Annotated in this window: 52 protein-coding genes, 1 tRNA gene and 1 pseudogene (1 of these 54 running past the window's edge); 15 read left to right on the forward strand and 39 right to left on the reverse strand. The window is 56.1% G+C overall.

What is annotated here, in order from left to right:
• Nucleotides 1–284: 284 nt before the first annotated feature.
• Nucleotides 285–482: a hypothetical protein gene (locus tag DBY66_RS15575; RefSeq protein WP_039382914.1), complete on the reverse strand. Its 198-nt coding sequence runs from the start codon at nt 480–482 to the stop codon at nt 285–287.
• A gap of 370 nt (nt 483–852) precedes the next feature.
• Here DBY66_RS15575 and dbpA point away from each other — a divergent pair, with 370 nt between their 5' ends.
• The 3 genes from dbpA (at nt 853) to DBY66_RS15590 (ending at nt 5,203) form a co-directional block, all read left to right on the forward strand.
• Nucleotides 853–2,232 (forward strand): ATP-dependent RNA helicase DbpA, encoded by a 1,380-nt coding sequence (gene dbpA / locus DBY66_RS15580; protein WP_039382913.1) that lies wholly within the window; start codon nt 853–855, stop codon nt 2,230–2,232.
• 141 nt (nt 2,233–2,373) lie between these two features.
• Nucleotides 2,374–3,336 carry a chemotaxis protein gene (locus DBY66_RS15585; RefSeq protein ID WP_108570214.1) on the forward strand — a complete coding sequence of 321 codons (963 nt, stop codon included), beginning with the start codon at nt 2,374–2,376 and terminating at the stop codon, nt 3,334–3,336.
• A 310-nt stretch (nt 3,337–3,646) separates the two neighbouring features.
• Entirely contained in the window at nt 3,647–5,203 is a 1,557-nt protein-coding gene (locus tag DBY66_RS15590; RefSeq protein WP_108570215.1) for a methyl-accepting chemotaxis protein, read from the forward strand.
• Between the two features lie 41 nt (nt 5,204–5,244).
• Here DBY66_RS15590 and DBY66_RS15595 read toward each other — a convergent pair whose 3' ends face one another.
• From DBY66_RS15595 to DBY66_RS15610, 4 genes are all read right to left on the reverse strand, one after another.
• Nucleotides 5,245–6,531, reverse strand: coding sequence for an HAAAP family serine/threonine permease (locus DBY66_RS15595; RefSeq protein ID WP_108570237.1), 1,287 nt, complete (start codon nt 6,529–6,531; stop codon nt 5,245–5,247).
• Between the two features lie 351 nt (nt 6,532–6,882).
• Entirely contained in the window at nt 6,883–7,878 is a 996-nt protein-coding gene (locus DBY66_RS15600; protein ID WP_071668494.1) for a glycosyltransferase family A protein, read from the reverse strand.
• On the reverse strand, nt 7,875–9,182 hold the full coding sequence (locus DBY66_RS15605) for a flippase (protein WP_071668493.1): 1,308 nt from the start codon (nt 9,180–9,182) through the stop codon (nt 7,875–7,877). The genes DBY66_RS15600 and DBY66_RS15605 overlap by 4 nt, the downstream gene beginning before the upstream one ends.
• Nucleotides 9,183–9,193: 11 nt before the next feature.
• Nucleotides 9,194–10,174 (reverse strand): glycosyltransferase family 2 protein, encoded by a 981-nt coding sequence (locus DBY66_RS15610; RefSeq protein ID WP_039382903.1) that lies wholly within the window; start codon nt 10,172–10,174, stop codon nt 9,194–9,196.
• Nucleotides 10,175–11,074: 900 nt separating this feature from the next.
• Between DBY66_RS15610 and DBY66_RS15615 the strand changes: the two genes are divergently transcribed.
• Nucleotides 11,075–12,973, forward strand: a complete 1,899-nt coding sequence (locus DBY66_RS15615; protein ID WP_108570216.1) for a flagellin — start codon at nt 11,075–11,077, stop codon at nt 12,971–12,973.
• 16 nt (nt 12,974–12,989) lie between these two features.
• Here the strand turns inward: DBY66_RS15615 and DBY66_RS15620 are convergent, their stop codons facing one another.
• The 3 genes from DBY66_RS15620 to DBY66_RS15625 all read right to left on the reverse strand — a co-directional run bounded on the left by DBY66_RS15620 (nt 12,990) and on the right by DBY66_RS15625 (nt 14,715).
• On the reverse strand, nt 12,990–13,199 hold the full coding sequence (locus DBY66_RS15620) for a hypothetical protein (RefSeq protein WP_039382899.1): 210 nt from the start codon (nt 13,197–13,199) through the stop codon (nt 12,990–12,992).
• A gap of 133 nt (nt 13,200–13,332) precedes the next feature.
• Nucleotides 13,333–13,503 (reverse strand): hypothetical protein, encoded by a 171-nt coding sequence (locus DBY66_RS17865; RefSeq protein WP_158531839.1) that lies wholly within the window; start codon nt 13,501–13,503, stop codon nt 13,333–13,335.
• 69 nt (nt 13,504–13,572) lie between these two features.
• The gene (locus tag DBY66_RS15625) at nt 13,573–14,715 is read right to left on the reverse strand and encodes a Fic family protein (RefSeq protein WP_108570217.1); all 1,143 of its coding nucleotides are present in this window, start codon (nt 14,713–14,715) and stop codon (nt 13,573–13,575) included.
• 213 nt (nt 14,716–14,928) lie between these two features.
• Between DBY66_RS15625 and DBY66_RS15630 the strand changes: the two are divergent.
• Nucleotides 14,929–15,388: pseudogene (locus DBY66_RS15630) on the forward strand (site-specific integrase); the annotation flags it as partial.
• A 14-nt stretch (nt 15,389–15,402) separates the two neighbouring features.
• Here DBY66_RS15630 and DBY66_RS15635 read toward each other — a convergent pair.
• From DBY66_RS15635 to proB, 10 genes are all read right to left on the reverse strand, one after another.
• Nucleotides 15,403–15,478, reverse strand: a tRNA-Thr gene (locus DBY66_RS15635).
• Nucleotides 15,479–15,630: 152 nt separating this feature from the next.
• Entirely contained in the window at nt 15,631–17,376 is a 1,746-nt protein-coding gene (locus DBY66_RS15640; RefSeq protein ID WP_108570218.1) for an amylovoran biosynthesis protein AmsF, read from the reverse strand.
• 54 nt (nt 17,377–17,430) lie between these two features.
• Entirely contained in the window at nt 17,431–17,634 is a 204-nt protein-coding gene (locus tag DBY66_RS17955; RefSeq protein WP_039382894.1) for a hypothetical protein, read from the reverse strand.
• Nucleotides 17,582–17,875 carry a hypothetical protein gene (locus DBY66_RS15645; RefSeq protein ID WP_039382893.1) on the reverse strand — a complete coding sequence of 98 codons (294 nt, stop codon included), beginning with the start codon at nt 17,873–17,875 and terminating at the stop codon, nt 17,582–17,584. The genes DBY66_RS17955 and DBY66_RS15645 overlap by 53 nt, the downstream gene beginning before the upstream one ends.
• Entirely contained in the window at nt 17,872–18,216 is a 345-nt protein-coding gene (locus DBY66_RS15650; RefSeq protein ID WP_175540454.1) for a hypothetical protein, read from the reverse strand. The genes DBY66_RS15645 and DBY66_RS15650 overlap by 4 nt, the downstream gene beginning before the upstream one ends.
• Before the next feature lie 2 nt (nt 18,217–18,218).
• Nucleotides 18,219–18,686 (reverse strand): glycoside hydrolase family protein, encoded by a 468-nt coding sequence (locus DBY66_RS15655; RefSeq protein WP_039382888.1) that lies wholly within the window; start codon nt 18,684–18,686, stop codon nt 18,219–18,221.
• Nucleotides 18,687–18,862: 176 nt separating this feature from the next.
• Entirely contained in the window at nt 18,863–19,141 is a 279-nt protein-coding gene (locus tag DBY66_RS15660) for a hypothetical protein (protein ID WP_071668492.1), read from the reverse strand.
• A gap of 413 nt (nt 19,142–19,554) precedes the next feature.
• The gene (locus tag DBY66_RS15665) at nt 19,555–20,286 is read right to left on the reverse strand and encodes an XRE family transcriptional regulator (protein WP_039382885.1); all 732 of its coding nucleotides are present in this window, start codon (nt 20,284–20,286) and stop codon (nt 19,555–19,557) included.
• Nucleotides 20,287–20,638: 352 nt separating this feature from the next.
• On the reverse strand, nt 20,639–21,892 hold the full coding sequence (gene proA, locus DBY66_RS15670) for a glutamate-5-semialdehyde dehydrogenase (protein ID WP_233499594.1): 1,254 nt from the start codon (nt 21,890–21,892) through the stop codon (nt 20,639–20,641).
• A gap of 10 nt (nt 21,893–21,902) precedes the next feature.
• Nucleotides 21,903–23,006 carry a glutamate 5-kinase gene (gene proB / locus DBY66_RS15675; protein ID WP_039382881.1) on the reverse strand — a complete coding sequence of 368 codons (1,104 nt, stop codon included), beginning with the start codon at nt 23,004–23,006 and terminating at the stop codon, nt 21,903–21,905.
• A 244-nt stretch (nt 23,007–23,250) separates the two neighbouring features.
• On the opposite strand from proB, the gene ompC reads away from it, so the two are divergent.
• Nucleotides 23,251–24,345, forward strand: a complete 1,095-nt coding sequence (gene ompC, locus DBY66_RS15680) for a porin OmpC (RefSeq protein WP_039382879.1) — start codon at nt 23,251–23,253, stop codon at nt 24,343–24,345.
• A 67-nt stretch (nt 24,346–24,412) separates the two neighbouring features.
• On the opposite strand, the gene crl is transcribed toward ompC, so the two are convergent.
• The 3 genes from crl to gpt all read right to left on the reverse strand — a co-directional run bounded on the left by crl (nt 24,413) and on the right by gpt (nt 26,751).
• Nucleotides 24,413–24,814 (reverse strand): sigma factor-binding protein Crl, encoded by a 402-nt coding sequence (gene crl / locus DBY66_RS15685; protein ID WP_039382877.1) that lies wholly within the window; start codon nt 24,812–24,814, stop codon nt 24,413–24,415.
• 109 nt (nt 24,815–24,923) lie between these two features.
• Entirely contained in the window at nt 24,924–26,171 is a 1,248-nt protein-coding gene (gene frsA / locus DBY66_RS15690; RefSeq protein ID WP_039382875.1) for an esterase FrsA, read from the reverse strand.
• Between the two features lie 121 nt (nt 26,172–26,292).
• A complete protein-coding gene (gene gpt, locus DBY66_RS15695; RefSeq protein WP_007887137.1) occupies nt 26,293–26,751 on the reverse strand; it encodes a xanthine phosphoribosyltransferase in 459 nt (152 codons plus the stop codon).
• Between the two features lie 253 nt (nt 26,752–27,004).
• Between gpt and pepD the strand changes: the two genes are divergently transcribed.
• On the forward strand, nt 27,005–28,465 hold the full coding sequence (pepD, locus tag DBY66_RS15700; protein WP_039382873.1) for a beta-Ala-His dipeptidase: 1,461 nt from the start codon (nt 27,005–27,007) through the stop codon (nt 28,463–28,465).
• 41 nt (nt 28,466–28,506) lie between these two features.
• On the opposite strand, the gene dinB is transcribed toward pepD, so the two are convergent.
• A complete protein-coding gene (gene dinB / locus DBY66_RS15705) occupies nt 28,507–29,562 on the reverse strand; it encodes a DNA polymerase IV (RefSeq protein ID WP_071668489.1) in 1,056 nt (351 codons plus the stop codon).
• Between the two features lie 244 nt (nt 29,563–29,806).
• Here dinB and dpaA point away from each other — a divergent pair, with 244 nt between their 5' ends.
• Nucleotides 29,807–30,550, forward strand: coding sequence for a peptidoglycan meso-diaminopimelic acid protein amidase (dpaA, locus tag DBY66_RS15710; protein ID WP_039382866.1), 744 nt, complete (start codon nt 29,807–29,809; stop codon nt 30,548–30,550).
• Here the strand turns inward: dpaA and DBY66_RS15715 are convergent.
• On the reverse strand, nt 30,521–31,288 hold the full coding sequence (locus DBY66_RS15715; protein ID WP_108570220.1) for a class II glutamine amidotransferase: 768 nt from the start codon (nt 31,286–31,288) through the stop codon (nt 30,521–30,523). The genes dpaA and DBY66_RS15715 overlap by 30 nt on opposite strands.
• 48 nt (nt 31,289–31,336) lie before the next feature.
• Nucleotides 31,337–31,915, reverse strand: coding sequence for a D-sedoheptulose 7-phosphate isomerase (gene lpcA / locus DBY66_RS15720; protein WP_065650032.1), 579 nt, complete (start codon nt 31,913–31,915; stop codon nt 31,337–31,339).
• Nucleotides 31,916–32,157: 242 nt separating this feature from the next.
• On the opposite strand from lpcA, the gene fadE reads away from it, so the two are divergent.
• Entirely contained in the window at nt 32,158–34,602 is a 2,445-nt protein-coding gene (fadE, locus tag DBY66_RS15725) for an acyl-CoA dehydrogenase FadE (RefSeq protein WP_108570221.1), read from the forward strand.
• 60 nt (nt 34,603–34,662) lie between these two features.
• On the opposite strand, the gene DBY66_RS15730 is transcribed toward fadE, so the two are convergent.
• Nucleotides 34,663–35,358, reverse strand: coding sequence for a hypothetical protein (locus DBY66_RS15730; protein ID WP_108570222.1), 696 nt, complete (start codon nt 35,356–35,358; stop codon nt 34,663–34,665).
• Nucleotides 35,359–35,485: 127 nt separating this feature from the next.
• On the opposite strand from DBY66_RS15730, the gene DBY66_RS15735 reads away from it, so the two are divergent.
• From DBY66_RS15735 to DBY66_RS15745, 3 genes are all read left to right on the forward strand, one after another.
• Nucleotides 35,486–36,646 carry a pyridoxal phosphate-dependent aminotransferase gene (locus DBY66_RS15735; RefSeq protein WP_108570223.1) on the forward strand — a complete coding sequence of 387 codons (1,161 nt, stop codon included), beginning with the start codon at nt 35,486–35,488 and terminating at the stop codon, nt 36,644–36,646.
• A complete protein-coding gene (locus tag DBY66_RS15740) occupies nt 36,634–37,404 on the forward strand; it encodes an amidohydrolase (RefSeq protein WP_108570224.1) in 771 nt (256 codons plus the stop codon). Before DBY66_RS15735 ends, DBY66_RS15740 begins: the two co-directional genes overlap by 13 nt.
• Nucleotides 37,405–37,680: 276 nt before the next feature.
• A complete protein-coding gene (locus DBY66_RS15745; RefSeq protein WP_108570225.1) occupies nt 37,681–38,811 on the forward strand; it encodes a polysaccharide export protein in 1,131 nt (376 codons plus the stop codon).
• Nucleotides 38,812–38,896: 85 nt separating this feature from the next.
• On the opposite strand, the gene DBY66_RS15750 is transcribed toward DBY66_RS15745, so the two are convergent.
• The 4 genes from DBY66_RS15750 to DBY66_RS15765 form a co-directional block, all read right to left on the reverse strand.
• Nucleotides 38,897–40,006 carry an SDR family oxidoreductase gene (locus DBY66_RS15750; RefSeq protein WP_039382849.1) on the reverse strand — a complete coding sequence of 370 codons (1,110 nt, stop codon included), beginning with the start codon at nt 40,004–40,006 and terminating at the stop codon, nt 38,897–38,899.
• Between the two features lie 161 nt (nt 40,007–40,167).
• Nucleotides 40,168–40,737: a GNAT family protein gene (locus tag DBY66_RS15755; protein ID WP_108570226.1), complete on the reverse strand. Its 570-nt coding sequence runs from the start codon at nt 40,735–40,737 to the stop codon at nt 40,168–40,170.
• Between the two features lie 65 nt (nt 40,738–40,802).
• Complete coding sequence (locus tag DBY66_RS15760; protein ID WP_108570227.1) at nt 40,803–43,895, reverse strand: multidrug efflux RND transporter permease subunit; 3,093 nt, start codon at nt 43,893–43,895, stop codon at nt 40,803–40,805.
• Nucleotides 43,896–44,057: 162 nt separating this feature from the next.
• Nucleotides 44,058–44,486 carry a hypothetical protein gene (locus DBY66_RS15765; protein WP_052246468.1) on the reverse strand — a complete coding sequence of 143 codons (429 nt, stop codon included), beginning with the start codon at nt 44,484–44,486 and terminating at the stop codon, nt 44,058–44,060.
• Between the two features lie 292 nt (nt 44,487–44,778).
• Between DBY66_RS15765 and DBY66_RS15770 the strand changes: the two genes are divergently transcribed.
• Together DBY66_RS15770 and DBY66_RS15775 are read left to right on the forward strand one after the other, a co-directional pair.
• On the forward strand, nt 44,779–45,483 hold the full coding sequence (locus DBY66_RS15770; RefSeq protein WP_039382845.1) for a response regulator: 705 nt from the start codon (nt 44,779–44,781) through the stop codon (nt 45,481–45,483).
• Nucleotides 45,480–46,550, forward strand: a complete 1,071-nt coding sequence (locus tag DBY66_RS15775; protein ID WP_108570228.1) for an ATP-binding protein — start codon at nt 45,480–45,482, stop codon at nt 46,548–46,550. Before DBY66_RS15770 ends, DBY66_RS15775 begins: the two co-directional genes overlap by 4 nt.
• A 102-nt stretch (nt 46,551–46,652) precedes the next feature.
• Here the strand turns inward: DBY66_RS15775 and katG are convergent, their stop codons facing one another.
• From katG to hpxU, 10 genes are all read right to left on the reverse strand, one after another.
• Nucleotides 46,653–48,854 carry a catalase/peroxidase HPI gene (gene katG, locus DBY66_RS15780; RefSeq protein WP_108570229.1) on the reverse strand — a complete coding sequence of 734 codons (2,202 nt, stop codon included), beginning with the start codon at nt 48,852–48,854 and terminating at the stop codon, nt 46,653–46,655.
• Between the two features lie 145 nt (nt 48,855–48,999).
• A complete protein-coding gene (gene uraH / locus DBY66_RS15785; RefSeq protein ID WP_071668481.1) occupies nt 49,000–49,335 on the reverse strand; it encodes a hydroxyisourate hydrolase in 336 nt (111 codons plus the stop codon).
• Nucleotides 49,332–49,826, reverse strand: coding sequence for a 2-oxo-4-hydroxy-4-carboxy-5-ureidoimidazoline decarboxylase (gene uraD, locus DBY66_RS15790; RefSeq protein WP_108570230.1), 495 nt, complete (start codon nt 49,824–49,826; stop codon nt 49,332–49,334). Before uraD ends, uraH begins: the two co-directional genes overlap by 4 nt.
• A gap of 10 nt (nt 49,827–49,836) precedes the next feature.
• Nucleotides 49,837–51,087 (reverse strand): allantoate amidohydrolase, encoded by a 1,251-nt coding sequence (hpxK, locus tag DBY66_RS15795; RefSeq protein ID WP_039382838.1) that lies wholly within the window; start codon nt 51,085–51,087, stop codon nt 49,837–49,839.
• Nucleotides 51,084–52,319 (reverse strand): alanine--glyoxylate aminotransferase family protein, encoded by a 1,236-nt coding sequence (locus tag DBY66_RS15800; protein ID WP_094112069.1) that lies wholly within the window; start codon nt 52,317–52,319, stop codon nt 51,084–51,086. Before DBY66_RS15800 ends, hpxK begins: the two co-directional genes overlap by 4 nt.
• Before the next feature lie 23 nt (nt 52,320–52,342).
• Nucleotides 52,343–53,074 carry an amino acid ABC transporter ATP-binding protein gene (locus tag DBY66_RS15805; protein ID WP_039382834.1) on the reverse strand — a complete coding sequence of 244 codons (732 nt, stop codon included), beginning with the start codon at nt 53,072–53,074 and terminating at the stop codon, nt 52,343–52,345.
• Entirely contained in the window at nt 53,055–53,711 is a 657-nt protein-coding gene (locus tag DBY66_RS15810) for an amino acid ABC transporter permease (protein WP_039382833.1), read from the reverse strand. Before DBY66_RS15810 ends, DBY66_RS15805 begins: the two co-directional genes overlap by 20 nt.
• Nucleotides 53,708–54,373 carry an amino acid ABC transporter permease gene (locus tag DBY66_RS15815; protein WP_039382832.1) on the reverse strand — a complete coding sequence of 222 codons (666 nt, stop codon included), beginning with the start codon at nt 54,371–54,373 and terminating at the stop codon, nt 53,708–53,710. The genes DBY66_RS15810 and DBY66_RS15815 overlap by 4 nt, the downstream gene beginning before the upstream one ends.
• Before the next feature lie 3 nt (nt 54,374–54,376).
• A complete protein-coding gene (locus DBY66_RS15820) occupies nt 54,377–55,162 on the reverse strand; it encodes a transporter substrate-binding domain-containing protein (RefSeq protein ID WP_039382831.1) in 786 nt (261 codons plus the stop codon).
• A 193-nt stretch (nt 55,163–55,355) separates the two neighbouring features.
• The gene (gene hpxU / locus DBY66_RS15825; RefSeq protein ID WP_039382830.1) at nt 55,356–56,195 is read right to left on the reverse strand and encodes a MurR/RpiR family transcriptional regulator HpxU; all 840 of its coding nucleotides are present in this window, start codon (nt 56,193–56,195) and stop codon (nt 55,356–55,358) included.
• 169 nt (nt 56,196–56,364) lie between these two features.
• Here hpxU and DBY66_RS15830 point away from each other — a divergent pair, with 169 nt between their 5' ends.
• Nucleotides 56,365–57,671 carry the 5' portion of a gamma-glutamyltransferase family protein gene (locus DBY66_RS15830; protein WP_039385720.1) on the forward strand. Its footprint extends 280 nt past the window's final position, so only the first 1,307 of its 1,587 coding nucleotides appear in the window; it begins with the start codon at nt 56,365–56,367; its stop codon lies off the right edge, out of view.

Consider the following 57,671-nt stretch of genomic DNA (forward strand, 5'->3'; position numbering starts at 1 on the left):
TTGCTAAGGGGCGCGCCCACCCGCCCCTTAGCCCGTCCGCGTGCGGAGATGCCGCTGAAACTGCCAGAAGCCTGGCGGGCGGAACCCCCTCGGTGCCTCGCGCTGCTTAGCGCACAGCTCTGCCCTGGCGGGCGGAACCCCTCCGGTGCCGCGCTCAGCCCTGCCCTGACGGGCGGAACCCTCTCAGTGCCCCGCGCTGCTAAACACCCAGCCCAAAAACAAAAAAGCCTCCGGCTGGAGGCTTTTGTCTTACTAACCGGCGACACCCGCCGCTGCATAGCGTTTTACGACAACATCTGAATGGCCAGCGCGTAGAGGCGCTGATGATCATCGTCACTGACTGGCTCTTCTTCCGCATAACAGGCGATCATTGAGCTGACTTTATCAGAGGATAAAGCTTCTCCATGAAGGTGCAGCGTTAATACGGCGCGGCCGACGATTTTCAGAATGTCTTCGCTATGTCCCTGGAGACTATGACTCAATGAAATTGACCTCTGAAGTAAATTCGTTCGCCAAATGGCGCGCTCAATATAGATCAGAACAACAAGGGTTTTTAATAAGAATTTCCTTATGCTGCATAATATATAAGCCTGACCCGGGGGAAATTTATCTTAAATTGCCGCTGAAAAACGCACTAAAAGCGTTAATCTCCTTATTTGCTGAGTGATTTTTATACGCCAACGGATCGTTACGGATAATAACTTATTAAAACTTTGCAACAATAAGCCCCCTGATGCGGGACAGGCTTTTGTTCTCTCTCCGGCCGTATGCATCAGGCGAATTACCGTTGCTGCCCGCGTGGCTTTCTGCCAGACTGGCCGCGTTATCTTCCCTCCTATCTGAGACATCTTTGTGACTGCTTTTTCAACCCTGACGCAACTGCCCGCCAGCCAGCTCGACAACCTGCGCGATATGGGCTTTGATGCGATGACGCCTATCCAGGCAGCGTCGCTTCCCGCCATACTTGCCGGCCGCGATGTGCGTGCGCAGGCGAAGACCGGCAGCGGCAAAACCGCTGCGTTCGGTATCGGCCTGCTTAATCGTATCGACAACAGCCAGTTTCATACCCAGGCGCTGGTGCTCTGCCCGACGCGTGAACTGGCTGAACAGGTCAGCAATGTGCTGCGTCAGCTGGCACGTTTTACGCGCAATATTAAAATTCTCACGCTGTGTGGCGGCCAGCCGATGAGCGCACAGCGCGATTCGCTGGTGCATGCCCCGCACATCGTCGTCGGCACGCCAGGCCGACTGCTGGATCACCTTAAGCGCGACAATCTCGATCTCAGCCAGCTGCAGACGCTGGTGCTCGACGAAGCCGACCGCATGCTGGAGATGGGTTTCCGCGACGATATGGAAGCGATTATTGGCTTCACGCCCGCGGCACGGCAGACGCTACTTTTCTCCGCCACCTGGCCTGACACCATTGCCAGCCTGAGCCAGCGTTTTCAGCGCGACGCGCTGGCGGTTGCAACGGAAACCGAAGCGGAGCTGCCTGCGATTGAGCAGCAGTTTATCGAAGCGAGCGCAGGCGAGCGCGTTAACCTGCTGTGCGCCCTGCTGAGTCAGCACCAGCCCGCCTCCTGCGTGGTGTTCTGCAACACTAAACGCGAGTGCGATGATATTGCCGCTGCGCTGAACGATCGCGATATCAGCGCGCTGGCGCTGCATGGCGATCTGGAACAGCGCGATCGTGAGCGCGTGCTGATCCGCTTTGCTAACGGCAGCAGCCGCGTCCTGATTGCGACCGACGTAGCCGCACGCGGTCTGGATATCAAATCGCTGGCGCTGGTCGTCAACCTTGAGCTGGCGTGGGATCCGGAAGTGCACCTGCACCGCATTGGTCGCACCGGGCGAGCGGGTGAAAAAGGGCTCGCGGTGAGCTTTGTGGCACCTGACGGCATGGCTCGCGCCCATGCGCTGGAGGATTACCTGCAGCAGAAACTTAACTGGGTGGCGGCCGCTACCTTAAAAGGCAGAGCGGCACAGGCGCTTCCTGCGGCCATGATGACACTCTGTATTGATGGCGGACGCAAAGCAAAAATCCGTCCGGGTGATATCCTGGGCGCGCTGACAGGCGAAGCGGGCTTCAGCGCCGATCAGATCGGTAAAATTGACCTGACACCGTCGCACGCCTATGTCGCTATTGCGGCAGCGCAGGCGAAAAAAGCGCTGATCAGGCTCAAAGAGGGCAAAATCAAAGGGAAAAGCGTACGCGCGATTCTCCTGAAATAGTATGGCCATAGCGTGAGGGCGATCGCGCCCTTGCGCTAAATCTTCCCCTTCTCCCTTCATTTTTCGCGCGCCCTGCCGATAAGTTAATCATGGCACTTCCGCCCTCTCCCTGCTCCGCCCAGATTCTGTCCCGAGGCCATGATGGATAATTTTCAGAAAGAGATCGACGAACGCGCAAACCTGGCGCTGTCCAACAAATTTGAACTGCTGCTGTTTCGCCTGGGTTCCGATCGGCTGAAAGGCAAATCTGAGCTGTATGGCATCAACGTGTTCAAGCTGCGCGAAATTGTGCCGATGCCGGCCATCACGCGCGCCGCTGGTATGAACTCACCGCTGCTGGGTATGGCCAGTATCCGGGGGCAGTTTATTCCGGTCATCGACCTGCCGGCCGTAACCGGCTGCAAGCCCGAAACCGGTCTGAATCTGCTGCTGGTTACCGAATATGCGCGCAGTACCCAGGCGTTCGCGGTGGAGTCGGTAGAGAATATTGTACGTCTCGACTGGAGTCAGGTGCATACCGCAGAAGCGGGGATCAGCAGCCGCAATATCACCAGTATCGCCTGCCTTGACAGCAATGGCGAGAGCAATAACCTTGCTCTGGTACTCGACGTAGAGCAGATCCTCTATGACATCATTCCTTCGGTGCGCGGCGTTGAACCTGACGCTAAGACCGCGAAAAACTTTAATCTGAAGCCCGGCGCAGTCGCTATCGTGGCGGAAGATTCTAAAGTGGCTCGTCAGCTGCTCGAACAGGGGCTGAAGAGCATGGGTATTCCGGCCCTGATGCACAATACCGGCCTGGAAGCGTGGATAAAAATCAACGAAATTAAGAAAGAAGCGCAGGCCAGCGGCGAATCGATTCACGATAAAATCGCCCTGGTTCTGACCGATCTGGAGATGCCGGAGATGGATGGCTTCACGCTGACGCGTAATATCAAGCGTGATGATGCGCTGCGTCATATTCCGGTCGTCATCCACTCTTCACTTTCCGGCAGCGCCAACGAGGATCACGTTCGCAAAGTGGGCGCCGATGGTTATGTGGCAAAATTCGAGATCAATGAGCTCTCCAGTGCCATTTTCAGCGTGCTGGAAAAACAGCGCTAAATCCGCCCTGTTCTCCCTTCCCTTTAAGGCGCGACTATCGCGCCTTTTTTATTGCGGCTATTCCTTCCGCCCTGAAACAGTACCGCTTATTTACCATCATTTAGTACTGCTAACCGATCTTCGCTGCCGCGCGCAAAAATTAAAGTAAATATATTAGTTACCGATAACTGTTGCGCCTGCGCCGGAGTTTTCGGGGATAGCCTGCGCAGACAGATTTCTCTTTTTCTTTTAAAAACAGTCTATCGCAGCAGATTACCCACCTGCTGACGCATCCTATTACTGTCTGATTTCTGGCAAACAGGGAGAACCAATGTTGAGCATCAAGAATATGAAAGTCGGGGTACGCCTGGGCATCGCCTTTGGCCTGGTCGTGGCCCTGTTAATGGTGGTGGGCGTTACGTCGTGGCTGAAAATCAGCAATATCAAAACCGGTATTACCTCTATTGTAGAAGATCGTTTTGTTAAGGTTCGCCTCGGCTTCGACGTGCGCGATGGCGTTAATGATCAGATCAAATATCTGCGCGGTATCGTGATTGATACCACCCGACCGGAAAATAATGTTAAACGCTTTGCTCAGCTTGCGGATGCGACGGCGCAAACCAACAGCGCGATGAAAAAAATTGAGGCCATCCAGGTCACGCCGATAGGCAAAAAGAAAATTGCCGGATTACTTGCCGCCAGCAAGCTGTTTGAACAGCAAAAAAATGAGGTGCTGGCGCTGGTGCGGGATGGCAAGACAGAGGAAGCCAGCAACTACGTGCTGAAAAAGATTACTCAGACGCAAAATACCTTTTTGCTCAGCGCGGCCGCTTTTGCTGACTCTCAGGCCAGCCAGCTCCATCAGGAAGGGGTCGGCATCATTGAGGATGGCACCACGGCGATTCAGGTTTCCGTAATTTTCACGGCTATCGCCATCGCTGCCGCCGTGCTGCTGGGCCTGCTGCTGACCCGCTCTATCGTGCGTCCGCTTAATGAAGCTGTCGCCGTCGCCAGCAAAGTTGCCGCCGGCGATCTCAGCTCGCGCATAACGGTCCGCAGTAAAGATGAAACCGGCGTGCTGATGCAGGCGCTGCAGACCATGAACGACAATCTGATGACCATCGTCTCTAACGTGCGCGCCGGCTCCGATACCATCGCCGTTGCCTCTAATCAGATCTCCAGCGGCAATATCGATCTCTCTTCGCGCACCGAGCAGCAGGCGAGCTCGCTGGAAGAGACCGCTTCCGCGATGGAGCAGATGACCGCGACCGTGAAGCACAACGCCGATAACGCGCGCGAAGCAAACTCGCTGGTCTCAAAAACCTCTGAGGTGGCTAAAGAGGGTGGCGTGGTGATGGAGCAGGTTATCGATAAAATGGAGGCGATTACTTACTCCTCGAAGAAGATTGTCGATATTATCAGCGTCATCGACTCTATCGCTTTCCAGACCAATATTCTGTCGCTTAACGCCGCCGTTGAGGCAGCGCGTGCCGGCGAACAGGGACGCGGCTTTGCCGTGGTGGCATCGGAAGTGCGTAACCTGGCCCAGCGCTCCGCCTCCGCCGCTAAAGAGATTAAAGTCCTGATTGAAGATTCCGTGACCAAAGTTGATGAAGGCAGCCGCCTGGTGACGCACGCCGGATCTACCATAAGTGAAGTCGTCAGCAGCGTGCAGAGCGTGGCTGAGATTATGAGCGAAATTACCATTGCCAGCAGCGAACAGAGCAGCGGCATTGGTGAGATTAATCAGGCTATTACGCAGATGGAAGCGGTGACGCAGCAGAATGCCTCGCTGGTGCAGGAAGCATCTGCCGCCTCGCAGGCGCTGCAGGAGCAGGCCGATCGGCTGGCGCAGTCAATGAGCGTGTTTAAAACCGCGCTGGCGTAATGCCCACGGCCGGGCCGCCGGTGACGGCGACCCGGCTGCGGTCAGTTGAACAGCGACCAGGCGACAGAAGAGATCGCCAGCACTCCGATAATCACCACAAAGAGGTTGCTGATTTTCCCGCTGTACTGGCGCATTGCCGGCACTTTCTGAATCGCATACATCGGCATCAAAAACAGGATCGCCGCGATAACCGGCCCGCCCAGCGTTTCAATCATGCCAAGAATACTGGGGTTCAGCGTGGCCACCAGCCAGGTGGTCAGCAGCATAAACAGCGTGGTCAGCCGGTTCAGCTTCTGCGGCGCGATCGCTTTACCCCGGCTGCGCAGCGATTTGGTGACGATGCCGTTAAAGCCTTCGCGCGCCCCCAGGTAGTGACCCAGGAACGATTTCGTGATCGCCACCATCGCGACAATCGGACCCAGCCAGGCGATCATCGGCACCTGAAAATGGTTAGCCAGATAAGAAAGAATGGTAATGTTCTGCGCTTTGGCCGCCTGCAGATCGGCTGGCGACAGGCTCAGCACGCAGCTGAACACAAAAAACATCACCGTGACCACCATCATCAGATGCGCGCTGGCCAGTATGCGCGAGCAGCGTTTTTCCGCACCGGCGCCATATTCGTCGCGTTTTGCGACGGCAAAAGACGAGATAATCGGCGAATGGTTAAATGAAAAAACCATCACCGGAATGGCCAGCCACAGCGTCATCCACAGATTGCCGCTGCCCGTTGCCTCGCTAAACGACAGCGTCTGCAGCGCGGCACCGTGCCAGTGCGGAACCAGCCAGGCGGCCAGCAGCATCAGGACGGCAACAAACGGAAAGACCAGAATACTCATCGCCTTCACGATCATCTGCTCGCCAAAGCGCACGATAACCATCATCCCGCTGATCAGCAGCAGCGACAGCAGCGCGCGCGGCGGCGACACCAGGCCAAGCTGATGCACCATAAAACTGTCTACGGTATTGGTGATGGCCACGCTGTACATCAGCAGAATGGGATAGATAGCAAAAAAGTAGAGCAGCGTGATGATTTTACCCGCCCCGCTGCCAAAGTGCTCTTCCACCACGTCAGTGATATTTTCGCCCGGATTTTTACCCGAGAGGACGAAACGCGTCAGCGCGCGGTGCGCATAGAAGGTCATCGGGAACGCCAGTACGGCCATGATCAGCAGCGGCAGCAGCCCGCCCGCGCCGGCGTTAATCGGCAGAAACAGCACTCCGGCACCAATCGCCGTACCATACAGACCCAGCATCCACACCGTGTCACTCTTGCTCCAGCCCCTGGCCGCTCTGGCGGTTGCCAGCGTGCTGGTTTGTGAGTTGTTCATCACTCTCTCCAGATTCATCATTATTGCAGCCGGTCTCCGGCTCTCTGTTCACGGTCAGCCGCTGCGGGCTGCCGTTTAACCGCGCTCATGCTATACGTTTTTGTCACCGTGCGGGGGTCACAACGCAAGATACGCGTCACAAAAGCAGCAAAAATGCGCAGGCTGGTAAATTTATGCTTTAAAAATGCACAAAACCGGCGCGCAATCGATTGCCTGACGTTATTTGACCTGAGTCACAAAAATTGTGCAAGTGAAGGTAGTAACCGGTGAGTAAAAGCAGCAGTCTCTCCCGGCTGCTGCCCTCTTCTGCCAGAGACAGAGATCGGAAGGCAACGCCGGGAGGGTCAGGGATCAGAATGCGCGCATTCTGTATAACGCATAGAGGAAATAGTACGCTGTGAGTGAGTTCAGATTCATAATCATGTACTTCAGTTTTTCATTTTTATTCAGCAGCGTGAAGATACCTTTTGAGTATTTTCCGCGCTTTATCTGTTCTATTTCTGTTGCGATATCTGCCGGTGAAAAGGATGCGTGATACATGGCAGTGACAATCTGCATATCCAGCGCCAGCACGCGCTTTGAGATCCCTTTCAGAAAGTGGTCCAGTTCGCTGGCCTGATATTTATCGACGATAGTGTCATACAGCGCGGTCAGCGACTGCTTACGCACCTTTAATTCACTGTACTGCACCTTCTGCTTGGAGAGCGATCCGCTGGTATCTTCATAGTGATAAGCCGCGTTAGGCGTAATCAGGAAGTTACTGATGCAGCTGAAATATTTCAGGTTAAACAGCAGATCTTCACTCATTGAGATCCCCTCCAGAAAGCGCAGGTTCAGGGATTCAATAATCTCCCGGCGGTAGCATTTATTATGCAGATAGCCGATGTTGTCGCTGATCTCCAGCTCGCCCAGCACATAAGGGATATCGTGCTGGCTGAAAAAGCCCGCCTGCGAAACCTTGCCAATGCGATCGTCATTCAGGTGGCCGACCATCAGGTCTACGGTTTCAGCCGGCCAGGCGTTGAGATTCTGCTTAAAACTCATCAGGAAATTGTCATCGACCCAGTCGTCGGCGTCCAGGAAGAGCACGTAGTCGCCACGCGCCTTTAACAGCCCGGTATTGCGCGCAGCGCTGACGCCGGCGTTGATCTGCTCCAGCACGGTTATCTGCGGATAACAGGCAAACTCAGACAGAATCTGCGCGCTGTTATCGCGGCTGCCGTCGTTAACCACCACCACTTCATAACTGCTGAACGTCTGGTTCAAAACGCTCAGCAGCGTGCGCCGGATGGTATTTTGTGAGTTATAAACGGGAATGATGATACTGAAGAGCGGATTGTCATTCATGATAAACTCTCTTTGCTGTCTGAGGTTTTGTAATTGCTAAATAACTGCCATAGCTTCCTGGGGTTGAAAAAAACCTGGTGGATCCGCGCCACGGGTTGCGCGGTGAAAAAATAATTAAGCAGGGAGAAGGAGACGAATTCGGTAATCACCACGCTCAGTGCAGCGCCGGTCAGACCGTAATGCGGCACCAGCAGCAGTGAAGAGATCAGGCAGATAACCAGCACCGCGAAGGTCTTTTTGATCAGGAAGCGGTAGCCGTTATATTTCACAATGAAGCGGTCCATCACGCTGCTCAGCACACCGCACATCGCGCCCACGCTCAGCAACAGCGTCGGGGCTACCGCATCCAGATAGGCAGCGCCATAAAAATGGCCAATAAACCAGCCTGACAGCAGCCAGATCGCCACAATCACCAGCGCGGAGACGCCAATCACCAGCAGATGCAGCTGCTGCGCTTTAACGATCGCCCGCTCGCGGTTGCGCTCGGCAAAGAAAGCGGGATAAAACGACGCCAGCAGCGCGGCCGGTAAAAATACCCACGCCGTGGAGAGCGTCAGCGCCACAGAGAAAATGCCCGCCTCTTTTACGCCGAGGAAGTAAGAGACGCTTACCTGGTTGACGCGCGTATAGATGCCGACTGCAATGGCCGAGATAACCAGCGACATGCCTGATGCCACCATATAGCGCGAATATTGCTTCAGCTGACGCAGCGCCGGCAGCGGTTCATGGCGGTGCTGGCGCGTAAAGAGCGCGAGCTTAATGACAAAGGGAATAAGGGTGGCGAGCACAATCGGGATCGCCAGATAGTGCGGATCCAGCTCCAGCCAGGAGATAAGGAATCGCACCGAGAGGCTGATCGCCAGCCCGATAACGTTAGCGATCACATTGAGACGGGCATTGAGCATCGCCTCGTTGTAGATGTTAACCAGATCGAGCGCCGAGAAAAGGCAGGCCAGCGCAGCGGCACAGATAAAGACCACCGCATCCGGGCTCCACTCCGCTTTCATGATCAGCATGCCGCTGATTGCCAGGACGCTGTAGACGCCCAGCACCAGCAGGCCGGCAGCCATCATCAGACGAATACCCGAACGGTGATTCTGCGCAATGCGCTTCAGCAATATGACATCGCTGCCCATTACCGCGATGCTCTGCAAAAACTGAAAAATCAGCATTGAGAGTGAGATAATGCCGAAGGTGGTCGGGCCGACATATTTGGCGACATAAGAGGTCACAAAAATCAGGCCAAACACGGCGATCAGCTTTTCAGCGATCATCCACATTGAGTTTCTGAGTTTCTCTTTCATTCCGGTTCCCCTTACGCTTTACGCGCCAGGCGGCGCAGCTGTGAAACGCCGCGCGGGCTGACAAAAAAGAGGGTGAAATAGAGGCTCCAGGGATTCAGCATCGGGCCGGACGAGAGATAAGCGCGGAAACTGCGGCGATACAGCGCGATATAATCTTCAATAAAGGCACCGCTGAATTCACGGCTGTTGAGCCCTTTGCTGATATAGGAAGAGGTGACCTTGAGCACGAGATGGTAGTAGTAGCGATGGTGCTGCCGGGTCATAAACGCCTTCATCCGGCCAAACGAACGCGCAAAGGAGAAGTGTTTTTCCCGCAGCGCCGAACGGGTGGCGGAGTTGTCCGACTTTACGTAGTGGTAGACCACGCGTTCGGTGACGATTACCTGCTGGTTCTGCAGCAGATAGAGGTAGTTCATCACAAACAGCAGATCTTCGAAGTTGAAGATCTCCTCGTTAAAGCGCAGCTGATGCTGCCGGATAACGTCCGCGCGAAATACCTTGTCGCAGATGCCGTGACGGGGATGGAAATAGAGCACGTCGTTGACCGCTGCCGCCGCGCTCATCTGCCGCGATGCGTCACGGTTGGCAGGCTGATCCAGCGGCTCACCGGCAGGCGTAAAATGCTGCGACTCGCCGATACACATGCCGATATTTTCCTGCATCAGCCCAGCCCAGGTGGCAAAGGCGTCGTGCGGCAAAAAATCATCAGCGTCTAAAAAACAGATAAATTTACCGCGTGCGCTGCGCAGCCCCTGATTACGTGCCGCAGAGACGCCCATATTGGACTGTTCAATGATGTGAAACTGCGGATGGTGCGCAAACCGCTCAAGAATGGCCTGCGACGTATCCGTTGAGCCATCATTGATAAAAATCGCTTCAAAGCGCATTTCCGTCTGCTGCAGCAGACTATTAATGCTTCTTTCCAGATAAGCAGCCGCGTTATACACCGGCACAATGACGCTCAGTAACACGTCGTTTACGGGATTTTGCATGAGACCTCAGAACTCGTTTTGTCAGTATTAATAAGGCGAACGCAGCGGCGTTAAACATTGCCGTTCAGATAACGCGCGTGCCTGATGGCATATTCCTGCGTCCGGCTTAACTGTATTCCGGATTTTTTTCGGAGTTTCCTCAGTAAGGAATTCCGCTAATTAAATAAATGAATACTCAATGTAATAATAAGAATTTCGCCAGCGCTGCACGCCAGAACTATTTATTATTCGTTTGTAAATGCATACCGCTGACGACGCGCAGCTGCCTGCGCTTCACCCTGCAATCCGGCTGGATGGCGGGCAAAGAGTGGCGGCTTTAGCGTTAGCTTCAGCTGGATATCATTCTTTATCAATAAGTTATCAGCGACTTACCTGCCGCACTCTGCGGCGCGACGTCGCGCAAATCGTTTTACCGACTTTTCAGCGGCCTTAACGTAACGTGTGGCAACATTAATGATATGTGCTGTGCGCCCTGCTCTTTTATTATTCCGCTGCGTCTGTTGCGCCGCGTGAGAAGCAGGAGGCGTTAATCCAGTATGGCTATCGCAGCCATACTGCAATGGGCTTCAGGCCCTTAAAATGCGATCTGTTTCAAAACTTTAAACGGCATTCTCTCCGCTGAACAAGCCAGGGTCAATGGGGAGGTCAGGAAAACAGAATTTACGCAGCGACCCTGCCGTTAATTAAAATGCAGATTGATTAGCTTTAATAAAGGAATATTACGCTGACTGATAAGATAAACGCGTAAAGGTCACCAGGATTAATATCAGTAAAAAAAGATCGCGATTCCGCTGTAAATCACAGCACCGCAGCGCTACAGCGACTTAGGTCAAATAATGGTTAAAATAAAATCACTTTCTGCCGATAACGCTATCAACAGAACAACCGGTGAGCCAGTAAATGATTTCCCTGCAAACCAACCTTTCTGCCCTCAACGCGGTGCAGAACACAAACAAAAGCCAGTCAGCGCTGGGAACAGCGATACGTAATCTCTCTTCCGGGATGCGTATCAATAGCGCAAGTGATGATGCGGCAGGCCAGGCGATAGCCAACCGGATGCAGAGTCAGCAGCGCGGTTTGCAGCAGGCGCAGCGCAACGCAGGCGATGGGCTGTCGCTGGTAAATACCACTGCCGGCGCTCTGGATGAGATCAATAACCGCGTTCAGCGGATCCGGCAGCTGGCGGTACAGGGACTGAACGGTACCCTTTCGCAGAGTGACGCCGACTCCATTCAGGGAGAGATCAACCTTAACCTGAAAGAGATCGACCGTCTGAACAGCACGGCTGCGTTTAATGGCATCAAAACGCTCGACGGCAGCGCCGGACAAATCGGTTTCCAGGTTGGTGCCAACGATCGTGAAAAGATTATGCTGAACCTTTCCGCGCCGGGCTTTAGCGTCGGCGCGCTGGGATTGAAAGATCTGGTGATTGGTGGCATCAGCGGCAAAGTGACGCCGGTTAACCGCGTGACCGGCCTTGCCACCAATATGAATTTCACCAATCCGGCTATTACTGTGACCTATACGCCTTCGTCAGGTGCGCCGCAGCTGATGCGCAGCAGCGCGGATAACCGGCAGTATGTGCAGAGCACCGGCGCTGACGGCAAGCCGGTATACTATCTGGCGGCGGTAAGCGCCCGCTGGGACACCGCTAACGCCGCCGGAACGGTGGCCATCAGCCGCGCCACATCCGCCCCGCTCTACAGCAGCGTAAACACCATAGCGGCGCGTGCTATTCCGGCCGTTAATTTTCAGCAATCGGATGGCACTGCGCTTGCCGCTACGCCCGCCGCGCATCTGACCGTTGATAACGGCAGCTATTATGTTGAGCAAGGCGGTCTCTATCACGCTGCCACGCTGGACTTTGGCAGCAGCGGAAATGTTATTGCGCAGGTCACCAGCGCCCCGACAAAAAGCAGCGCCGATTTTGCTACGCCACCGGCTGCTGTAACGCAAACGCCCGCTATCGATACCAGCAGCGCCACGCTCAGCTTTACGGATGCCAGCGGAAATAGCGTGAGTAATGCGCGGCTGCTGCAGAGCGGTTCACAGTACGTGATGGAAGTTGATAACGGCGGCGGTAATTATCAATATTTTAACGCAGCGGTGGCCGCACATACTGACGAGAACGGCAGCAGCTCGCTGGCTATCAGCGCGGTCAGCAGCAGCGCTATCAACAGTTTTAGCAGCGTAAACAGCGTAACCGGTACAGCTTACGTCACGCTGGACCCGGCAAACGTTGAGTTGCGCTATACCGACGTCTCAGGCCAGAGCGCCAGCGACGTGCTGCGACTGGACGCTGACGGCAACTACTATATGGATGCGCCGGATACCGGCATTGATAAAACAGCGACCTTTGTGACCCACGACAGCAGCGGCAGTATCATGCTGAAAACGCTGCAGGGCACCGGTGATATTCAGATCTATTTTCAGGCGGGCATCTCTTCAACCACTGATGCCTCAACCAATCTGACGACGATGCGTGTTTCAGAGATGGGCGATGAGATCCGCCTGAAGCACCCGGACGATCCGCTGGCAACGCTGGATCGCGCCCTGGCGCTGATTGACAGCCGGCGCAGCCAGCTGGGTGCGATTGCCAACCGGCTGGAGTCGGCGCAGCGGCTGCAGAGCCAGAGCACAACCGATTACGCAACAGCCCGCTCGCGTATTGAAGACGCTGACTATGCGCAGGAAGTGTCAGCGATGGCGCGTCAGCAAATTCTGCAGCAGGCCGGTAACTCCGTGCTGGCAAAGGCGCAGCAGGAACCGCAGCAGGTGCTTAAGCTGCTGCAGGGGTAAGGGGCAACCGCCCCTTTTACTCGTCAGCCGGGGCGATACTGATAATATCGAACTTCGCCACGCCATCTACGCCGGTGCCGGGAGTTTTCATCATCGCAAGATCCTGCAGCACCGCTTCATGCGCCTCTTCATCTGAAGGCTCATTTTCGCTCTCCAGTATCACCTCTTCGCGCTTTTTAACGTCGCCATCCTGATGTTCATAGGTCACTTTGTATCGGGTACTCATTGCGCATTCTCCTTTTCGGGGGGAACGCTAAGTCTGGTCAACGGATGAGAATACGTCCAGCTGGGGTCTGCCGGAGGCTGTGTTATGCAGATGCTGAAAGGAGCAGGAGAAAATGATCGATAAGAGATGGAGTTTACTGGTGCGGAAACACGAATGAAACAAACCCATTCAACAAACTGATATTGTTATATTTTTTAAATTTTTGCAGATACCCCAAATATACCCCCAGATGTTTTTCCGTCACGCCCAAATGGTTAGCTTGAAGTTGCATGATTACTGGTTTTTTGGCGATACGTTCTTCCATTGGGTACACCCATGTGTACATGGCATTTTAAAGTGCTCTGGTTTTTGAGCGTCAACTAAGACCTATGATTTATAAGTTTGGTATAAAGCCCTCTCTCCTCAATGTAGTGATCACTCCCCGGATGAGAAATGAGTTCGAAAACTTAGCTGTGTATGTCCTTGCGCCTTCTTCTATAGGTTGAAGCATCCCGCGCTCGATCAGCTTACCAATCTGATAAGTTATCTGCGGCCCTTTAAGCTCTGGGAGAACATTCTTCAAATCGCCTGCTTTTATGGTGCCTTTTTCCACGGCTCTTTTTAGCACCTTCGCCTCAAGGTCATTAATAAGCCCGCGTTTAACGGAATAATCTATAGCCGGGTATAAAATCTTCGAACTGAGGAAGCTTAGGTTGGTTAACTGGTCAACTTTTTTCAGCTCTACAGATATCCCAGACAGTACATATAGACACCATCTTTCCAGCCCGTCTTCTGTGCCTTTATCTGCCTCACCCAACATGGTGTAGTAACGTTCCCGGTCGTTACAGAAGACTGCTGTAGGATTTAGCACGCGGCCACCAGTCTGTACATTAAAGCCATACTTAATTAACAGTGCATAGGTTAGTAAGCGGACTGTTCGGCCATTACCATTTCCGAATGGGTGGATCCAGCCAAAACGATGGTGAGCCAGAGCTATCTTCATCAGGTCATATTTTGGTTTATCTGCACGATTAATAAAGGCAGTCAATTCTTCCATATACCCTGGCACCTGCATGTGTTCAGGTGGAAGGTGTTCCGATTGCGCGATACTGACGTTATGTTGGCGATATGCTCCGGGTGTTTTGTCTCCCTCCCGATCCAGCCCCAATACAGCAAGACTGTGCAGTTCTCTGATGAAAAGCTCAGTTATTGGCTCACCGTTTTTAAAATGCTGGTCGATGAATTCCATCGCCTCTTCGATGTTGTAAATCTCTTTCAACTGGTCAGTGGAACTGCTGGTGCCTTCAACCTTGCTTTCAACGTAATCGGCAAGTGTTGTGTGGTTCCCCTCGATACGGGCTGAGCCTAGACTTTCAAGCATGTGAAAAACGTCTTTTAACTGGGCGAACAGAATCGGGTGAACGTCAGTTTCAAGCCTCAGGTGCCTAAGTAGCTCCAGCTCAGTTAGAACGTCAACTAACGGTGAGTCAAATTCAGGATTGATCAGGCCAAGTTCGAAGTGTTTGAAGGTTGACATAGTTTAATTATCTAAAATTCCATGTGCACGTTATCTCAAAATTTACATGAAAAATCCTTTATTATCCATAATTTGTGAGCGGTAAGTTAATACAGCCATCTCAAATCATGCACTGTCATTATCTCAAAAAAGAGGAAAGTAGCTTGCTATTGCCGCTCTTATTGCAGGATAGATGTCTCTTACATTAAGGATTAGCAGCCATGCCCGGTGACGTGGATACACCCGGAGGACAGCAAATCAAACAGGGCTATTGGCGTAGCGCTGAATGATACCGCATGTCAGGTGCTCAAAAACAGATTGGCAATCACAACCAGTGGGTGTTCGTCTACCGGGAAAGCAGCACGCGGCCGGATGGGACGAAAACGCCTGTTGTCAGAAAGATGCGCTATGACGCGAACAAATCATTGAATGCGGCGCTGCGTCGGGCAGGTATAGAGGATTTCCGCTTTCACGACCTGAGACACACCTGGGCGAGCTGGCTGGTTCAGGCCGGAGTACCATTATCGGTTCTGCAGGAAATGGGGGGTAGGAAAGTATCGAGATGGTTCGCCGGTATGCACACCTGGCACCGAATCATCTGACTGAGCACGCGAAGCAAATTGACGCGATTATGGGCCTGTCGGTCCCAAATCTGTCCCACATGCTGAAGGGGGAAGGTACGAATGATGGATAAGGCATTGATTTAACTGGTGCCGGAAACAGGAGTCGAACCTGCGACCTTCGCATTACGAATGCGCTGCTCTGCCAACTGAGCTACACCGGCAATGGGGCGGGAACTACGGGGAGTAAAAATAGGAAATGTGACGCGCGGCGTCAAGATGCGGTGATTCAACCGTCCGCTTTTTCAGCAGCGCCGGTGCGTTTTTCACCACAAAAAAAAGGCGAGGCCGGAGCCTCGCCAAAAAGGTGCTGGCCTTAATCGTAATAAGGCAGCTTACGATCAACACCGTTGATATTGACCAGCACAAAGCCCGAAGGGGCCGTTTTATTGGTGGGATTACCCGCTGCCGTCGCGACAGTGAGCACCCCTTTCTCATTGGCACCAATGCCAGCTACGCCGTTATGAAAACCAAAGCGTGCCGCTGGCTTCAGCGTGCCCATTTTGGTGGTATCGGTCACCACCGAAAAGTCAGTCTGGAACAGCGAGCAGGAGCCTGACTCAAAACGCGTTGGCCCGGTGGTTTTCAGGTTAATCAGCGTATCACCGCTTTTGGCGCGCAGCTTAACCCACACCACCGCATAGGTGGTGCCGACCCGGTTGTAGCGGATATCCATCACCGCAGGCTGGCCCATATGGCAGGCGTCAGCCCAGACGGTATCCAGCCGCTGCAGGTTGATCCAGGTTTTACCGGTGCCGGCCATATTGACCGGCGATGCCGCCGTGCCGGTGGGCTGGGTGGCATCCGCTTTACCAATCAGCTCCATCACCCACTGCTGGTTCGCCACCGGGAAAAAGAGCTGTCCCAGGCGATACCAGTTATCGGTATCGGTGTTATTGGTGACTTTATGGCCGCTGTAGTAACCCGTACGCAGAGAGCCGGTGATAATAGTGCCGTGGTTCTCCTCACGCCGGTAGCCATACTCAAACGTCGAGAGCCAGCGCGTGCCCGCCAGGTCGTTGGAGATAGTGGCACCCGACTGCAGGCCAATCTGGCGCATGATCACGCGGGCATTATTGAGGTTAAACGGCGAGCCGCAATCCTCAATGTTCAGCGTATCGATGGTCCAGCCGCCGTCGGAGAGATCGCCAGGGTTACGCGTATGCTCAATCCAGACGTTACGCATAATGCCCTGCGTCACGCGCGGCATATAGAGCGTGGCGTCACCGTAACCGGTCTGGAAGTTACAGTTGCAGATCTCAATCGCGGTGGAGTGGTCCCACTTACCTTTTGGCGAGTTTGACCAGCCGATGTCGAATACGCGCCCGTAGGTCCACAGGGTGTAGATCTGGTCAAACTTACTGTCGAGGGTATCCAGCACTTTAATGACGGTCCCGCCGCTATTCTGCGCGCGGAAACAGTAGATATTTACCGTAGAGCCTTCAATGCAGGTGTTTTCGAAGAAGGGCTGCACGTTGGTACACAGCTCGGCTGTGATAGTGCCTTTGTTGGTATTGGTATCTGCGGACGCCTGACCATGCCAGGTGATCCCTTTGATCGCGGTGCGGCGCGCCTTCACTTTGAACACCGTATTGGCGCTCTTGTCGGAAATGATCGTGGTACGCGGCAGCGAACCCAGCTCCACATCATCCCCCTGCAGGCCAAAGAAGGCGACCTCAGTATCACTGATATCTATCGGGTTAATCAGGAACTTACCGCCCGGAAAGCGCACCGGCAGATCGCGGATATTGCCGCTGTAGCCCTGGGTCCACGCCAGCATGCGTTTGAAGGGTTCGGTGTCATTGGCGTAGCCATCTCCCTTCGCACCAAAGTGGTAGACGTTGAGGTCTGCCGGGTCGTTGATCACGCGCTTCCAGTAGAAGCCATTACCGACCGCCAGCGTACCGCCATCGTCTGCCGCCGTGGTCGTCCCGATAAAACCGGTAAAGTCACCGCCACCGCGAAAGTTTGAGTCCGCATTGTAGCGGCGCAAAAACGCAGAATCGCCGTTTTTAGCAGGTGCAGTGGTACGCAGTTCAGCAAATGAATTAACTTCGATCATGTCAGCCTCCTCGGCTTATACAGGGGTATTGGAATAGCGTCAGAAGGAGCGGCGTTAGCGTGCCGGCGTGCGGCAGTGCCGATCCCAGAGGTCGTTGTGATTGTTAATCGCACGCACGGTGCGAATATCCATGCGATCGGCGTCACTGCCGTGGGTATAAATGGGTGAAAACAGAGAGCAGGCGGAGTCGATAACGACCGGCGCCTCAGGGCTGGTGGTACTTCGATTGCTGCAGCTTGTCACGAGCGGCAGCATCATCAAGATTACTGTTGCTGATTTCCACACGTCGGGCCTCCTCACGCAGCTGCTGCTGCTGCTGGTTAACCGCTACCGCCTGCGCCGCTGTTTTTTCTGCGCGTTCGGTGTCTGCTTTAGCCTGCTGCTGCACTTTGCCGATCTTTTTACCGCCAGCGTAGCTGGCTACCAGCGCGGCGATGATGCCGAACAGCGCCGCCAGCCAGTGCCAGCTGCCCGCCAGCAGGGAAAGAAGAAAACTCATGATTTTTCCTCCAGCGCGCTGCGTTTTTCCGCCAGATTTTTCTGTCGCACAAACTGCGCCATAACGCCCATTGCCACCATAAAGGCACCAATTAACCCCAGGTAGTTGTGCGGCAGAACCTCTTTGACGTCCGGCGGCAGCGCGTTCCAGGCATCGAGCGCGGAAGCGGGAAAAGATTGCGCCCACGCGCTGAGCATGGAGCCGAGTGAAGCGAGCCACACTGACCAGGTTTTAAACAGCAGGCGCGCGTGTTTAACAAACTCCAGCGTGGTGAAGCGCTGCAGCAGGAGCAGCAGTATGATTGCCGCCAGTACCGCAATGATGAAGATCATCCACTTCATGTTCATAGCAGCCCCCGGTAGATGTCATAGGTGCCGCTGCGCATCGCTTCCGCATGCCGCCGGGCGCGTCCGGCGGTCTGCCGCGCCCAAAGGCTATCCAGCATGGCATTCGCTGCGGCGTCAAAGTCGCCCTGCGTGACCGAGGTGAGCATGCCGCGAAACAGCGCAAGCCCCTCCACGCCCATCTGATACGCCATGCTAATCAGCACGTCACTGCGGGCGTCGTTGCACTTCAGCAGCGCCTGGCGGATCAGTTCGCGCTGTTGCATCTCCTGCACTTTTTTCTCCACAATGCACTGCTTCCAGACGTCCCCGACGCGGCGCGGCACCTGAAAGATGTAGTTGCTCAGCGAGGCGCCCTTTGGTCCGATGCGGATGCCGCCCGCCACGGTGGGAAAGCCCTGCGTATCCAGATAGGGCGCTTCGCGATAACCCTCTTCAAAATTTAAAATGGCAATAATCTGGCTCATATCCGTTCCTTCTTTGAGGCGCAACACGGAGTACGCTGCGCACAGGGTCAGCACACTTAAACGTCACTGATCGGTCAGCCATTCGCGCACGCCAGATTCAAGCGCAACGCTCAAGCGTGGTTAAACAGTGAGCAATGTAAAAACGTTCCGTTCAGAACTGGAAAAGCAGGAGAAACTTAACGGGTAGCGTAGAGATGAACGTGGGGTAAACAGCAGTTATCGAAACTGGCGCTTTCACTGTGCGAGCGTCCCGGCGCCAGTACGGCACGCTCTACTCTGGATCGAATCTCCCGCTGACAGATACGTTCAGCAGTGCGCAGCGTGACGTCATCGCATTCGAGCCCGAGTGCGTTGTCGATAGTACGGTTCAGACGTGCGAGTGGCTGGCGTCGTCGATGACGCCGGGTTCGTGCATTACCGGTAAACGCTGATTTGCCATATTGGATAATCGCCATAACTCCTCCTGTGAATGAGTTTTTGGCGATGGGGTGGCAAACGCGGCCTTCCGGCAGAGGCCGGTGCGTCCGGTGTGCCACTGGAATCACCCACAATCCGCTTTCCCGGTCGTTAAAAAACGGCCAGGAAAAAGCAGAGAGAAGTGAAGGCAGGAGACAACTGACAACGCTGCTGAGTGCGTATCCACCCCATCCCAAAATACACTGATTTTGAGTGGGTAGTTTCGCGCTTGTGCAGCGCCTCAATTGTTTAAGAGCGGGCCCATCCGGGGGCAACGATTTCGTCCATCTATGGTCAAATTATTAACATGTTCTAATACTTTGGCAAACACCAACAGTTAATTTTTTATTTACCAGCAGTTAAATTTATGATTTCAGCCGGGTTATTTTTTTCTGCCGATGCCGGCAACGGCTCAGCCCAGGATCTGATAATCACGTGCCTGGCTCATGATGACGCGGGCGATCACCTGCAGAGAATCGGCTTCATCCAGCGTCAGATACCAGGTCTCATAGCGCTTGTTATCTGAGATAACGGCCACTTTTTTATGCTGCAATTGCAGGCGTTTGAGATAGAGCTGATCGTCAAGCGTAAACAGATAAATTCCATCGCCATCAAAGTGATGTACGCTGATATCGACAAACAGCTGATCGCGCGGTGCGAAGGTGCCGGCCATTGAATCGCTGTTCAGCGCAATAAGCCGGATGCTTTCTGCCGGGCGGCCATTAAACAGCACGCGCGCCTCATCCAGACCATATTCTATCGCCTGAATGGTCTCTACCAGCTCATCGCGCGCGGCAATGCCCTGCGCGCTGCGCTGGCCGATATCCAGGCTCTCCACGCGGAACATATGCCCGGCGGAGAGCAGACGCTGCTGCGAAAGCCCGGCATCCGGTTTCTCCATACCAAACTGCAGCCACTCCACGCGCACGCCCAGCAGATCGCTTAGCGCTAACAGATTCCCGTCATCCGGAATCGACTGACCGTTGAACCATTTCCATACCCCCGGCGTTGAAATTTTGCATCCTCTTTGCTGCAACGCCTGTGCAACCTGTTTGTTTCGTCCATGTCCGACAATTCCCGCACTTTCGCATGCGGCAATCAGCCTGGCAGTAAAAGCGTGTTTTGTACTCTCTTTTTTAACCATCAGTTAATTGTCTGCCATCAGTAAAAGACTGAATGTTATTTTGGTTTTTGCTACCAGTTCATTTTATATTACCGCTAGTTTACTACCCACGCGATATTATCAATGAAGCTGGAGGATCATTATCCTCGCCCGTCTGCGCTAAACCAGCAATGAATGTGTGACAGCTTGTTCTGACTGAGGTTTTCAGGAATCTTCTGTTAAACCCGGACCAGCGCTTACACAAAAAAATGGGTGAAAAGCGGCTGACGCGCCACAGATGACAGATAAATTTCAGAAAGCTGTGATATTGAGTGGATCTAAAGCAAAAAAAATGGGTACCTGTACAGGTACCCATCTGAGGCGGGCAGGACGGCTAGCGGCGCAGCGTATCGTCGCCCCAGCCAATCCATTTGTAGGTGGTCAGCGCTTCCAGCCCCATCGGACCGCGCGCGTGCAGTTTTTGCGTACTGACTGCCACCTCAGCGCCCAGACCAAACTGGCCGCCGTCGGTGAAACGGGTACTGGCGTTGACGTAGACCGCAGAAGAGTCCACCTGCTGAACAAACGCATTCGCGTGCCGGATGCTGCGCGTCAGAATGCCGTCGGAGTGCTGGGTGCCATATTCACGAATGTGCGCAATCGCCTCATCCATGTCCGCTACCCGCTTCACGTTGAGATCGTTTGACAGCCACTCATCGCGATAGTGCGCCTCGCTCACTGCGACGACGCTGGCCGGCCCTGTCTGCAGCTGCGCCAGAATATTGGCATCGCCGTGCAGCGTAATCTTTTCCTGCGCCATACGCTGCAGGAAAGCTGGCAGGAAACGATCGAGTTGATCCTGATGGATCAGCAGCGTCTCCAGCGAGTTGCAGGCGCTCGGCCGCTGTTTTTTGGCGTTAACGATGATCTCAAGCGCCGGCGCGATCTCCATCGTCTCATCAAGATAGAGATGGCAGACGCCGATACCACCGGTGATCACCGGGATAGTGGAGTGTTCACGGCACAGCTTATGCAGCCCTGCCCCGCCACGCGGGATCAGCATATCGACATAGCGATCCAGCTTCAGCAGCTGACTGACCAGCTCGCGATCCGGATTTTCAATCGCCTGTATGGCCCCGGCTGGCAGGTTATGTTTTACCAGCGCACGCTGAATGACTCTGACCGTGGCCGCATTGGTGCGCCATGTCTCTTTACCACCGCGCAGGATGGCTGCGTTGCCGGTTTTCAGGCAGAGAGCCGCCACATCAACGGTGACGTTCGGACGCGCTTCGTAAATAACGCCCACTACGCCGAGCGGCACACGACGCCGTTCAATACGCAGGCCGCTGTCGAGCTGGCCCCCGTCAATAAGCTGTCCGACCGGATCGGCCAGCTGGCAGACCTGCCGCACATCATCGGCGATACTCTTCAGCCGCTGCGGCGTCAGCGTCAGGCGATCGAGCAGTGCCGCGCTCATGCCGCTCTGCCGCGCGTCGGCCAGATCCTGTTCATTCGCCGCCAGAATCTCTGCGTGATCCGCCTCCAGCCCTTCAGCCAGGGTGAGCAACACCTGATTTTTCTCTGCGGTGGAGAGCGCCGCCAGCGCGTACGATGCCGCCCGCGCCGCCTTACCCATTTCCTCTAACATTTTCTGCTCCTTAGCTGACAACCATGTCGTCGCGATGCACGGCAACCGGGCCATATTCATAACCGAGAATATCACCGATCTCCTGGCTGTGATGTCCGGCGATCATGCGCATCGCATCGCTGTTGTAACGCGTCACGCCGTGGGCGATATCGCGTCCCTGCAGGTTGCGGATCCGGATCACCTCACCGCGTGAGAAATTTCCCTGCACCTCGCGGATGCCTTTAGGCAGCAGCGAACTGCCGCGCTCCAGCACCGCCGCCAGGGCACCATCATCAATGGTGATTTCGCCGGCCGGCGGCGCGCCGAAGATCCAGCGCTTGCGGTTCTCCAGCGGCGACTGCTGCGCATGAAAGCGCGTGCCGACCGGTTTGCCGTTCAGCACATCGCTAATCACATCGGGACGGCTGCCGGCAGCTATAATCACATCGATGCCGGCGCGACAGGCGACATCCGCAGCCTGCAGTTTGGTTGCCATACCACCGGTGCCTAATCCTGACACGCTGCCGCCCGCCAGCGTCCGCAGCGCATCATCAATCTGGTGCACGTCGCTAATCAGCTGCGCCTCCGGATTCGTGCGCGGATCGGCGGTAAACAGCCCCTGCTGATCGGTCAGCAGCAGCAGTTTGTCCGCTCCGCCCAGCATTGCCGCCAGCGCCGAGAGGTTGTCGTTATCGCCAACTTTAATTTCCGCCGTAGCGACCGCATCGTTTTCGTTAATCACCGGAACGATGTGGTTATCCAGCAGCGCGCGCAGCATATCGCGCGCATAAAGAAAGCGTTCGCGATCTTCCATATCCGCGCGCGTCAGCAGCATCTGCCCGATATGGATGCCATAAATAGAGAACAGCTGCTCCCACAGCTGGATCAGACGGCTCTGCCCCACCGCAGCCAGCAGCTGCTTTGAGGCGATGGTCGGTGGCAGTTCGGGATAGCCAAGGTGTTCACGTCCGGCCGCAATCGCGCCGGAGGTGACAATAACAATGCGATGTCCCGCCGCGTGCATTTGTGCACACTGGCGAACCAGCTCCACCATGTGCGCCCGATTCAGCCGGCGCGAACCGCCGGTGAGAACGCTGGTACCCAATTTGACCACCAGGGTCTGACTGCCACTCATATTTTCCTGCCATCTGAGAAAAAATCCGCGAACGGACGTTTTATCAGGAGTCAGCAAGGAAGCCAACAGCCACGCCGGGAAAAGCGCGAATTTCCGCAGGCCAGTCAGCACAACTTAACCGCCTCATTCACCCCGATTGCGCAAATCTGTCATAAAACCTTCATCAGCGATCGGTAAAACGTCCCGTGTTTTACAAACCTTTTCACGGGTACATACTTTTTTTACTCATCGGGATTGATAGCAAATGAAGAAAAGCACACTGGCACTGGTTGTTTCCGCACTGGCTCTGGCCACAACGGCACAAGCCGCAGAAATTTATAATAAAGACGGCAACAAACTGGATCTCTATGGTCGCGTAAAAGGGATGCACTATTTCAGTGACAATGCAGGCGCGGACGGTGATAAAACTTACGTGCGTCTCGGTTTTAAAGGTCAGACGCAGATCAACGATCTGATGACGGGTTACGGCCAGTGGGAATATCAGTTTCAGGGCAACCGCTCTGAAGGCAGTGACGCGAACAACGGCAACAAAACCCGTCTCGGCTTTGCCGGCCTGAAATTTGGCGACTACGGCTCAATCGATTATGGCCGTAACTACGGCGTGCTGTATGACGTGGAAGCCTGGACCGACGTCTTCCCTGAGTTCGGGGGTGACGGCACCGCGCGCACCGATAACTTTATGGCGGCGCGCACGTCAGGCGTGGCAACTTACCGCAACAGTAATTTCTTTGGTCTGGTGGATGGCCTGCGCTTCGCCCTGCAGTATCAGGGTAAAAACGACGCCGACAGCGCGAACAGCCGCGGCAGCGCAGCGGATACCAGCACCCAGAACGGCGACGGCTACGGCGCATCCCTGGGCTACACCATTGGCGATAGCGGCGTCAGCCTGATGTCAGCCATTACCTCATCCGATCGCACCAGTCAGCAGCAGCAGGCCGGCCTGCTCGGACGCGGCGACAAAGCGGAGTCCTGGGGAGCCGGTATCAAATATGATGCCAACGCCCTCTACCTGGCGTCCATCTACACCGAGACGCGCAACATGACGCCAATCGGCACGCGCGGCTTTGCCAACAAAGCGCAGAACATTGAAATGGTGGCGCAGTATCAGTTCGATTCCGGTCTGCGTCCGTCACTCGGCTATGTACAGACCAAAGGCAAGGATATTGAAGGCGTGGGTGATGAAGACCTGGTGAAATATGTTGATCTGGGCCTGACGTACTACTTCAATAAAAACATGTCGACCATGGTGGATTACAAAATCAATCAGCTGGATGACAACAACAAGCTGGGGCTGAACAATGACGATGTGGTGGCCGTCGCGCTGACCTATCAGTTCTGATTACCCGCTGCGGTATTGACACTCTGACAACGCAAGAGCCGGCGCATGACCGGCTCTTTTTTTTATGTTATGCGCTCAGCTTAACCGGCTCTTCTTTAAAACCAGCTGCGGGACGCAGATCGAGCTTCTGCTCGTGCAGCATCGCTTTCAGCCGCTCATGAAAGTTACGCAGGGTGCTCTCTACACGCTCGTTGTTCTCTTTACCTTTAATGGTTGTCACACTCCAGTCGCCCTCTTTATCAAACAGGCCGAAGTGATATTCGTAGGTAAAGTGATCGCTGTGCGCATCCAGCGTCATCCACCAGCCCCAGAACTCGCGGCTCTCCGGTGCAGGCTTTACGTTAACGCAGGCAGCCAGGCAGTCAAAAAAGAAACGCGTATCTTCGCATTTTCCTTCACGGATGTACGGCCCCAATTCGGTGAAGCGCTTAAGCAGGCGACTACGGGGGTGACCACTCGGTAACGTCATGCTAATTCTCTCCCTCAAATAAACCGTAAAAAAAGCAGCGCGCTGAGCAAAAGGCGCAGCGCGTAATATGCCGACATTAAGTTTTAGCAGAGGTTTTGTGTTTTGCCAGTTACCGCTGCAACTGTTTGCTGAGCCAGTCACAAATCTGATTCAGCGCTTTCTCAAAACTGTGAAATACCGGTGAAGCCGGAATAGCCAGCGTTTTGCCCTGCGCCGACGAACCGGCAATCAGGCGTGAGTCCTCCTCCGGGCTGAAAAGATCGTCCGGCCAGTAAGCGGCCAGCATCGGCACCGGGGTGCGGCGTCCCAGCAGCCCCTGTACCTTCAGCGAATAGCGATTCAGCTCAATGCGCAGGTTGCTGTCGGACGTTGACGCCATACCCAGCCGGCTCGCCAGCATATCCATATACATGTCCGGCAGCTGCTGCTGACGCGCCGCGTCAACAAACACGCCGTGTACCATCGCGCCCAGCGTGGCCACGGCACGGATACGCGGTACTTCAAGCCAGGCGAGTCGGGTCGCAATATTGGCACCAAAGCGGTAGCCAAACAGCGCCACGCGGGTGTGATCGATCCACGGCACGTTGCTGAGCTCGCGCAGAACCTGCTGATGCAGATGGCTGGTGTCCTGGTTTAGCGTCCATTTACTGCTATAGCCAACCGATGGCATATCCAGCGTCAGCATAGCGATACCGCGCGGGGCCAGGTAGTCATGAAACAGCCGATAGTGATCGCTCTGCAGCGAATCAAGCCCCCCGCACAGCATCACGGTGGGATAAGGTGCGCTGGCCTGCGCCGGCATATGCAGAAACCCGGTAACCGGGCTGCCGCCACTGACGGGAAACGTCAGCGATTTCAGCTCGCCCGGCAGCCGCCGGGTCGCCTCTTCATAGGCGCGATTAGCCAGCACCTGCGCCTGATCAGCCAGCTCATCGCCTTTAATATAGGGATAGGCCGCGAGGCTGTAGAGATTCGCCGCATGCAGCCACTGCTGGCCCGCTTCATCATGCTGCTCGCTCTGCATCGCCCGCTGCTGCCAGAGCGCCGCCTGCTTTGACCACTCAAAATTCCAGTTGCCGCCGCGATAGCCGATTACCGTATCCAGCAGCGCCTCATCGGTGTGTTCAAAGCGGCTGACGGCGATGCGCGCCAGGACTTCGCTGATCTCCTGCGGTGACAGGCCGCGCCATGTCCAGAGCAGCTTGTTAAGCATGCGATACCAGCCGCGCTGAGTATCCCCCTCCAGCGCGTTATGCACCTGTGCGGTAGCGTGATGCTGGCGGCGCACCAGGGAAGAGGTTTCGGGATGTTTAAAACGCGGCTTGAATAACTCTTCGCTAAGATTTTTTTCGGCCATCTGATGGTTTCTCCTGCGGCGGTCGCATAGATGGCTATGAGTTTACTGCACCCGCCCCGGCTGCGCGAGGCGCGAATAGCACAACGCCCGGCTTAACCGGGCGTTGTTTGCGTTGCATCAATCAGCTTTTGACGATTGGCGGAATATAGACCACGCCCATGTCCCACGGCTGTTCGATCCAGGTGTTCTGCGGGATATCCACAATGTAATCATCCACCAGCGCGCGGCCAGCAGGCTTGGCGAAGATGGTGCAGAAACGCGCTTTCGGATACATATCACGGATCGCCTGCGCAGTGCCGCCGGTGTCGACCAGATCGTCGATAACGATAAAGCCTTCACCGTCGCCTTCGGCGCGCTTCAGCACTTTCATTTCGCGCTGGTGATCGTGATCGTAACTGGAGATGCAAACGGTATCGACGTAGCGAATACCCAGCTCACGCGCCAGCAGCGATGCCGGAACCAGACCGCCGCGGCTTACCGCGATGATGCCTTTCCACTGTTCCACAGGAAGCAGGCGCTGGGCCAGTTTACGGGCATGAATCTGCAGCATGTCCCAGGTTACGACGTATTTTTCGCTCATAAAAGGAATCCCAACCACCAAAAGTGGCTTAAAAATATGCAAGGGGGAAAAGGTTGCGCGAGATTATAAGGATCTGACGCGTTAAAAACCAGCATCCGTCACACTGGTTGCAGGTTTTTAGCGCGCCTGATGACGCGCCTGCGAATAAAGGGTGATATTCTCTGGCTCATCACGTCAGATGAGCTGACGGCGATCTTAAACCGGAAACTGCGTGCGAGCGGCCTGTCCGCCACGCTGATACAGGAGACGCGTTGTGTCTGAATTGTCTCAACTCTCCCCGCAGCCGCTGTGGGATATCTTCGCCAAAATCTGCTCCATTCCCCACCCTTCTTATCATGAAGAGGCGCTGGCTGAATATGTGGTCAGCTGGGCCAAAGAGCAGAATTTCTGGGTCGAACGCGATCGGGTCGGTAATATTCTGATCCGCAAACCTGCCACGCCCGGCATGGAAAACCGCACGCCGGTTGCCCTGCAGGCGCACCTGGATATGGTGCCGCAAAAGAACAACGATACCGCCCACGATTTCACGAAAGATCCGATTCAGCCGTGGGTGGACGGCGAATGGGTGAAAGCGCGCGGCACCACGCTGGGTGCAGATAACGGTATCGGCATGGCGTCAGCGCTGGCGGTACTGGCTGACAACAGCCTGACGCACGGCCCGCTGGAAGTGCTGCTGACCATGACCGAAGAGTCGGGCATGGATGGCGCGTTTGGCCTGCAGCCGGACTGGCTGCAGGCAGAGATCCTGATCAACACCGACTCTGAAGAAGAGGGTGAGATCTACATGGGTTGCGCGGGCGGCATCGACTTTATTACCACGCTGCCGCTGAGTCGCGAAGCGGTGCCAGCCGGCTATGAAACGCTGAAGCTGACGCTTAAAGGTCTGAAAGGTGGTCATTCCGGTGCGGATATCCATCTTGGTCTCGGCAACGCGAACAAACTGCTGGCGCGTTTCCTGGCCGCCCATGCCCGCGAGCTGGATCTGCGTCTGATCGACTTTACCGGCGGCACGCTGCGTAACGCGATCCCGCGTGAAGCCTTTGCCACGCTGGCCGTAGAGAGCCACAAAGTAGACGCGCTGAAATCTGCGGCGATGCACTTCCAGGCGATACTGCTCAACGAGCTCGGCAGCAAAGAGAAGCATATTGTGCTGCAGACCGAGCCGCTGGCGCAGCAGGCTGAGGCGCTGAGTGCGGAGAGCCGCGATCGCTTTATCAACCTGCTCAACAGCACCCCTAACGGCGTGATCCGTAATTCAGACGTGGCGAAGGGCGTGGTTGAAACCTCACTGAACGTGGGGGTGGTCAGCATGGATCAGGCTAACGCTGAAATCATCTGCCTGATCCGTTCGCTGATCGATACCGGCAGAGAGTGGGTGGTAGAGACGCTGACCTCGCTGGGCGCGCTGGCGGGCGCGCAGACTGCGCCAAAAGGCGGTTATCCGGGCTGGCAGCCTGACGCTGACTCACCGGTCATGGCGCTGACGCGCACCACCTACGAAGCGCTGTTTGGCAAAACGCCAAACATTCAGGTGATCCATGCCGGTCTGGAGTGTGGCCTGTTCAAGAAACCGTATCCGCATATGGATATGGTCTCTATCGGACCGACCATTACCGGCCCGCACTCGCCGGATGAGCAGGTGCATATTGAGAGCGTTGGCCTCTACTGGAAGCTGCTCACTGCGCTACTGAACGCGATTCCGGCAAAAGCGTAATCGATGCCGCTCCCCTGTCCGCTTGCCGGGCGGGGGAGATTTCAGAGTCCCAGCAGCAGCTGACGCTCCAGCTGCGGGTCCACCAGCGTAACGTGCAGTCCCACCAGCCTTACTCCGCGATCTGCCCGACGCGCCTCCCAGACCTGACGCGCCACCGCCACCATATCCTCTTTATTCAGCACCGCCCAGACGTGCTCCTGCGTGGTCTGCTGAAAATCGCTGAACTTAAATTTCACCCCTTGCCGGGCGATCTGCTTATCTGGCCGGATAGCCCCCAGACGGCGATCCAGCTCCGCATAGAGGTAGTCGATAATCGGCAGGCACTGCTCCCAGTGGTGGATATCTTCCGGCAGCGTACGCTCTACCCCCAGCGACTTACGTTCACGTTCGACGATCACTTCGCGGTCATCGATGCCGTTGCTGCGTTCCCAGAGCGAGCGGCCAAACTTTCCGAACCGCTTCAGCAGCAGCGCCAGATCGGCGCGCTGCACGTCAGCACAGGTACGCAGCCCCATCTCTTCCAGCTTTTTGGTCGCCACTTTGCCCACGCCCGGGATCTTGCTGAGCGGCAGCTCATGCAGAAACGCCGGCACCGCCTGCGGGGTGATCACATACTGGCCGTCAGGCTTATTAAGGTCGGAGGCGATTTTCGCCAGAAATTTGATCGGTGCGATGCCGGCTGACGCGGTCAGTCCGGTTTCGCGCAGAATATCCGCGCGGATCGCCTGCGCCATCAGCGTCGCCGACCCCTGGCAGTGCAGACTGCTGGTGACATCCAGATAGGCTTCATCCAGCGAGAGCGGTTCAATCAGCGGCGTGTAGCGGAGAAAGATGTCGCGGATCTGTCGCGAGGCTTCTTTATAGGCGTCAAAGCGTCCCGGCAGCAGGCGCAGGTGCGGACAGAGACGCAGCGCGGTCGAGGTCGGCATGGCGCTGCGCACGCCATATTTGCGCGCCGGATAGTTAGCGGTACTGATCACTCCGCGCTGAACGCGGTTGCCGCCAATCGCGATAGGGATATCCCGCAACGACGGATCGTCACGCATCTCAACCGCTGCGTAAAAGCAGTCCATATCGACATGAATGATTTTGCGCATACCCCCTCCGGACACTGGCTAAGTATACAGTAGCGAAGGCGTTGAGCAATCGTCATCGGCACCGATGCCGCGCCTGAGCGCTTTTACTCCCCGATGCATCACAACTTTGCGCCATTTTGTTGCCCGCTATCTTGATTAAAAGCCAGACAATGTTAATGTTGCGCAGCGATAGCGGATATTTCCGATAATGCAACTGAGTGACGCTGCGCGTCTGAGTTTTTCTTCACTTCAAGGTACACACAGAATGGGCAGAATCGCACTGCTGTTCGCGATGATTCTTATGCCAGTCCTTAGCTGGGCAATCACACCTGAACCCGCACAGCCGCTGGCTCCGGTAAGCAAAGAGTTAAAAAAACAACTGCTGGGTACACCGGTGTTTATTCAGATTTTCAAAGAAGAGCGTACGCTGGAGCTCTATGGCAAAATCGGTAATGAATATCGCCTGCTGGACAGCTATCGCATCTGTAATTTTTCCGGCGGACTCGGTCCCAAGCGCCGCCAGGGCGACTTCAAAAGTCCGGAAGGTTTCTACAACGTCAAACTCAATCAGCTGAAACCTGACAGCCGCTTTTACCGCGCCATCAATACCGGTTTTCCTAACCAGTACGATCGCAGTAAGGGCTATAACGGCAACTATCTGATGATTCACGGCGACTGCGTTTCCGTGGGCTGCTACGCCATGACCAACGGCTCAATGGATGAGATTTTCAACTACGTTAATGCGGCCCTGCGTAACGGCCAGCAGGAGATGCAGCTGAATATTTATCCGTTCCGCATGACGGAAAGCAATCTTCAGCGTCATCGCTATTCGACCTACATCGATTTCTGGCGCGAACTGCAGCCGGGCTACGCCTATTTTGCTAAATATCACGTACCGCCCAGCGTTAACGTCACCGCAACGGGTCAGTATGCGGTGAACAACACGCCGGTACTTTCTGCACCGGACGCGGCGTCCAAATCATTCCTGGCGCTCACCCAGGCAAAATAGTGCCCACTCGCCTGGCGCTATCCGGTGCCAGGTTTCATTTCCGGTCAGCGGCTGCGTGGCGATAACCGTCACCACATCATGCGGCGTGGTCTGCTGCTGGAAATCGATCTCCACATCCTGATCCAGCAGGCGCGCTTTACCAAACGGCGCGCGCCGCGTGATCCAGTAGAGATTGGTGGAGCAGAACGCCATCAGATAGCGACCATCCGATAGCAGCATATTGAAAACGCCCTTTTCACGCAGCTCGCCGGCGATTTCAGCGATATAGCGGAACACGGCGGGCCAGTTACCTGGCGTGCGCGGATAGCGCGCCTGCAGCTGTGAGAGGATCCAGCAAAACGCCTTTTCACTGTCGGTCTCCCCCACCGGGCGGAAGTGGCCGCTGTCGAGCTGGCGATAGCCTTTAAGCTGTCCGTTGTGCGCGTAAGTCCAGTTGCGGCCCCACAGCTCGCGGGTAAACGGATGCGTATTCTCCAGCGAGACTTCGCCCCGGTTTGCCTGACGGATATGCGCGACCACCGAGTGCGATTTGATCGGATACTCCCGCACCAGGCGGGCAACCGGTGAATTTACGCTCGGCAGCGGATCTTTAAACGTGCGGCACCCTTTACCTTCATAAAAGGCGATACCCCAGCCATCTTTATGCGGTCCGGTACCGCCGCCGCGCTGCACCAGTCCGGTAAAACTGAAACAGATATCCGTAGGGACATTGGCGCTCATCCCAAGCAATTCGCACATAGCTTCCCCCCTTCTCACCCCTCCCGGCATGCGGGAAGGCAGCGTAAATTACTTAACCATCTCTTTTTCAATCAGCAGCATCAGGATATGGATCACTTTAATGTGGATCTCCTGAATGCGATCGGCATAGCCGAAATGCGGAACCCGGATCTCAATATCCGCACTGCCCGCCATTTTGCCGCCATCTTTGCCGGTCAGGGTGATCACTTTCATTCCCTGCGCGCGCGCGGCCTCAATCGCTTTGATGATGTTAGCGGAGTTGCCGGAAGTGGAGAGTCCCAGCAGCACATCGCCTTCGCGCCCGACCGCTTCCACGTAGCGCGAAAACACATGGTCATAGCCGAAGTCGTTGCTGACGCAGGAGAGATGGCTGACATCAGAAATCGCAATCGCCGGGTAGCCAGGACGATTTTCGCGATAGCGGCCGGTCAGCTCCTCGGCAAAATGCATCGCGTCACAGTGCGATCCCCCGTTACCGCAGGAGAGCACTTTTCCGCCCGCTTTGAAACTATCTGCCAGCAGCACCGCAGCGCGCTGAATAGCGTGGATGTTCGCGTCGTCACTCAAAAATCGGGTCAGGGTGTCGGCGGCTTCGTTGAGTTCCGAGCGAATGATGTCCTGATACATAAGAGATGTCCTTTAGCGGAGAGGTTAACCCGGCAAGTTTAACGGAATGCCACAGGGGCGCAAAGCGCTGGCAGCAGGGAAAACGCGTCTGCCACAGCGTAGCCAGGCGATAAATGCGCCAGCCGCGATGATTTTGTGAGCCTGGTTGTAATTGTGATGTAAAGGAATTGCTTATTAAGAGCGGCTGCTCTAAACCTGTGACTAACAGGTCAGACCTCTTACTACTTACGGAGCGATTCACTATGCTGCTGGTTTCCATTGTGGCGACGCTACTGCTGGTTAGCGCCCTCTTTTATCATCAGATATCTCTGCGTCTGAGCAGCGCCATCCTGCTGCTCTGGACCGCTGCCATGGCCTTAACCGGCCTCTGGAGCGCCTGGCTGCTGCTGCCGCTGGCGCTGGTCCTGCTGCCGCTTAACCTGACGTCGCTGCGCCAGCGCCTGTTTTCAAAACCAGCCCTGCGGGGCTTTCGTAACGTCATGCCGCCGATGTCACGCACAGAGCAGGAAGCGATCGATGCCGGCACGACCTGGTGGGAAGGCGACCTGTTTCAGGGCAAGCCGGACTGGCAGAAGCTGCACAACTATCCGCGCCCGCACCTCACCGCTGAGGAGCAGGCGTTTCTGGATGGTCCGGTTGAGGAAGCGTGCCGTATGGCAAACGACTTCGCGATTACTCATGAGCTGGCCGATTTGCCGCCGGAGCTGTGGGCCTATCTGAAGCAGCACCGCTTTTTCGCCATGATCATCAAAAAAGAGTATGGCGGACTGGAGTTTTCCGCTTATGCGCAGGCGCGCGTGTTGCAGAAGCTGGCTGGCGTCTCCGGTATTCTGGCAATCACCGTCGGCGTACCGAACTCTCTGGGACCGGGCGAACTGCTGCAGCATTACGGTACTGAGGAGCAGAAAGATCACTATCTGCCCCGTCTGGCACGCGGCGATGAGATCCCCTGCTTTGCCCTGACCAGCCCGGAAGCGGGTTCTGATGCGGGCGCCATTCCTGATACCGGGGTGGTCTGCATGGGCGAGTGGCAGGGTCAGCAGGTGCTGGGCATGCGCCTGACCTGGAACAAACGCTATATTACGCTGGCACCGGTCGCCACCGTACTGGGCCTTGCGTTTAAACTCTCCGATCCCGATGGTCTGCTGGGCGATAACCCGGAGCCGGGAATTACCTGTGCACTGATCCCGACCCATACGCCGGGCGTGGAGATTGGTAATCGCCACTTCCCGCTCAACGTGCCGTTCCAGAACGGCCCGACGCGCGGCAACAACATTTTCGTGCCGATTGACTATATCATCGGCGGTCCGGCGATGGCCGGTCAGGGCTGGCGCATGCTGGTCGAGTGCCTCTCGGTCGGGCGCGGCATCACCCTGCCCTCTAACTCCACCGGCAGTCTGAAAAGCGTGGCGCTGGCCACCGGCGCTTATGCGCACATCCGCCGTCAGTTCAAAGTGGCGATTGGTAAAATGGAAGGTATTGAAGAGCCGCTGGCGCGTATTGCCGGTAATGCTTACGTTATGGACGCGGCCGCCACGCTGATCACCACCGGCATTATGCAGGGTGAAAAGCCCGCCGTGCTCTCTGCGATTGTGAAGTATCACTGCACCCACCGCGGCCAGCGCGCCATTATTGACGCGATGGATATCGCGGGCGGCAAAGGCATTATGCTCGGAGATAACAACTTCCTCGCCCGCGCCTATCAGGGTGCGCCAATCGCCATTACGGTTGAGGGCGCTAATATCCTGACGCGCAGCATGATTATCTTCGGCCAGGGTGCCATTCGCTGCCATCCCTGGGTGCTTAAAGAGATGGACGCGGCGGCGAAGAACGATCTCTCCCGCTTTGACCACGCGCTGTTCAGCCATATCGGTCACGTCGGCAGCAGCGCGGTACGCAGCCTGTGGCTCGGCCTGACCAACGGCCGCACCAGCGCCGCGCCGACGCGTGACGCCACGCGCCACTACTATCAGCAGCTTAATCGTCTGAGCGCGAACCTGGCGCTGCTCTCCGATATTTCCATGGCGGTGCTCGGCGGAAGCCTGAAGCGGCGCGAGCGCATCTCTGCCCGCCTTGGCGATGTGCTGAGCCAGATGTATCTGGCCTCCGCCACGCTGAAACGCTATGACGAAGAAGGCCGTCATGAGGCCGATCTGCCGCTGGTGCACTGGGGCGTGCAGGATGCGCTGCATCAGGCAGAAGTGGCGATGGACGATCTGCTGCGTAACTTCCCGAACCGTCTGGCCGCCGGTGCGCTGCGCCTGGCTATCTTCGCCGGCGGCAAACGCTGCCTGCCGCCGTCAGACAAACTTGATCATAAACTGGCGAAGCTGCTGCAGCTGCCTTCTGCCACCCGCTCCCGCCTTGGCCGCGGTCAGTATCTGACGCCAGCTGAGCATAATCCGGCGGGCCAGCTGGAGCAGGCGCTGCAGGATGTGATGGCGGCAGAAGTGATCCACGATCGCCTCTGTCAGCAACAGAAAAAGCATCTCTCCTTTACCCGCCTTGATGCGCTGGCGCAGCGGGCGCTGAAAGAGGGGCTGATCGACGAGAGCGAAGCGCAGGTGCTGATCCGCGCAGAAGCAAGCCGGCTGAAAGCCATTAATGTGGATGAGTTCGTGCCGGAAGCCCTGGCCGCACCGAAGCCACAACCCCGGCCGCGGGCGCAGCCCAGCGAAGCGGCATAATCCCGACACCCGGTGCCAGACGCCTCCTTACGGAGGCGTTTTTTTTGCCTGCGCCAGCGCCTACGCGGCCTGGCGAATGCGGGCAACCAGCGCCTCTTCATCCGCAATATGGTCAGCGGCCAGCATCAGGGTGCGCCCCAGCGCCAGCGCGCTGTGCAGACAGGCGTTGCGCATCTCCTCATCATCAATACCGGAAAAATCACTCAGCGTGATAGCGCTGAGGCTGCGCCGGATCAGCGCTGCACCGCTGTAGCCGAGAGCGTCATGCCAGACCGACTGCAGCAGCAGCTGGTCACATCCGGGCCAGCTGAAGAGCGCTTCGCTGCCCACCCGGCGACGAAAGCCAGCGGAAAATCCGCGCCACAGCTGCTGAACCGCCTGCAGATGCTGCTCGCGCGCATCGGCGGCTTCGCGCAGCGGCAGCTGGCCGGGGGCAGCGCAGTAGTGGATCAGCAGTTCGCTTAACGCCCCGCTGACGGCAAAACCGACAGGCGCAGCGCAGCCGTGCTCAGGCAGCTGCGTTTCAGGACGGGTAAGAAAACGCCAGCGCAGTACACCGAGGATTTGCTGCAGCGCCTCATCCTGCTGCAGCTCCGCCGCCAGCCCCTGCAGCGTAACCGGCACCGTCGCGGGCTGCCAGTTGAACAGCTGTTCCGCCAGCCGGCGTGCCGCTCCGTCATTTATCCCGGTTGATGCCGCCAGCAAAGTCTGCGCCAGCGCCTCGCCGGCGGCGCTGTTGTCATGAGGTTGTGCCATTACCTGCTCCTGTAAAAGCTGCATTTAGCCATCTAAGCGTCTCGATTGCCAAAGAGTAGCATCCTGATTATAGTGTCAGCAATACAGGGTTTCTTATCACGCTGCTTACGCGCAAGGCCAGCTTACTATGACGCCATTTGATCTTATTCCCGACAGCAAGCTTCCCGCGACCGGCACCACGATCTTTACGCAGATGAGCGCGCTTGCCGCCAGGCACAGCGCCATTAACCTTTCTCAGGGATTTCCCGATTTCAGCGGCCCCGCACTGCTGCAGGCGCGGCTGGCGCATCACGTCAGTCAGGGAGCCAATCAGTATGCGCCGATGATCGGCACGCCGGAACTGCGCGACGCCATCGCGGATAAAACCGCCGGGCTTTATGGCTACCGGCCCGACGCCGGCAGCGACATTACCGTGACCAGCGGGGCGACGGAAGCGCTCTACGCTGCCATTACCGCGCTGGTGCGCCCCGGCGACGAAGTGATCTGCTTTGACCCCAGCTACGACAGCTATGCGCCCGCGGTAACGCTGGCGGGCGGCGTGATGCAGCGCATCGCCCTGCAGCCGCCTGAGTTTCGCGTCCCCTGGCCTGCATTTCGCGATCGGCTCAGCGCACGTACGCGGCTGGTGATCCTGAATACGCCGCACAATCCCTCCGCTACCGTCTGGCAGCAGAGCGATCTGGAGGCGCTGTGGCAGGCGATTGCGGATCGGGAGATTTATGTGCTGAGCGATGAAGTGTATGAGCATATCTGTTTCAGCACGGCAGGCCACGCCAGCGTGCTGGCGCATGCCGGACTGCGCCAGCGCGCGGTCACCGTCTCCTCATTTGGCAAGACGTATCATATGACCGGCTGGAAAGTGGGCTACGCCATAGCGCCACCCGCTATCAGCGCCGAGCTGCGTAAGGTACATCAGTACCTGACCTTTTCCGTCAATACTCCGGCCCAGCTGGCGCTGGCGGATATGCTGCGTCAGCAGCCGGAACACTACCGGACGCTGCCTGAGTTTTACCGCGCGCGGCGCGATCGTCTGACGCAGACGCTGGCAGCCAGTCGCTTTCAGGTATTACCCAGCGAAGGCACCTATTTTTTACTGCTGGACTACAGCGCGATCTCCGATCTCGATGACGTCAGCTTCTGCGAGTGGCTGACCAGAGAGGCGGGCGTCGCTGCTATCCCGCTGTCGGTGTTCTGCGCTGATCCTTTCCCGCACCGGCTGATCCGCCTGTGCTTTGCCAAACAAGAGGCGACGCTTGACGCCGCCGCGGAGCGCCTGTGCAAACTTTGAAGATTACTCTGCTGCAGCAGCCGCTGAGCTGGATGAACGGCGCCGCTAACCTGCGTCACTTTGATCGGCTGCTGGAAAAACTGAGCGGACGCGATGTGATTGTGCTGCCGGAGATGTTTACGACCGGCTTTGCCATGGAGGCGGCACAGGCTTCGCTGCCGCAGCAGGAGGTGGTGGCCTGGCTGCAGCATCACGCGCGGGCCACCCAGGCGCTGATCGGCGGCAGCGCGGCCATTCAGACAGAAGCGGGTGCGGTAAACCGGTTTCTGCTGGTGGAGCCAGACGGCACGCTGCATCAGTATGACAAACGCCATCTGTTTCGTATGGCGGAGGAGCATCAGCACTATCTGCCGGGCGAACGCCGGGAGCTGGTTTACTGGCGCGGCTGGCGCATTCTGCCGCAGATTTGCTACGACCTGCGCTTTCCGGTGTTTTCCCGCAACCGCAACGATTACGATCTGGCGCTCTATGTGGCCAACTGGCCGGCTCCACGCGCGCATCACTGGCAGGCGCTGCTGATGGCGCGCGCCATCGAAAATCAGGCGTATATCGCCGGCTGTAACCGGGTGGGCAGCGACGGCAATCATCATCGCTACCGCGGCGACAGCCAGATTATCTCACCGCAGGGGGAGATCCTCGCAGCCGCTGAACCGTTCACCCCGGCACGTCTGGATGCGGAGCTGTCGCTGGAGGCGCTGCAGGCGTACCGCGAGCGCTTTCCGGCGTGGCGCGATGCTGATACGTGGACGCTGGGCTGAGCGACTGCGGCTGACAACAGGCAATCAGCCGCTGATTTTTATTTATCGGATTTAGTTTATCCGGCGAAAAAGCAGCGTTAACAACGCTGCTTTTTCAGGCCTGCATTTTCCCTCCATAAATCCTGCATCAGTAATCCGCACTACTTCGGTATACCAGCTAGTTATCACCATCTGTATCGCCAGTCCGCTGCAGAGCGCTTTGCAGCGTGATAGCTGGCCGCTACTGATAATTTCTGAAAACCCTTGCTGTTGTGCACTTTTTTATGGACCGGATTAATGAAGAGTAAATTGCGACTATTTCGCCATTCAGCGCTCAGTGTTGCGTTAATACTTTGTGGCTGTACCGTGCAGCTAGGTCAGGACCTGCCGCTGGCCAATAAAACGCTGGTTAACGATAACCGCGAGCGCTCTGACATTAACGCGCTGGTCAGGGTCACTCTGTTAAGTCCGGTAATGCTGCAACAGCTTAATGAAGCCGGTCAGCAAAACCGTTCAAAACATATTTTCCGGCTGCCGGAAGACGATTATTCTTATCGCATCGGCGTAGGTGATGTACTGAGTATTACCGTCTGGGATCATCCGGAAATTACGTCTCCGGCGGGTCAGTATCGTGACTCAACGGAAACCGGCAGCACTGTCCGACCTAACGGCACCCTCTATTTTCCCTATACGGGTAGCATCTACGTTCTTAATAAAACCACAGGACAGGTCAGGACGGAGATAACTGCACGACTTCACCACTACATTGAATCCCCGCAGGTTGATGTGAAAATAGCCGCTTTTCGCTCCCGGAAAGCGTATGTGAGTGGTGAAGTCGTTCGCTCCGGCCAGCAGCCCATTACTCATATTCCTCTGACCGTGCTTGACGCCATCAATGCCGCAGGCGGCCTGACGAAAGAGGCGGACTGGGAAAATGTCACACTGACGCATGATGCCGTGCAGTATCCGATATCTCTTAAATTGCTGTTAGAGAAGGGCGACCTGACACAAAATGCGCTGTTGCATCATGGCGATATTCTTTACATTCCGCGTAATGATTCCCGCAAAATTTTTGTCATGGGTGAAACCGGCGCGCAAAAAACATTACTGATGGACAGAAGCGGCATGACGCTGACAGAGGCTATCAGCAGTGCGCGGGGAATAGATCAGACTACGGCTGACGCCACAGGCGTTTTTGTCATCAGGCAATTAAAGGCGCCAGCAGAAAAAAGACTGGCTGATATTTATCAAATCAACCTGAAAAATGCGGCAGCGATGGCACTGGCCAGTGATTTCAAACTACAGCCCTATGATATTGTCTATGTTACCGCAACGCCACTGACACGCTGGAACCGGGTTGTCAGGCAGCTTATACCTACCATAACCGCGGTTAATAAGCTCAGCACTGCCGTTAAAAAGATACCCTGAAAAAGGGTTAACTTCAGGCGTAAATGTTCCCGAGCGGCATTCAGGGTAGTGCTTAAATATAGCACTACCCTATTAAGCATTCATGTTATTTGAAATCGACAGCCATCAATTCAGAAAGTGATTTTTCTTTTACTGAGTTATGGCAGACCGCAATATAATCGGTAAATCTTGGTGAGGCTGGCATGCCGAGCTTCAGGATTTTTTCATTATCAAAAGTCACGTTTAACTTTGAAAACTCGCCATACAGACTCATAGATTTCAGTACGATCCTTTCATTACAGTCGCCAAAAAGCGTTTTGAAATTATGCTTTTCCCGGGATAACTCTTTATAGCCGACTTTTTTATAATCGGCCGAGACGGGTCGGGAGCCTGAAGCCAGCGCCATAGCACGATCAATCTCTGCAAACGTTACGCTGCTCTCTCTACCGGAGGAGATATGATAAACCGGATGATCGAGTTCAGCTGCCTGAAGCAGCCTGACTATGGTTTTGGCGCAGTAATCTACCGGTATAACATCGATTTTGTCATCAAGGTTGCACATGAACTTGCCCAGTCTGAGCGCCATGCGAAACACCCAAAAAATGCTGGCGGAGGGAATACACCCATGCTCAGTATGCCCTACAACAATAGAGGGGCGTGCAATAATTAACGGGAATCCCGGCAGGTGCTCTTTTATCATCTGCTCTACCGTCGATTTGCTCCAGGTATACTCTACAATATGATCTTTTCTTTGCGTGGGCGCGATCGCTTCTGTCACATGGCTGTCAGGTTCAGGCGTACATGACATTGCTGTACCCACATGAATAAAGCGTTTTAATCCCTTTACTTTACTCATGCGGCTGGCAAGCTGAAACGTGCCCTCAACGTTTACTTTCCAGATTAACGGATTATTACCAAAGGAAGCGATAGCGGCACAGTTAATCACCTTTTCCACATCGTTCAGCCTGAGATCTGCAATAAAAGTTTCCGGCTTTGATAAATCGCCTTCTATGATTTGTTGCGCTGAAATGGTATTTAGCTGAGCGGGGCTGATGCCAAACTTAGCTAAATTCTCCTTAACCCGTTCCAGGGCACTACTCTCTGCATCGCCTCGCGCAAGAAGAAGCAATCTCTCTGGGTTCTCATTTATCATTAACTCAGCAGCAATAGCACCACCCAAAAAGCCGGTAGCCCCTGTAACCAGTATTTTTTTCATCTCTTTTCTCTTTAATTATGACACAGCAGACATAAGCTGCCCTGGCGAATAGCGCTAAATAGCGCATTCACCCTTTGAATGGAATCTATTATTTGAATATATTGCATCATTTCTGATGACAGATATTAGTCTTTACTCTATAAAAAAAGTTCACTCTTTCACTAAGCATTATCGCCATTATTTTTATTTCGCTTCGCATCCCATTCTTTTTTCAGAATGGCATACACCAGCGTATCGTCATAACGCGCCTCACCATGTTCAGTGATGAAACTGACGAACTCTTTAAAGCACGCTTCCTGCCGCATATGTAAGCGAACGCAGAGATTGCGCGAAGGAACATTATAATCTTCTACCCAGGCATAAATCCGCCGGGCATATTGCTGCTTAAAAAGATAATCAAACAGTGCCGCCACCGATTCACGGGCATATCCCTGACCGTGAAATGCCGGAGAGAAATGCCAGCCCGCTGACCAGGTGTGCCTGTCAGGTTCATCATTCCCGTTCTCAGCAAAAAGATGGCCTATTAACTGATTGTTCTCTTGCAGGCATACGGCAAACTGACTTTTATCTGTCGATCGTTTTTCCGCTTCCAGATAAGCAGCCGCCAGCGACGCTACTCTTTCATCATAAAAGCAGGGAGTGGCCGGCTCATGAAGATAACTGAATAATGCTGTGCCATCGTCCCGACAAAAGTGACGAATAATCAGTCTTGAAGTGGTAATAATATTCATTATGCCTCGCGCTACCATGTGATAAAACGATTGATTACTGAAGCTTGTCTGCAGATACCACTGTGCTACTCCGCCCTTTTCTTAACAAAACGCATCACTATGGTAAAAAATACGGGTACAAAAAATATTGTCAGTAGCGTACCGCTGATCATACCGCCAAATACGCCTGTGCCGATGGCATGCTGTGTACTATCGCTTGCGCCACTGGCAAGCATGAGTGGAACAACGCCAAGCGTAAAGGCCAGGGAGGTCATTATAATCGGACGCAGGCGCTGTTTTGACGCAGTCAGAATCGCCACCGTCAGGGTCTCACCCTGTTGCCGTAAATGGCAGGCAAATTCTATAATCAGGATGGCATTTTTGGCCGAAAGCCCAATCAGGGTAATCAGTCCGACTTTAAAGAATACGTCATTCGTCATCTGTGCCATGGCAACCGCAATTACAGCCCCTATCAGCCCGAGCGGTACAACCAACATAACGGCCACTGGCACAGACCAGCTTTCATAGAGCGCTGCCAGCACCATAAATACCACCAACACGGAAAGCACAATCAGTAACGGAAGCTGTTTTGCAGACGCCTTTTCCTGCAGCGAACTGCCGGCCCACTCGCCAGCAAACCCCTCCGGTAAATGTTGCGCCAGCTGGTCAATGACCTGCATGGCGGTGCCGCTGGAGACGCCGGGCGCAGCGCTGCCGGTAATACGGATAGCGGGATAGCCCTGATAGCGATTCAGCTGTTGCGGCGCAACGCCCCAGCCGATCGACGCAAAGCTGGATAGTGCCACCATCTGGCCGCTGCGGTTTTTGACCCAGCTCTGCAGCAGCTGCTCAGGCTGCATGCGGTATGCTGCATCCGCCTGGACGATAACCTGCTGTACCCGCCCCTGGTTAACATAATCATTGACGTAACTGGACCCGGCGATAACGGAGAGAGTCTGGTTTATCTCGTCGAATGAAACGCCCAGCGCCTCTGCCTTTTCCCGGTCGATCTTCAGCGACAGGCTGGTGCCGTCCGGTAAACCGTCGATATACGCTTCTGCCAGCGCAGGATGATGGCCTGCACGCCGTATCAGTTCGTCGGTAGCCTGTTTCAGCGCTTTATAGCCCCGCCCTCCCCGATCCTGCACATAGTAGGTAAAGCCTGAAGAGGTTCCCAGATCGGCAATGGCAGGTGGCAGCAAACTCATCGTAACGCCATCCGCCACGCTTTCCATCTGCTGCTGGATATAACTCGCTTCAGCCTGCGCGCTGCTGCCGCCACGTTCCTTTGACGCTTTCAGCGTCGTAAACGCCATCGCCGTGTTAGGACCAGAGCCTGAAAAGCCAAAACCCAGGATCATGATGTTATTTTTAATGGCTGGCCGTTGCGCTATTTCATGCTCAAATTTTTCAACCACGTTAAGTGTCCTTTGCATCGTGGCGTCGGAAGGCAGCTGAAGAGACGACATGAAATAGCCCTGATCTTCTTCAGGCAAAAACGAGGATGGCAACGTAGCTAAACCGGCCAGCAGTGCCATACAGAGCGCCAGATAGGTCAACATCATCCTGCCGGTTCGTTTGAGAAGTGCGCGGATGCCCGATTCATAGTGAACCGTAAGCGCATTGAAATGCCGGTTAAAGCGGGCTGAAAATGTCCGGTCGCTGCTTAAGCGACTATCGTGCGGCCTGAGCAGAGTAGCGCACAATGCGGGCGTCAGCGTCAGCGCAAGAAAGGCTGACAGCAGAATGGACACCGACATCGAAATGCAGAACTGACGATAGATGATTCCGGTTGATCCGCTGGCAAAGCCCATGGGAATGAAGACGGCAGTGAGTACCAGCGTAATGCCAATGATCGCTGGCGTGATCTCGCGCATCGCTTCCTGGGTCGCTTCACGGGGTGACAGCTTTTTTTCTGCCATCAGACGCTCGACGTTTTCTACTACCACAATGGCGTCATCAACAATAATGCCGATAGCCAGCACCATGCCAAACATTGTCAGAATATTGATGGAATATCCGCACAGCAGCATCACGGTTAACGTGCCCAGCAGCGCAACCGGTGCCACAATAGCCGGAATAAGCGTACAGCGAATTTTATGCAGAAAGAGCAGCATAACCAGAAATACCAGCACCATCGCTTCTGCAAAGGTCTCCACCACTTTGATAATGGAGAGTTTTACAAAGGGTGCGGTGTCAAAAGGCACGGTAAAGCTTATTCCCTCAGGCAGCGAGCCGGTGAGCGCCTTAAGCCGGTTATGAATGCCCGATGCAGTGCTGATGGCGTTAGCGCCAGGTGCCAGCTGAATCGCGGCAGCCGTGGCTGGCAAGCCATTATCGCGTATGCCGAATGCATAGCTCTGTAATCCGGATTCAACGCGCGCCACATCTGCAAGCCTGAGGCGTGCGCCGGTTGCATCGGACCGGATGGTAATATTACCAAACGCCTCCGCAGACGTAAGCTGGCCCCTTACCGTGATAGGCCAGGTTACCGCCTGCCCGTCGATGGCTGGCTCGTCGCCGGTTCTACCCGGCGAAACAATGACGTTTTGCTGACTGATTGCCGTAAGCACTTCCGTGACAGAAAGTTTATAATCGTGCAGCCGTACCGGATCCAGCCAGATGCGCAGCGCTTTTTCACTGCCAAACAGCTGAATTTTGCCGACCCCCGGTACCCGCCGCAGTTCGTCCGCAATATTGCGGGCAAAGTAATCACTTAAATCCGCTTCCTGAAACGCACCGTTTCGGGATTGCAGACCTACTATCATCAGAAAGCCGGCATTTGCCGCTTCAACATTAATCCCATTCTGGCGGACAGATTGCGGGAGCCGTGGCTCAATCGTTTTAAGCTGGTTTTGCAGATCCATCTGCGCCAGTTTGATATCAGTACCCGGTTTAAAGGTAACCGTAATGGAAGCCATGCCCGTCGTGTCACTGGATGACTCAAAGTAGAGCAGATGATCAACGCCTGATATCTCGCGCTCTATTAGCGACACCACCGAGGTGTTCATGACCTCTGCGTTTGCGCCCGGATAGCTCACTGAAATGATGAGGCTGGGAGGCGCAACAGCAGGATATTGAGCAACCGGCAGATGCGGAATCGATAAAACGCCACTGAGAACGATAAACAGAGCAATAACCCAGGCGAAAACCGGGCGGTGAATAAAAAATAGCGGCATTATATTTATCTCATACTCAGCAACTGACTACAGCACGCTTCTGCCCGCAACAAACCTGTTGCGCAGTGACAACCAGACAGGGAGGCAGTTTAAAGCGCCATTGTTTAGGCTGTATGTGAGGTTTATGGATAGATTATGGAGCAAAAAACCTTAAAATAACGCCTAGTAAATAGCATTAATTATTCTCATCATCAGATAGAGCGGAGAGCCGCAGAAAAATAAAATCAAAAAACATTCATAATAAAATAGTAATTCATTTAATCCCGGATGCAGATTCAGCATGCTGGAGAAAAATGACACCAGCCACAGCATTATCATCAGCAGCCAGAATGCAATAATGAGTATCTCTTTTAATGCACCGGACCTCTTCTGCATCACCAGCAGTAAAGCGGCTGCCACAATAGAGAGATAGATCAATGGTGACGCCATAAGCGTATGCGATACCCGGTCGTCAGCAGCGTGCGCCAGTATAAGCCAGAGATAAAGTAGTCCCCATGAAACTGAGATAAAAGGTGCCAGCACACGTAATCTTTTGATAAAAACATCCTGAAGGCCATTCATCTCTTCTGTATCTCTGTTAGCGCCTGTCATCGGGTATCCTGTTCTCTTTTACGCTCAATTAATGAAAAACCAGAGAGGCATGCCTGTTTTTTTCATTATCTCATTACACTATGGAGTGTTTATCTGTGGTTTGTGGAGATAGCATTAAGATCCCCCGGCGCGTGCAGATAAGGCAGCGGCAAAGAAATAGGGTCAGCCTTATGAAACTTTTTTTAAACCAGCCTGTCCTGATGAGATATCAGTTACCTTTTTGAGCAAAAGATTATGCTGCCTGCTTCTGCCTACCGGCCAGCCAGCATTACCTGGCTCTTTCGGAGCATAAATGAATAGCGGCTTTTTAATTCTTGTTGCTGAAGATGATGATGAAATAGCAGATATATTAATGAGCTATTTGCAGCGAGCAGGCATGAGCAGCCTGCGGGCAGCCAATGGCGAGCAGGCCATCAGTCTGAGCCGGTTGAAAAAGCCCGACCTGATTTTGCTGGATATCAACCTTCCCCTGCTTGATGGCTGGAACGTCATGACCACGCTGCGTAAAGAGAGCAACGTGCCGGTTATTATGGTCACCGCTCTCGATCAGGATATCGATAAACTGATGGGGTTAAGGCTGGGGGCTGATGATTATGTCATCAAACCTTTCAACCCTTCCGAAGTCATTGCCCGGGTTGAGGCTGTCCTCAGACGAGCCGCGCGTAATGTGCCAGCTGAGGCAGCCAGGCCAATACGAACAGCTCATATCACTATTTATCCTGACGACTTTTATCTGGAAATTAAAGCCGGAGAGAGCGTCATAACGCCGGTACTCACCACAACCGAGTTTAAACTTTTGACCTATCTGGCAAAAAGTCCACGTAAAGTCTGTTCCCGTGAAGAGCTACTCAACGCCTGTCTGCCTGAGGGAGACACACTCGACAGAACGGTAGATAGCCATATGAGTAAACTGCGTAAAAAACTTGAGCATGCCGGTCTGATGGGTGTGCCGGAAAGTATCAGAGGGATGGGTTATCGTTTGGGAGAAAGTCAATGAGCCGGGAGCCTGTGCTCAGTCGCCAGATACTCACCTATATGCTGTCGCTGACTTTCATTATTGTTACTATATCAGTTGCAGGCTCATGGCTGTTTTATACCTTTATCACTGACTATATTCCTGGCGAAAATACAGCAGGTGCAGAAGAGTCTATGAACCTGTGGGACTGGATATGGGTTCTGGTTATGACGCTCTCCAGTCTGGTTATCTCACTGTTTTTTACGGTGAAACTCTCTTCGCGCATACTGACACCGCTGAATACGATTGCTTCCAGCCTGAAAAAGATATCTGCCGGTGATTTAGGCGCCCGGGCGCTCTGCACAACCTCAATGCTGGGCGAGATCAACAGCCTGGTAAAAGATTTTAATGAAATGGCGGAGAAGCTGCAGACGCTCGATGAGCAGAGAAATCTGTGGAATGCGGCCATCGCACACGAACTCAGGACACCGGTTACTATATTACGCGGCCGTTTACAGGGGCTGGTGGAGGGCGTTTTTGGCCCCGACCCGCTTCTGTTTGAAAAGCTGCTCAGACAAACCGAAGGCTTAAACAGACTGATTGAAGATTTACGCGTGGTCAGCTCTGCAGGCGGAGCTGGCTACCTGCTGGATCCGCATGAAACCGATTTGCAGCAGCTGATTACACATGCCATTGACGTATTTACGCCGGAATTTGAAAACAAAGGCTTTACGGTTATCACTGAACTCACTCCACAGCTCTGCGTCTGTGATGCTTTGCGCATGACACAGTGCCTGACCGTGCTGTTTGATAATGCGCTGCACTACTCCACATCACGCACCCTGGTGATAAAAAATGGTATGACAGAGAGAGAGAATTACATTCTTGTTCAGGATGAAGGCCCTGGTATTCCACCTGAATTTCAGCCACTGCTGTTTCAGCCTTTTCAGCGCGGGATAAGTGCCAGAGAGGCGAATCCAAAAGGATGTGGTCTGGGGCTCTCTGTCGTCCGGGCTATTATGCAGGCACACGGCGGCAATGCCACCTGCGTGGTAACGTCACAGCAGCATTCCATTTTCCGGCTTGCCTGGCCAGTTGGGCATACCTGATCTGCGCTACAGGCTGTTTTTCGGCACATAAAAAACCGGAAGCGCGTGGCTTCCGGTTCTGTTTTTACACGGGCGTATCAGGCGCGATGCAGCGCAGGATAATTACGCCAGATCGAAACGGTCCAGGTTCATCACTTTCGTCCAGGCGGCCACAAAGTCGTGGACAAATTTCTGCTTCGCATCGCTGCTGGCGTACACTTCCGCCAGCGCGCGCAGGATGGCGTTAGACCCGAACACCAGATCGGCGCGCGTGGCGTGATATTTCACTGCACCGCTTTCACGATCGCGTCCTTCAAACAGCTCCGCGCGTTCATCAGTGGCGCGCCATGCGGTGCGCATGTCGAGCAGATTGACAAAAAAGTCGTTGCTCAGCACGCCCGGGCGATCGGTAAACACGCCGTGCTGACTGCCGTCATAGTTGGTGCCGAGCACGCGCAGGCCGCCCAGCAGCGCCGTCAGCTCCGGCGCACTCAGCGTCAGCTGCTGCGCTTTATCCAGCAGCAGGGTCTCCGTTGAGGAACCGCTCTGCACGCGACGATAGTTACGGAAGCCATCGGCCAGCGGCTGAAGCACGTTAAACGACTCAATATCGGTCTGATCCTGACGCGCATCCACGCGGCCTGGCATAAACGGCACCTGTACCGCCACGCCAGCGGCGGCTGCCGCCTGCTCAATACCGACGCTGCCCGCCAGCACAAGGATATCCGCCAGCGAGAGCTTGCCGGACGCCTGCTGGATCTGCTGCAAGACCGGCAGCACATCGCTTACCACGCCGGCATTGACCGCCCAGCCGTTCTGCGGTGCCAGCGCCAGACGCGCACCGTTGGCCCCTCCGCGCTTATCGCCGCCACGGAACGTTGAAGCGGATGCCCAGGCCACGGAGACCAGCTGGCTGACGTTCAGGCCCGATGCGGCAATCTGCGCTTTAGCCTGCGCAATATCATCAGCGCCAGGCTGATGCACCGGCTGCGGTAACGGATCCTGCCACAGCAGATCTTCCTTCGGTACTTCCGGGCCGAGGTAGCGCGCTTTGGGTCCCATATCGCGGTGAGTCAGCTTGAACCAGGCGCGGGCGAACGCTTCATTAAACGCCTGCGGATCGTTCAGGAAGCGGCGCGAGATCTTCTCAAACTCCGGATCGAAACGCAGCGTCAGATCGGTCACCAGCATGGTGGGCTTGCGCTTTTTCTCCGGAGCAAACGGATCGGGGATGATCGCTTCTGCATCTACCGCTTCAAACTGAATCGCGCCCGCCGGGCTGTGCGTCTGCACCCACTCATATTTGAACAGGTTCTCAAAGAAGTAGTTGCTCCACTGGGTTGGCGTCTGCGTCCAGACCACTTCCAGACCAGAGGTGATGGCATCTGCGCCGGCGCCGCTGCCGTAGCTGTTGTGCCAGCCAAAGCCCTGCGCTTCAATCGGTGAGGCTTCAGGATCGACATCAAGGTGGCTGGCGGCCGCCGCCCCGTGCGTTTTACCCAGCGTATGCCCGCCTGCGATAAGCGCGACGATCTCTTCATCGTTCATGCCCATGTTGCCAAAGGTGGCGCGGATCGCCGGTGCTGCAGAACGCGGATCGCCGCTCGCTTCCGGGCCCTCAGGGTTCACATAGATCAGGCCCATTTCGGTGGCGCCCAGCGGGGCATTTGCGAGGCTCTCGGGATGACGGTGGGCCAGCCACTCTTTTTCATGGCCCCAGTCCACATCCATATCCGGCTCCCAGACATCCTCACGACCGGCACCAAAACCAAAGGTACGGAACCCGGCGTTCTCCAGGGAGACGTTACCCGCCAGAATGTAGAGATCGGCCCAGGAAATTTTCTGGCCATACTTCTGTTTTACCGGCCAGAGCAGGCGTCGTGCTTTATCAAGGCTGACGTTATCGGGCCAGGCGTTGAGCGGCGCAAAGCGCTGCTGTCCGCGTCCGGAGCCGCCGCGGCCATCAATGGTGCGGTAGGTGCCGGCGCTGTGCCACGCCATACGAATAAACAGGCCAATGTAGCTGCCCCAGTCGGCGGGCCACCAGGATTGTGAATCGGTCAGCAGCGCGCGGATATCCGCTTTTAGTGCCGCGTAGTCAAGCTGGCTGAACGCCTCGCGGTAGCTGAAATTTTCATCCAGCGGATTAGAGCGGCTGGAGTGCTGATTCAGCAGGTCGACCCGCAGCATATTAGGCCACCAGTCGCGGTTCGAGGTGCCGCTGCCGGCGCCGCGTGCAAGCACGCTCTTCTCTTCTGACGCTCCATGATGAAAAGGACATTTTCCGGACGCTGCAGCATTATCGTTATGGTCTGGCGTGCTCATTATTCGGCTCCATTGGCTTCACGTTTTGCGGTTAAGATAGCGGCACTCAGGAGCAGAATATATTTGGATGGACCGAAAGCTTTGATAGCTTTTGTCTTTCAAAAAGAGGTTTTGTGACAGGCTGCACAAAATGAAGCGCGGCCGTTCAGCTGCCGCGATAGGTGGACCAGGACCAGGGGGAGATCAGAAACGGCAGATGATAATGGCTGCCCGCCCGTCCGATCACAAAGTCTATCTGCGCGCTGACATAGAGCGCATCGCGCCCGTCAGCGGCAAAATAGTCGCCAATCTCTGCCGTCAGCCGGTAGTGCCCCGGCGCTAAGGGTTCCGGTGTTAAATCGCTGATACGCCCGTCGCGATCGGTTTCTCCTTCACTGACCGGAAACCACCCTTCCGGGCTGTTCTGCTCCAGCGAGACGGCAACGCCTGCGGCCGGTGTGCCGAGCGCGGTATCGAGAATATGCGTGGTGATGGTGCTCATATGATGCTCTCCTTAAGCCGTAACAGGGTAATTTCCCGCAGCTGCGCCAGCGTCTCCTGCTGTTCGCACGCCTTATTATTGTTAAGCCTGCGCTGCAACTCTGCCAGCATCTGCTCCGCGCTGCGTCCGCTGGCCCGGATCAGAAATACCCGGCCAAAGCGTGCTTCATAGGCCTGATTCCCTGCGCGCATCGCGAGCTGCAGGTCGCGGTCCGCCTGCTGCATCGCAGCCTGCTCCTGACGCGACAGCGTGGCCTCATGCGCCGTACCCTGGGCTGCTTCACCAATACGCGGATGGGCGCTGAGCGCCTGCTCCAGCTCCGCCTGTTGCCAGCGCTGCGCCAGCTGCTGCGCCCGCCCGGCCAGCGCACTCAGGGAGGCATAGGGCCGTGCGGCCACCAGCGCCTGCTGCCAGGCAGGAATGGCGACGCAGTGCGCGATCGCCTGACGGGCGTCAGCCTCATCCGCCTGATTAAACTCATTCAGCTTCATGCCCGCTCCCTTATGCCTGCGCCAGCGCGGTTACCGCCTGCAGATACGCCTGCACGCCCAGCGCCACGTCGTCCATTTTTACCGATTCCGCCGGATGATGGCTGATACCGCGATGGTTACGCACAAACAGCATGCCGACTGGCCAGCGCTCCGCCATGGCTATTGCATCATGGCCCGCCCCGCTCGGCAGTGCCAGCGTGCAGCCCTGAACGGTTTCAACCGCCGCGCCCAGCGCCTGCTGCAGCCGTTTATCGCACGGCGTCGCGGCAATGCGGTAATATTCGCTGGCGCTGAAGCTCACCCCGCGCCGCAGCGCAATCGCCTGCGCCTGCGTTAACAGCTGCGACAGGTGCCGCTCCAGCGGCTCATCCTGCGGGCCGCGAATATCCAGCGACAGCTGCACCTCTCCCGGAATGACATTCACTGCGCCAGGCTGACAGCTGAGCGTGCCGGTTGTCGCCACCAGCGGCGCCTGCGTCGCCTGTTCGATAAACAGCATCCACTCGGCGGCGGCGGCCAGCGCATCTTTACGCAGCAGCATCGGCACCGTGCCGGCGTGTCCCGCCTCGCCGCTAAAATGGCAGTTAAGGCGGCGCGCGCCGTTGATGGCGGTGACCACGCCCAGAGCTAAATCCGCCTCCTCCAGGCAGGGCCCCTGCTCGATATGCAGCTCCAGATAGGCGGCGATCTCGCTGACATGACGTGCTGCGAGACTTACCTGTGCGGCATCCAGCCCGGCATCCTGCATCGCGGCGGCGACCGTAATGCCGTTGCCGTCGGGATGAGTGATCCAGCTCTCCGGCCAGCTGCCAGTCAGGCCGCGGCTGCCCAGCAGCGTAATGCCGAAGCGGGTCCCCTCCTCATCCGCAAAACCCACTATCTCGACCGCCAGCGGCAGGCGCTGCCGGCGATCGTGCAGCCACTGCACGGTTTCAATTGCGCTCAGCACGCCCAGCATGCCGTCATAGCGTCCGGCGTTGCGCACGGTATCAAGATGGGAACCGAGCAGCAGCGCCGCTGCGCCCGGCTCGGCCGCCTCATAGCGGCCGCAGATATTGCCCACGGCATCCTGCCAGGTCCGCATGCCCGCCGCCTGCATCCACTCCGCCACGCAGGCGTTAGCGCGCAGGTGCTCCGGAGAGAGATAAACGCGCGTCAGGCTATCCTCCTCCTCGCTGATCTCCGCCAGCGCATCACAGCGCGCCATAATGCGCGCGGCGGCCGACTGCGCCTCTTCAGCGCTCATCTGGCGTGCACTCATGCTTCGCTCCCGTAGCGATCCCAGGCGGCCTGCAGCGCCGCGCCCTGCGGCGTACGAAAACCGCAGTGTTGCAGCACCGCTTCAAGCGCGCTCAGGGTCTGCATCACGCAATCTTTACGCGCGTTGTAGCCCATAGTGCCGATGCGCCACACTTTGCCGTGCAGCGGACCAAATGAGGTGCCGATCTCAATGCCAAAATCGTCCAGCATCAGTTTGCGCACCTGGTCACCGTTCACGCCCTGCGGAATGACAACGCCCAGCACGTTGTTCATCTTGTGCTGCAGATCGCCAAAGGTCTCCAGTCCCATGCCCTGGATGCCTTTCAGCAGCGCGTCACCATGCAGCTTGTGCCGGGCGATGCTGTTATCCAGCCCCTCCTGCAAAATGATGCGCGCGCATTCCCGGGCACCAAACAGTGCGCTGGTCGCTTCCGTATGGTGATTAAGCCGCTCCGGCCCCCAGTAATCCATGATCATGCCGAGATCGAAATAGTTGGAGTAGATCATCTCATCATCACCATCCTGATGCGCCGCCGTGCGGATCCCCTCCTCCACGCATTTACGCTTGCGGATGATCTCCTCCATCTGCGGGCTCAGGGTGACGGGAGAGGTGCCGGAGGGACCGCCCAGGCATTTCTGCATGCCGGCAGAGACCGCATCCAGCCCCCAGGCATCAGTTTCCAGCGCGTTACCCGCCAGAGAGGCGGTGGCATCGGTATAGAACAGTACGCCATACCGGCGACAGATAGCGCCCAGCTCCGCCAGCGGCTGCAGCATAGTGGTTGACGTGTCGCCCTGCACCGTCAGCAGCAGGCGCGGCTTAACCCGTTTGATCGCATCCTCAATCTGATCCGGCGAGAACACTTCGCCCCAGGGCACTTCAATCGTATGCACTTCCGCCCGGCAGCGCCGCGCAATCTCGCACAGCAGATGGCCAAAACGGCCAAACACCGGTACCAGTACCCGATCGCCGGGACGGATAGCAGAAAGCAGAATCGCCTCGATGCCGGCGCGAGAGGTGCCGTCAATCAGCAGCGTCCAGCGATTTTCGGTGCGAAAAATGCCGCGATAGAGCGCCATGACTTCATTCATGTAGTGCGTCATCGCCGGATCGTACTGCCCGAGCAGCTGGCTCGACATGGCGCGCAGCACGCGCGGGTCGGCGTTAATCGGCCCTGGCCCCATCAGCAGACGCTGCGGCGGATTGATCTGAGAGAACTGATGAATGTCCATAGTGAATTCCTTAATGGCCCCGCTCAGAGGCGTACGGTCGAGATAAACTGTTTCAGTTCGGCGGTCTGCGGCTGCGCAAACAGCGTTTTACTGCTGCCCTGCTCCCACACCCGACCCTGATGCATAAATACCACCCGGTCGCCCACGTCGCGGGCAAAATTCATTTCATGCGTCACGAGGATCAGCGTCATCCCCTCCGCCGCCAGCTGCTCCAGCACCTTCAGTACCTCGCCCACCAGCTCCGGATCGAGCGCGGAGGTGATCTCATCGCAGAGCAGCACTTTTGGCTGCATCGCCAGCGCCCGGGCAATCGCCACACGCTGCTGCTGGCCGCCGGAGAGGCTGGCCGGGTAGTAGTCCAGTCGCTCACCCAGCCCCACTTTTTCCAGCATTTTTGTTGCCAGCTGCCGGCACTCCGCCGCGCTTTTTTTCAGCACGCGGCGCGGTGCCAGCATCACATTCTCCAGCGCGGTCATGTGCGGAAAAAGATTGAAATTCTGGAACACCATACCGACCGAGCGGCTGATTTCACGCGCCTGAGATTCACGATGCGTAATGGTCATGCCGCCCAGCTTAATGCTGCCCTCCTGGTAGCCCTCCAGCCCGTTCATACAGCGCAGCAGCGTGCTTTTACCGGAGCCGCTGCGGCCGATAATCGAGATCACTTCGCCATTATCGATATCCAGATCAACCCCTTTCAGGACATGATTTTCGCCGTAGTATTTCTGAACCTGATTAATGGTGATGAGCGGCATGGAATTTTTTCTCCAGGTACTGGCTGTAGCGCGACAGCGGATAACACATCAGGAAGTAGCCAAGCGCCACGAGGCCAAACACCTTAAACGGCTGATACGTGACGTTGTTTAAAATAGTGCCGGCTTTCGTCAGCTCGATAAAACCGATAATTGAGGCCAGCGCGGTGCCTTTGATCACCTGCACCGCAAAGCCCACCGTCGGCGCAATGCCGATGCGGATCGCCTGCGGTGCCACGACGCGGCAGAGCGTCTGGCCGAAGTTCAGGCCGAGGCAGCGTGACGCCTCCCACTGACCTTTTGGCAGCGCGCGTATGCTGCCGTACCAGATATCGAGCAGAAAGGCGCTGGTATAAAAGGTCAGCGCCAGCGAGGCGGCGGTCCACGGCGCCACGTCCACGCCAAACAGCCCGACGCCAAAAAACGCGAGAAACAGCTGCATCAGCAGCGGCGTGCCCTGAAACAGCGCGGTATAGCCCTGAATCAGCCGCGTCAGCCACGTCTTTTTCAGCAGGCGCAGCAGCAGCAGCGGCAGCGTCACCAGCGTGCCGCCGGCGAAGGCCACCAGCGACAGCAGCAGCGTCCAGCGTGCGGCCAGCAGCAGATTGCGCAGAATGTCCCAGTCGGTAAAGGTTGTCATGCCGGCTCTACTCCAAACCATTTACGCCCCAGCGCCAGCAGCAGCTGACGCATCGCAACTGACAACGCCAGATAGAGCAGCGTGGTCACCAGGTAGACTTCAAAACTCAAAAATGTGCGGGACTGAATCAGATTGGCCGCAAAGGTCAGCTCCTCATAAGAGACCTGCGACACCACCGATGAGCCGAGCATAACGATGATGCACTGACTGACCAGGGCCGGATAGATGCGCTGCAGCGAAGGTGGCAGCACCACGCGCAGAAAGGTCTGCGCGCGGCTTAAACCCAGCACGCGCCCCGCTTCCCACTGTCCTTTCGGCGTGACCTGAATGCCGGCGCGGATAATCTCTGTGCTGTAAGCGCCGAGATTGATCAGCATCGCCAGCAGCGCAGCTTCTCCGGCGGTAAGTTTTACCCCCAGGTTGGGCAGGCCAAACACGATAAAAAACAGCTGTACGACAAACGGCGTATTGCGGATCAGCTCCACATAGACGCCCCAGAGGCGGCTGGCCCAGCCTGGCCTGCCGCTGCGCAGCGCTGCGCCGAGGATGCCGAGGCTGACGCCACCGAGCGTAGCCACCACCGTAAGCTGCACAGTGACCCATAGCCCGGCCAGCAGTTCCGGCCAGTAAGGCCAGAGTTCAGCGAAATTTAGCTGCGCCATGACTCAGGCACCGAGCGAAGCGGGCAGCGGCGCTTTCAGCCACTCTTCTGAGAGCTTATTCAGCGTACCGTCCTTTATACCCTGTTCGATCAGCGTATCGACCTCTGCTTTCAGCGCCGGCTCATTCTTCTTCAGACCGATAAAGCAGGGAGAATCTTTCAGCATAAACTGCGCCACCGGCGCTTTTGCCGCGTTCTGCCGGGTAATGGCCGCCACCACCAGATTACCGGTTGCCACATACTGCACCTGACCGGAGAGATAAGCCGAAAGCGTGGTGTTGTTATCTTCGTAACGCTTGACCTGCGCATCTTTCGGCGCGGCCGCGCTCAGCACCATATCCTCAACCGCGCCACGCGTAACGCCGATCGTTTTGCCGCTCAGTGCAGCGGCATCCTTCAGCGTCTCACCTTTCGGCCCGAACACGCCGAGGAAAAAGGGCGCATAGGCGCGGCTGAAGGCGATGACCTTTTCCCGCTCCGCATTTTTACCCATGCTGGAGATCACCAGATCGACTTTGTCCGTCTGCAGATAAGGTACGCGGTTGGCACTGGAGACCGGCACCAGCTGCAACTTCAGTTTCATCTGCTTTGCCAGATAGCGCGCCATGTCGATGTCATATCCCTGCGGCTGCAGATCGGTGCCCACTGATCCAAACGGCGGGAAATCCTGCGGCACTGCGATGCGGATCACGCCGCGCTTTTGAATATCCTGTAGCTGATCCGCCTGCGCGCTGCCTGCCTGAGCCAGTAAAAGCGCCGCACCCGCTACCGCCAGTAAAACCTTTTTCATTATGCACCCCGGTGTGTTGAACGTGAAACAAAAGATTCTTACAGGCATTGACTGCAACTAATGTGCCAATCAAAGCGACAGAAAAAAACCGGTAACAAACCGGCATAAAAGGGGTCAGCAGCAGGAAAAATCGGGTACTGGCGTACCCTGCTTCAGAGATTCAAAACGGTGCAACGCACCATTTCAGTGCCCGCTATCGGTGTTCCAGCTCATCCAGATGCTGATAGAGATCGGCTATCTGATGAATACGCTGCCGCCCCTGCGACAGGGTTTCATGCAGCAGCGCGTTTGCCAGTAAATTGACCAGGCTCATGGCTGAAGCGTAACTGTCAAAGGCAGACACGCTGTCAAGCGGTGCACAAAGCTGCCAGCGTGCCACGCCCTGAATCCCCTGCGCCTGCGGCTCCGAGAGCGCCAGCAGCGGGATATCACGCTGCTGCAGCTGCTGCATCAGCGGACGCAGCAGGCGCGGACGTCGCCGGAACGCCATCACCACCACCATATCGTCCGGGGTAATATCCACCAGCTCTTCGCCCAGCGTCTGGCCCGGCTGCGGCAGCAGTACCACGTGGGCACGCGCCTGCAGCAGCTGCTGCCGCAGGTGCAGCGCAACCGGATACGCGTTGCGCATACCGATGATAAAGACGCGTTTTGCGCTGCCCAGTGCGGCGATGACGTCGCTTAACTGCTGGCTGTCGATACGGTTGATCCACTGCGTGAGGTTTGCCATCTCCTGCTTATAGTGGCGCGCCAGCAGCGTGTTGCCCTGCACCGCATCGCGGTTGTCGGTGAGCGGCATTCCGCTCTGCCGCAGGGTGCGCAGCTCATCGCGCATATCTTTATATTTTTCATAGCCAAGGCGCCGGAACAGCCGGCTCACCGTTGCTTTGGAGACGCCGCTTAGCCGCGCCAGTTCAGCACTGTTGTAGCTGATCAGGTCATCAAAATGGTCAAACACAAAGTCAGCAATGCGCTGCTCCTGAGGCGACAGCTGCGCGTACTGGCTGCGCAGACGTTCATCGAGTTGTTTCATGCGTTGTCCTGTAACTTTCGTTTCACCCTGCTCTAGCATAAATCGATCCAGCACCCACCGACAGAAAAAGTGGAACAGCTCTTGCTTATGTTTACGTCAGGGAATGCCGCCGCAGCGGGTTTGGCAGCTGTGTCGGATGGAGATGAGCAGAAATCAGCCGGGAACAATTATGATTCAGAGCAACATGGCCCCGCAGGGCATGGTCGTCACCCCCCATCATCTGGCGAGTGAAAGCGCCCTTGCCGTACTGCGCGACGGCGGCAGCGCACTCGAAGCGATGGTCGCCGCCGCCGCAACCATTGCGGTGGTCTATCCGCATATGAACGGGCTGGGCGGCGACGGCTTCTGGCTGGTGGTGCCGCCTGAAGGGGAACCCGTTGCGATTGATGCCAGTGGCGCCGCCGGCTCGCTGGCGACAATGAGTTTTTATCAGGGTCGGCAGACGATCCCGCATCGCGGGCCGGAAGCGGCGCTGACCGTCGCCGGCACCGTCAGCGGCTGGCAGGAGGCGCTGACCCTGTCACAGGAGCTGGGCCATGCGCCGCTGCCGCCACACCGTCTGCTGCGCGATGCTATCCGTTACGCTGCCGACGGCATACCGGTTACCGCCTCGCAGGCGGCCGCTACCGCCGCAAAAGCGCCTGAGCTGCAGCATCAGCCCGGCTTTGCCGCCACGTTTATGCCGGACGGCGGACCGCCACAGCCGGGCAGCCGCTTTACCCAGCCTGCGCTGGCGGCCACGCTCAGCCAGCTGAGTGAAGAGGGGCTGGAGAGCTTTTACCGCGGCCGGCTGGCGCGGTCGCTGGCAGATGACATGCACGCGCTGGGGATGCCGGTCACGCTGAACGATCTGCAGCAGCATCGCGCCCGGCGCTGCACCCCGCTCCACCTCGCACACAGCGAAGGCGATATCTGGAACATGACGCCGCCGACGCAGGGGCTGGTGTCGCTGGCGATTCTGGGTATTACCGATCGTCTGGATATGGCGCAGGCTGATGAAGCTCAGACGCTGCACCGGATTGTGGAGGCGACCAAGCAGGCGTTCAGCCTGCGCGATCGGCATATCACCGATCCGCGCCATAGCGATACCGACGTGCAGGCGCTGCTCAGTGCCGATCATCTTGCCAGCCTTGCGACCAATATTGATGACCATCGCGCCGCGCCGTGGGGAACCGGACGCGGTCCGGGCGATACCGTCTGGATGGGCGCCATCGACAGCAGCGGGCTGGCAGTCTCTTTTATTCAGAGCATCTACCACGAATTTGGCAGCGGCGTGGTGCTGCCAGGCAGCGGCATCACCTGGCAGAATCGCGGCGCGGCGTTCAGCCTGCAGCCCGATCATCTGCTGGCGCTGCTGCCGGGCAAGCAGCCGTTTCACACGCTTAACCCTGCTGCCGCCCGCCTGAAAGATGGCCGGGTCATGGTGTATGGATCGATGGGCGGAGATGGTCAGCCGCAGACGCAGGCGGCCATTTT

The sequence above is a fragment of the Pantoea sp. RIT413 genome (assembly GCF_003057675.2).
Lineage (GTDB): Bacteria > Pseudomonadota > Gammaproteobacteria > Enterobacterales > Enterobacteriaceae > Pantoea > Pantoea eucrina.

Excerpts from the sequence above, each read along its gene's own strand:
- DBY66_RS15730 (WP_108570222.1), bottom strand. The coding sequence starts at position 35,358 with ATGGCACAACCTCATGACAACAGCGCCGCCGGCGAGGCGCTGGCGCAG.
- DBY66_RS15615 (WP_108570216.1), top strand. The coding sequence starts at position 11,075 with ATGATTTCCCTGCAAACCAACCTTTCTGCCCTCAACGCGGTGCAGAAC.
- ompC (WP_039382879.1), top strand. The coding sequence starts at position 23,251 with ATGAAGAAAAGCACACTGGCACTGGTTGTTTCCGCACTGGCTCTGGCC.
- DBY66_RS15640 (WP_108570218.1), bottom strand. The coding sequence starts at position 17,376 with ATGATCGAAGTTAATTCATTTGCTGAACTGCGTACCACTGCACCTGCT.
- DBY66_RS15625 (WP_108570217.1), bottom strand. The coding sequence starts at position 14,715 with ATGTCAACCTTCAAACACTTCGAACTTGGCCTGATCAATCCTGAATTT.
- proB (WP_039382881.1), bottom strand. The coding sequence starts at position 23,006 with ATGAGTGGCAGTCAGACCCTGGTGGTCAAATTGGGTACCAGCGTTCTC.
- DBY66_RS17865 (WP_158531839.1), bottom strand. The coding sequence starts at position 13,503 with ATGGAAGAACGTATCGCCAAAAAACCAGTAATCATGCAACTTCAAGCT.
- DBY66_RS15745 (WP_108570225.1), top strand. The coding sequence starts at position 37,681 with ATGAAGAGTAAATTGCGACTATTTCGCCATTCAGCGCTCAGTGTTGCG.
- uraH (WP_071668481.1), bottom strand. The coding sequence starts at position 49,335 with ATGAGCACCATCACCACGCATATTCTCGATACCGCGCTCGGCACACCG.
- DBY66_RS15815 (WP_039382832.1), bottom strand. The coding sequence starts at position 54,373 with ATGGCGCAGCTAAATTTCGCTGAACTCTGGCCTTACTGGCCGGAACTG.
- DBY66_RS15645 (WP_039382893.1), bottom strand. The coding sequence starts at position 17,875 with ATGAGTTTTCTTCTTTCCCTGCTGGCGGGCAGCTGGCACTGGCTGGCG.
- proA (WP_233499594.1), bottom strand. The coding sequence starts at position 21,892 with ATGTTAGAGGAAATGGGTAAGGCGGCGCGGGCGGCATCGTACGCGCTG.
- DBY66_RS15775 (WP_108570228.1), top strand. The coding sequence starts at position 45,480 with ATGAGCCGGGAGCCTGTGCTCAGTCGCCAGATACTCACCTATATGCTG.
- gpt (WP_007887137.1), bottom strand. The coding sequence starts at position 26,751 with ATGAGCGAAAAATACGTCGTAACCTGGGACATGCTGCAGATTCATGCC.
- DBY66_RS15590 (WP_108570215.1), top strand. The coding sequence starts at position 3,647 with ATGTTGAGCATCAAGAATATGAAAGTCGGGGTACGCCTGGGCATCGCC.
- lpcA (WP_065650032.1), bottom strand. The coding sequence starts at position 31,915 with ATGTATCAGGACATCATTCGCTCGGAACTCAACGAAGCCGCCGACACC.
- DBY66_RS15735 (WP_108570223.1), top strand. The coding sequence starts at position 35,486 with ATGACGCCATTTGATCTTATTCCCGACAGCAAGCTTCCCGCGACCGGC.
- DBY66_RS15650 (WP_175540454.1), bottom strand. The coding sequence starts at position 18,216 with ATGAAGTGGATGATCTTCATCATTGCGGTACTGGCGGCAATCATACTG.
- DBY66_RS15620 (WP_039382899.1), bottom strand. The coding sequence starts at position 13,199 with ATGAGTACCCGATACAAAGTGACCTATGAACATCAGGATGGCGACGTT.
- hpxU (WP_039382830.1), bottom strand. The coding sequence starts at position 56,195 with ATGAAACAACTCGATGAACGTCTGCGCAGCCAGTACGCGCAGCTGTCG.
- hpxK (WP_039382838.1), bottom strand. The coding sequence starts at position 51,087 with ATGAGTGCACGCCAGATGAGCGCTGAAGAGGCGCAGTCGGCCGCCGCG.
- DBY66_RS15655 (WP_039382888.1), bottom strand. The coding sequence starts at position 18,686 with ATGAGCCAGATTATTGCCATTTTAAATTTTGAAGAGGGTTATCGCGAA.
- dpaA (WP_039382866.1), top strand. The coding sequence starts at position 29,807 with ATGGGCAGAATCGCACTGCTGTTCGCGATGATTCTTATGCCAGTCCTT.
- DBY66_RS15605 (WP_071668493.1), bottom strand. The coding sequence starts at position 9,182 with ATGAAAGAGAAACTCAGAAACTCAATGTGGATGATCGCTGAAAAGCTG.
- DBY66_RS15810 (WP_039382833.1), bottom strand. The coding sequence starts at position 53,711 with ATGACAACCTTTACCGACTGGGACATTCTGCGCAATCTGCTGCTGGCC.
- DBY66_RS15760 (WP_108570227.1), bottom strand. The coding sequence starts at position 43,895 with ATGCCGCTATTTTTTATTCACCGCCCGGTTTTCGCCTGGGTTATTGCT.
- DBY66_RS15800 (WP_094112069.1), bottom strand. The coding sequence starts at position 52,319 with ATGGACATTCATCAGTTCTCTCAGATCAATCCGCCGCAGCGTCTGCTG.
- DBY66_RS17955 (WP_039382894.1), bottom strand. The coding sequence starts at position 17,634 with ATGATGCTGCCGCTCGTGACAAGCTGCAGCAATCGAAGTACCACCAGC.
- DBY66_RS15820 (WP_039382831.1), bottom strand. The coding sequence starts at position 55,162 with ATGAAAAAGGTTTTACTGGCGGTAGCGGGTGCGGCGCTTTTACTGGCT.
- katG (WP_108570229.1), bottom strand. The coding sequence starts at position 48,854 with ATGAGCACGCCAGACCATAACGATAATGCTGCAGCGTCCGGAAAATGT.
- DBY66_RS15715 (WP_108570220.1), bottom strand. The coding sequence starts at position 31,288 with ATGTGCGAATTGCTTGGGATGAGCGCCAATGTCCCTACGGATATCTGT.
- DBY66_RS15665 (WP_039382885.1), bottom strand. The coding sequence starts at position 20,286 with ATGGTTAAAAAAGAGAGTACAAAACACGCTTTTACTGCCAGGCTGATT.
- fadE (WP_108570221.1), top strand. The coding sequence starts at position 32,158 with ATGCTGCTGGTTTCCATTGTGGCGACGCTACTGCTGGTTAGCGCCCTC.
- DBY66_RS15660 (WP_071668492.1), bottom strand. The coding sequence starts at position 19,141 with ATGGCGATTATCCAATATGGCAAATCAGCGTTTACCGGTAATGCACGA.
- DBY66_RS15765 (WP_052246468.1), bottom strand. The coding sequence starts at position 44,486 with ATGACAGGCGCTAACAGAGATACAGAAGAGATGAATGGCCTTCAGGAT.
- DBY66_RS15805 (WP_039382834.1), bottom strand. The coding sequence starts at position 53,074 with ATGCCGCTCATCACCATTAATCAGGTTCAGAAATACTACGGCGAAAAT.
- DBY66_RS15770 (WP_039382845.1), top strand. The coding sequence starts at position 44,779 with ATGAATAGCGGCTTTTTAATTCTTGTTGCTGAAGATGATGATGAAATA.
- DBY66_RS15750 (WP_039382849.1), bottom strand. The coding sequence starts at position 40,006 with ATGAAAAAAATACTGGTTACAGGGGCTACCGGCTTTTTGGGTGGTGCT.
- DBY66_RS15610 (WP_039382903.1), bottom strand. The coding sequence starts at position 10,174 with ATGCAAAATCCCGTAAACGACGTGTTACTGAGCGTCATTGTGCCGGTG.
- DBY66_RS15585 (WP_108570214.1), top strand. The coding sequence starts at position 2,374 with ATGGATAATTTTCAGAAAGAGATCGACGAACGCGCAAACCTGGCGCTG.
- frsA (WP_039382875.1), bottom strand. The coding sequence starts at position 26,171 with ATGGCCGAAAAAAATCTTAGCGAAGAGTTATTCAAGCCGCGTTTTAAA.
- DBY66_RS15595 (WP_108570237.1), bottom strand. The coding sequence starts at position 6,531 with ATGAACAACTCACAAACCAGCACGCTGGCAACCGCCAGAGCGGCCAGG.
- DBY66_RS15600 (WP_071668494.1), bottom strand. The coding sequence starts at position 7,878 with ATGAATGACAATCCGCTCTTCAGTATCATCATTCCCGTTTATAACTCA.
- dinB (WP_071668489.1), bottom strand. The coding sequence starts at position 29,562 with ATGCGCAAAATCATTCATGTCGATATGGACTGCTTTTACGCAGCGGTT.
- uraD (WP_108570230.1), bottom strand. The coding sequence starts at position 49,826 with ATGAAGCTGAATGAGTTTAATCAGGCGGATGAGGCTGACGCCCGTCAG.
- crl (WP_039382877.1), bottom strand. The coding sequence starts at position 24,814 with ATGACGTTACCGAGTGGTCACCCCCGTAGTCGCCTGCTTAAGCGCTTC.
- DBY66_RS15755 (WP_108570226.1), bottom strand. The coding sequence starts at position 40,737 with ATGAATATTATTACCACTTCAAGACTGATTATTCGTCACTTTTGTCGG.